The sequence below is a fragment of the Micromonospora sp. NPDC005254 genome (assembly GCF_042872525.1).
In the GTDB taxonomy this organism is placed as follows: domain Bacteria; phylum Actinomycetota; class Actinomycetes; order Mycobacteriales; family Micromonosporaceae; genus Micromonospora.
Map to the genome: position 1 here is coordinate 538,594 of NZ_JBIAKM010000001.1, position 55,779 is coordinate 594,372.

General features: G+C 70.3%; 60 protein-coding genes and 1 riboswitch (1 of these 61 only partly in view). Of the genes, 52 read left to right on the forward strand and 8 right to left on the reverse strand.

Annotation, left to right across the window (positions count from 1 at the left end):
• Positions 1-145 precede the first annotated feature (145 nt).
• The 40 genes from ACFYPR_RS02605 to truA all read left to right on the forward strand — a co-directional run bounded on the left by ACFYPR_RS02605 (position 146) and on the right by truA (position 29,590).
• Positions 146-4,033, forward strand: coding sequence for a DNA-directed RNA polymerase subunit beta' (locus tag ACFYPR_RS02605; protein ID WP_354858669.1), 3,888 nt, complete (start codon positions 146-148; stop codon positions 4,031-4,033).
• Positions 4,034-4,125: 92 nt separating this feature from the next.
• Positions 4,126-4,494: a hypothetical protein gene (locus tag ACFYPR_RS02610; protein WP_387258407.1), complete on the forward strand. Its 369-nt coding sequence runs from the start codon at positions 4,126-4,128 to the stop codon at positions 4,492-4,494.
• 744 nt (positions 4,495-5,238) lie between these two features.
• Positions 5,239-5,619, forward strand: coding sequence for a hypothetical protein (locus ACFYPR_RS02615; protein ID WP_355139186.1), 381 nt, complete (start codon positions 5,239-5,241; stop codon positions 5,617-5,619).
• A gap of 479 nt (positions 5,620-6,098) precedes the next feature.
• Positions 6,099-6,473 carry a 30S ribosomal protein S12 gene (gene rpsL, locus ACFYPR_RS02620; RefSeq protein WP_007465318.1) on the forward strand — a complete coding sequence of 125 codons (375 nt, stop codon included), beginning with the start codon at positions 6,099-6,101 and terminating at the stop codon, positions 6,471-6,473.
• A 1-nt stretch (position 6,474) separates the two neighbouring features.
• Complete coding sequence (gene rpsG / locus ACFYPR_RS02625) at positions 6,475-6,945, forward strand: 30S ribosomal protein S7 (RefSeq protein WP_007465317.1); 471 nt, start codon at positions 6,475-6,477, stop codon at positions 6,943-6,945.
• A 74-nt stretch (positions 6,946-7,019) separates the two neighbouring features.
• Complete coding sequence (gene fusA / locus ACFYPR_RS02630; RefSeq protein WP_354858664.1) at positions 7,020-9,116, forward strand: elongation factor G; 2,097 nt, start codon at positions 7,020-7,022, stop codon at positions 9,114-9,116.
• 212 nt (positions 9,117-9,328) lie between these two features.
• Complete coding sequence (gene tuf / locus ACFYPR_RS02635) at positions 9,329-10,522, forward strand: elongation factor Tu (RefSeq protein ID WP_007465313.1); 1,194 nt, start codon at positions 9,329-9,331, stop codon at positions 10,520-10,522.
• 350 nt (positions 10,523-10,872) lie between these two features.
• Positions 10,873-11,181 (forward strand): 30S ribosomal protein S10, encoded by a 309-nt coding sequence (rpsJ, locus tag ACFYPR_RS02640; RefSeq protein ID WP_007073037.1) that lies wholly within the window; start codon positions 10,873-10,875, stop codon positions 11,179-11,181.
• Positions 11,182-11,192: 11 nt separating this feature from the next.
• Positions 11,193-11,858, forward strand: a complete 666-nt coding sequence (rplC, locus tag ACFYPR_RS02645; RefSeq protein WP_354823900.1) for a 50S ribosomal protein L3 — start codon at positions 11,193-11,195, stop codon at positions 11,856-11,858.
• Positions 11,855-12,505 (forward strand): 50S ribosomal protein L4, encoded by a 651-nt coding sequence (gene rplD / locus ACFYPR_RS02650; protein WP_354858661.1) that lies wholly within the window; start codon positions 11,855-11,857, stop codon positions 12,503-12,505. The genes rplC and rplD overlap by 4 nt, the downstream gene beginning before the upstream one ends.
• Complete coding sequence (rplW, locus tag ACFYPR_RS02655) at positions 12,502-12,804, forward strand: 50S ribosomal protein L23 (protein ID WP_088998352.1); 303 nt, start codon at positions 12,502-12,504, stop codon at positions 12,802-12,804. The genes rplD and rplW overlap by 4 nt, the downstream gene beginning before the upstream one ends.
• Positions 12,805-12,816: 12 nt before the next feature.
• Positions 12,817-13,656 (forward strand): 50S ribosomal protein L2, encoded by an 840-nt coding sequence (rplB, locus tag ACFYPR_RS02660; protein ID WP_007465301.1) that lies wholly within the window; start codon positions 12,817-12,819, stop codon positions 13,654-13,656.
• A gap of 12 nt (positions 13,657-13,668) precedes the next feature.
• A complete protein-coding gene (rpsS, locus tag ACFYPR_RS02665; protein ID WP_007465299.1) occupies positions 13,669-13,950 on the forward strand; it encodes a 30S ribosomal protein S19 in 282 nt (93 codons plus the stop codon).
• Positions 13,951-13,991: 41 nt separating this feature from the next.
• Entirely contained in the window at positions 13,992-14,450 is a 459-nt protein-coding gene (rplV, locus tag ACFYPR_RS02670) for a 50S ribosomal protein L22 (protein WP_007465297.1), read from the forward strand.
• The gene (gene rpsC, locus ACFYPR_RS02675; protein ID WP_007465294.1) at positions 14,450-15,319 is read left to right on the forward strand and encodes a 30S ribosomal protein S3; all 870 of its coding nucleotides are present in this window, start codon (positions 14,450-14,452) and stop codon (positions 15,317-15,319) included. Before rplV ends, rpsC begins: the two co-directional genes overlap by 1 nt.
• 3 nt (positions 15,320-15,322) lie before the next feature.
• A complete protein-coding gene (gene rplP, locus ACFYPR_RS02680; protein ID WP_007465292.1) occupies positions 15,323-15,748 on the forward strand; it encodes a 50S ribosomal protein L16 in 426 nt (141 codons plus the stop codon).
• Complete coding sequence (rpmC, locus tag ACFYPR_RS02685; protein ID WP_007465283.1) at positions 15,748-15,984, forward strand: 50S ribosomal protein L29; 237 nt, start codon at positions 15,748-15,750, stop codon at positions 15,982-15,984. The genes rplP and rpmC overlap by 1 nt, the downstream gene beginning before the upstream one ends.
• Positions 15,981-16,259 carry a 30S ribosomal protein S17 gene (rpsQ, locus tag ACFYPR_RS02690; RefSeq protein WP_354858656.1) on the forward strand — a complete coding sequence of 93 codons (279 nt, stop codon included), beginning with the start codon at positions 15,981-15,983 and terminating at the stop codon, positions 16,257-16,259. The genes rpmC and rpsQ overlap by 4 nt, the downstream gene beginning before the upstream one ends.
• 101 nt (positions 16,260-16,360) lie before the next feature.
• Positions 16,361-16,729 carry a 50S ribosomal protein L14 gene (rplN, locus tag ACFYPR_RS02695; RefSeq protein WP_007073026.1) on the forward strand — a complete coding sequence of 123 codons (369 nt, stop codon included), beginning with the start codon at positions 16,361-16,363 and terminating at the stop codon, positions 16,727-16,729.
• A complete protein-coding gene (gene rplX, locus ACFYPR_RS02700) occupies positions 16,726-17,046 on the forward strand; it encodes a 50S ribosomal protein L24 (RefSeq protein ID WP_007465276.1) in 321 nt (106 codons plus the stop codon). The genes rplN and rplX overlap by 4 nt, the downstream gene beginning before the upstream one ends.
• A complete protein-coding gene (rplE, locus tag ACFYPR_RS02705; protein WP_354858655.1) occupies positions 17,046-17,612 on the forward strand; it encodes a 50S ribosomal protein L5 in 567 nt (188 codons plus the stop codon). Before rplX ends, rplE begins: the two co-directional genes overlap by 1 nt.
• A gap of 1 nt (position 17,613) precedes the next feature.
• Positions 17,614-17,799 (forward strand): type Z 30S ribosomal protein S14, encoded by a 186-nt coding sequence (locus tag ACFYPR_RS02710; RefSeq protein WP_007465272.1) that lies wholly within the window; start codon positions 17,614-17,616, stop codon positions 17,797-17,799.
• 116 nt (positions 17,800-17,915) lie between these two features.
• Complete coding sequence (gene rpsH, locus ACFYPR_RS02715; protein ID WP_007465270.1) at positions 17,916-18,323, forward strand: 30S ribosomal protein S8; 408 nt, start codon at positions 17,916-17,918, stop codon at positions 18,321-18,323.
• Positions 18,324-18,339: 16 nt separating this feature from the next.
• Entirely contained in the window at positions 18,340-18,882 is a 543-nt protein-coding gene (rplF, locus tag ACFYPR_RS02720; protein WP_354858653.1) for a 50S ribosomal protein L6, read from the forward strand.
• A gap of 64 nt (positions 18,883-18,946) precedes the next feature.
• Entirely contained in the window at positions 18,947-19,324 is a 378-nt protein-coding gene (rplR, locus tag ACFYPR_RS02725; RefSeq protein WP_355068567.1) for a 50S ribosomal protein L18, read from the forward strand.
• Between the two features lie 33 nt (positions 19,325-19,357).
• A complete protein-coding gene (rpsE, locus tag ACFYPR_RS02730) occupies positions 19,358-19,972 on the forward strand; it encodes a 30S ribosomal protein S5 (protein ID WP_007465263.1) in 615 nt (204 codons plus the stop codon).
• Positions 19,972-20,154, forward strand: a complete 183-nt coding sequence (gene rpmD / locus ACFYPR_RS02735) for a 50S ribosomal protein L30 (protein ID WP_007465262.1) — start codon at positions 19,972-19,974, stop codon at positions 20,152-20,154. Before rpsE ends, rpmD begins: the two co-directional genes overlap by 1 nt.
• Positions 20,154-20,597, forward strand: coding sequence for a 50S ribosomal protein L15 (gene rplO, locus ACFYPR_RS02740; RefSeq protein ID WP_007465260.1), 444 nt, complete (start codon positions 20,154-20,156; stop codon positions 20,595-20,597). Before rpmD ends, rplO begins: the two co-directional genes overlap by 1 nt.
• Positions 20,598-20,828: 231 nt before the next feature.
• On the forward strand, positions 20,829-22,157 hold the full coding sequence (gene secY / locus ACFYPR_RS02745) for a preprotein translocase subunit SecY (RefSeq protein ID WP_354858647.1): 1,329 nt from the start codon (positions 20,829-20,831) through the stop codon (positions 22,155-22,157).
• Positions 22,158-22,811, forward strand: a complete 654-nt coding sequence (locus ACFYPR_RS02750; RefSeq protein WP_007465256.1) for an adenylate kinase — start codon at positions 22,158-22,160, stop codon at positions 22,809-22,811.
• Positions 22,812-22,899: 88 nt separating this feature from the next.
• Positions 22,900-23,751, forward strand: coding sequence for a type I methionyl aminopeptidase (gene map, locus ACFYPR_RS02755; protein ID WP_354858645.1), 852 nt, complete (start codon positions 22,900-22,902; stop codon positions 23,749-23,751).
• Between the two features lie 122 nt (positions 23,752-23,873).
• Entirely contained in the window at positions 23,874-24,431 is a 558-nt protein-coding gene (locus ACFYPR_RS02760) for a DUF1707 domain-containing protein (RefSeq protein WP_387258408.1), read from the forward strand.
• Between the two features lie 339 nt (positions 24,432-24,770).
• Positions 24,771-24,992 (forward strand): translation initiation factor IF-1, encoded by a 222-nt coding sequence (gene infA / locus ACFYPR_RS02765; RefSeq protein WP_007073013.1) that lies wholly within the window; start codon positions 24,771-24,773, stop codon positions 24,990-24,992.
• Positions 24,993-25,083: 91 nt separating this feature from the next.
• Positions 25,084-25,197 (forward strand): 50S ribosomal protein L36, encoded by a 114-nt coding sequence (gene rpmJ / locus ACFYPR_RS02770; protein ID WP_043965539.1) that lies wholly within the window; start codon positions 25,084-25,086, stop codon positions 25,195-25,197.
• A 265-nt stretch (positions 25,198-25,462) separates the two neighbouring features.
• Positions 25,463-25,843, forward strand: coding sequence for a 30S ribosomal protein S13 (gene rpsM / locus ACFYPR_RS02775; protein ID WP_007465236.1), 381 nt, complete (start codon positions 25,463-25,465; stop codon positions 25,841-25,843).
• 87 nt (positions 25,844-25,930) lie between these two features.
• Positions 25,931-26,338, forward strand: a complete 408-nt coding sequence (gene rpsK / locus ACFYPR_RS02780) for a 30S ribosomal protein S11 (protein WP_030329919.1) — start codon at positions 25,931-25,933, stop codon at positions 26,336-26,338.
• 13 nt (positions 26,339-26,351) lie between these two features.
• Complete coding sequence (gene rpsD / locus ACFYPR_RS02785; protein WP_354858640.1) at positions 26,352-26,978, forward strand: 30S ribosomal protein S4; 627 nt, start codon at positions 26,352-26,354, stop codon at positions 26,976-26,978.
• Between the two features lie 98 nt (positions 26,979-27,076).
• Positions 27,077-28,099 carry a DNA-directed RNA polymerase subunit alpha gene (locus ACFYPR_RS02790; RefSeq protein WP_007465227.1) on the forward strand — a complete coding sequence of 341 codons (1,023 nt, stop codon included), beginning with the start codon at positions 27,077-27,079 and terminating at the stop codon, positions 28,097-28,099.
• Positions 28,100-28,133: 34 nt separating this feature from the next.
• Positions 28,134-28,691, forward strand: a complete 558-nt coding sequence (gene rplQ, locus ACFYPR_RS02795; protein ID WP_354858638.1) for a 50S ribosomal protein L17 — start codon at positions 28,134-28,136, stop codon at positions 28,689-28,691.
• 68 nt (positions 28,692-28,759) lie between these two features.
• Positions 28,760-29,590 (forward strand): tRNA pseudouridine(38-40) synthase TruA, encoded by an 831-nt coding sequence (truA, locus tag ACFYPR_RS02800; protein ID WP_355068552.1) that lies wholly within the window; start codon positions 28,760-28,762, stop codon positions 29,588-29,590.
• A 110-nt stretch (positions 29,591-29,700) separates the two neighbouring features.
• Here truA and ACFYPR_RS02805 read toward each other — a convergent pair whose 3' ends face one another.
• Positions 29,701-30,759 (reverse strand): hypothetical protein, encoded by a 1,059-nt coding sequence (locus ACFYPR_RS02805; RefSeq protein WP_355068554.1) that lies wholly within the window; start codon positions 30,757-30,759, stop codon positions 29,701-29,703.
• Between the two features lie 102 nt (positions 30,760-30,861).
• Between ACFYPR_RS02805 and ACFYPR_RS02810 the strand changes: the two genes are divergently transcribed.
• From ACFYPR_RS02810 to ACFYPR_RS02820, 3 genes are read left to right on the forward strand one after another with little or no spacing between them, the layout of a single operon-like run.
• Positions 30,862-31,467, forward strand: coding sequence for a methyltransferase (locus ACFYPR_RS02810; protein ID WP_354858630.1), 606 nt, complete (start codon positions 30,862-30,864; stop codon positions 31,465-31,467).
• A gap of 41 nt (positions 31,468-31,508) precedes the next feature.
• Positions 31,509-33,188 carry an ATP-binding cassette domain-containing protein gene (locus tag ACFYPR_RS02815; protein WP_355068556.1) on the forward strand — a complete coding sequence of 560 codons (1,680 nt, stop codon included), beginning with the start codon at positions 31,509-31,511 and terminating at the stop codon, positions 33,186-33,188.
• Between the two features lie 37 nt (positions 33,189-33,225).
• The gene (locus ACFYPR_RS02820) at positions 33,226-34,188 is read left to right on the forward strand and encodes an aldo/keto reductase (RefSeq protein WP_355068558.1); all 963 of its coding nucleotides are present in this window, start codon (positions 33,226-33,228) and stop codon (positions 34,186-34,188) included.
• A 94-nt stretch (positions 34,189-34,282) separates the two neighbouring features.
• On the opposite strand, the gene ACFYPR_RS02825 is transcribed toward ACFYPR_RS02820, so the two are convergent.
• Together ACFYPR_RS02825 and ACFYPR_RS02830 are read right to left on the reverse strand one after the other, a co-directional pair.
• Positions 34,283-34,822 (reverse strand): hypothetical protein, encoded by a 540-nt coding sequence (locus ACFYPR_RS02825; RefSeq protein ID WP_355068560.1) that lies wholly within the window; start codon positions 34,820-34,822, stop codon positions 34,283-34,285.
• Positions 34,823-34,893: 71 nt separating this feature from the next.
• The gene (locus tag ACFYPR_RS02830) at positions 34,894-40,743 is read right to left on the reverse strand and encodes a ThuA domain-containing protein (RefSeq protein ID WP_387258411.1); all 5,850 of its coding nucleotides are present in this window, start codon (positions 40,741-40,743) and stop codon (positions 34,894-34,896) included.
• A 290-nt stretch (positions 40,744-41,033) separates the two neighbouring features.
• Positions 41,034-41,143: riboswitch (TPP riboswitch) on the forward strand.
• Between ACFYPR_RS02830 and thiE the strand changes: the two genes are divergently transcribed.
• The 7 genes from thiE to thiC all read left to right on the forward strand — a co-directional run bounded on the left by thiE (position 41,138) and on the right by thiC (position 47,085).
• Positions 41,138-41,761 (forward strand): thiamine phosphate synthase, encoded by a 624-nt coding sequence (gene thiE / locus ACFYPR_RS02835; RefSeq protein WP_354858619.1) that lies wholly within the window; start codon positions 41,138-41,140, stop codon positions 41,759-41,761. (Overlaps the previous riboswitch by 6 nt.)
• Positions 41,758-42,984: a glycine oxidase ThiO gene (gene thiO, locus ACFYPR_RS02840; RefSeq protein WP_387258412.1), complete on the forward strand. Its 1,227-nt coding sequence runs from the start codon at positions 41,758-41,760 to the stop codon at positions 42,982-42,984. The genes thiE and thiO overlap by 4 nt, the downstream gene beginning before the upstream one ends.
• Positions 42,975-43,175 (forward strand): sulfur carrier protein ThiS, encoded by a 201-nt coding sequence (gene thiS / locus ACFYPR_RS02845; RefSeq protein ID WP_234583421.1) that lies wholly within the window; start codon positions 42,975-42,977, stop codon positions 43,173-43,175. Before thiO ends, thiS begins: the two co-directional genes overlap by 10 nt.
• Complete coding sequence (locus tag ACFYPR_RS02850; protein WP_355139111.1) at positions 43,172-43,951, forward strand: thiazole synthase; 780 nt, start codon at positions 43,172-43,174, stop codon at positions 43,949-43,951. Before thiS ends, ACFYPR_RS02850 begins: the two co-directional genes overlap by 4 nt.
• Positions 43,948-44,634 carry a thiamine phosphate synthase gene (locus ACFYPR_RS02855; RefSeq protein WP_387258414.1) on the forward strand — a complete coding sequence of 229 codons (687 nt, stop codon included), beginning with the start codon at positions 43,948-43,950 and terminating at the stop codon, positions 44,632-44,634. The genes ACFYPR_RS02850 and ACFYPR_RS02855 overlap by 4 nt, the downstream gene beginning before the upstream one ends.
• A 55-nt stretch (positions 44,635-44,689) precedes the next feature.
• Complete coding sequence (thiD, locus tag ACFYPR_RS02860; RefSeq protein ID WP_355068214.1) at positions 44,690-45,475, forward strand: bifunctional hydroxymethylpyrimidine kinase/phosphomethylpyrimidine kinase; 786 nt, start codon at positions 44,690-44,692, stop codon at positions 45,473-45,475.
• Positions 45,476-45,492: 17 nt separating this feature from the next.
• The gene (thiC, locus tag ACFYPR_RS02865; RefSeq protein WP_354863263.1) at positions 45,493-47,085 is read left to right on the forward strand and encodes a phosphomethylpyrimidine synthase ThiC; all 1,593 of its coding nucleotides are present in this window, start codon (positions 45,493-45,495) and stop codon (positions 47,083-47,085) included.
• 123 nt (positions 47,086-47,208) lie between these two features.
• On the opposite strand, the gene ACFYPR_RS02870 is transcribed toward thiC, so the two are convergent.
• The 4 genes from ACFYPR_RS02870 to ACFYPR_RS02885 form a co-directional block, all read right to left on the reverse strand.
• Positions 47,209-50,286 (reverse strand): hypothetical protein, encoded by a 3,078-nt coding sequence (locus tag ACFYPR_RS02870; protein WP_387258417.1) that lies wholly within the window; start codon positions 50,284-50,286, stop codon positions 47,209-47,211.
• A 77-nt stretch (positions 50,287-50,363) separates the two neighbouring features.
• Positions 50,364-50,672: a cupin gene (locus tag ACFYPR_RS02875; RefSeq protein ID WP_266246239.1), complete on the reverse strand. Its 309-nt coding sequence runs from the start codon at positions 50,670-50,672 to the stop codon at positions 50,364-50,366.
• Positions 50,669-51,619, reverse strand: coding sequence for an LLM class F420-dependent oxidoreductase (locus ACFYPR_RS02880; RefSeq protein ID WP_363939472.1), 951 nt, complete (start codon positions 51,617-51,619; stop codon positions 50,669-50,671). The genes ACFYPR_RS02875 and ACFYPR_RS02880 overlap by 4 nt, the downstream gene beginning before the upstream one ends.
• A 2-nt stretch (positions 51,620-51,621) precedes the next feature.
• Positions 51,622-52,407, reverse strand: coding sequence for an ABC transporter ATP-binding protein (locus tag ACFYPR_RS02885; RefSeq protein WP_354863214.1), 786 nt, complete (start codon positions 52,405-52,407; stop codon positions 51,622-51,624).
• Between the two features lie 269 nt (positions 52,408-52,676).
• Between ACFYPR_RS02885 and ACFYPR_RS02890 the strand changes: the two genes are divergently transcribed.
• Positions 52,677-53,708, forward strand: a complete 1,032-nt coding sequence (locus ACFYPR_RS02890; RefSeq protein ID WP_354863213.1) for an ABC transporter substrate-binding protein — start codon at positions 52,677-52,679, stop codon at positions 53,706-53,708.
• A gap of 100 nt (positions 53,709-53,808) precedes the next feature.
• On the forward strand, positions 53,809-54,669 hold the full coding sequence (locus tag ACFYPR_RS02895) for an ABC transporter permease (RefSeq protein ID WP_354863212.1): 861 nt from the start codon (positions 53,809-53,811) through the stop codon (positions 54,667-54,669).
• Positions 54,670-54,858: 189 nt separating this feature from the next.
• Here ACFYPR_RS02895 and ACFYPR_RS02900 read toward each other — a convergent pair whose 3' ends face one another.
• Positions 54,859-55,779 carry the 3' portion of an ABC transporter substrate-binding protein gene (locus tag ACFYPR_RS02900; protein ID WP_354862017.1) on the reverse strand. It continues 261 nt past the right edge of the window, so only the last 921 of its 1,182 coding nucleotides appear in the window; its start codon lies beyond the right edge, outside the window; it ends in the stop codon at positions 54,859-54,861.

The following is a 55,779-nucleotide window of genomic DNA, read 5'->3' on the forward strand; positions in this document are numbered from 1 at the left end:
GGGCGGGGGGGGCGGGGGCCTGCCCCGGGGCCGGGCGCGGCGCGGGGGGGGGGGGGGGGGTGTGGGGGGGGGGGGGGGGGGCGGGCCCCCCCCCCCCCGACCCCACCCGAGAATTAGCAGTACAGACGACGACATAGGGGACAGAGTGCTCGACGTCAACTTCTTCGACGAGCTGCGCATTGGTCTCGCCACCGCCGACGACATCCGTCAGTGGTCGCACGGCGAGGTCAAGAAGCCTGAGACGATCAACTACCGCACCCTGAAGCCGGAGAAGGACGGACTCTTCTGCGAGAAGATCTTCGGTCCGCAGCGGGACTGGGAGTGCTACTGCGGTAAGTACAAGCGCGTCCGGTTCAAGGGCATCATCTGTGAGCGCTGCGGCGTCGAGGTGACTCGCTCCAAGGTCCGTCGTGAGCGGATGGGGCACATCGAGCTCGCCGCTCCGGTGACCCACATCTGGTACTTCAAGGGCGTTCCGAGTCGGCTGGGCTACCTGCTGGACCTCGCCCCCAAGGACCTCGAGAAGATCATCTACTTCGCCTCGTACGTCGTGACGAGCGTGGACGCCGAGTCGCGTCACCGTGACCTCTCGACGATCGAGAACGAGATCCTGGCCGAGAAGCGGCAGTCCGAGAACAGCCGCGACTCGGAGATCGAGAAGCGGGCCGCCAAGCTCGAGGCCGACCTGGCCGAGCTGGAGGCCGAGGGTGCCAAGGCGGACGTCCGGCGCAAGGTCAAGGAGGGCGGAGAGCGCGAGATGCGCCAGATCCGCGACCGGGCCCAGCGCGAGATCGACCGCCTGGACGAGGTGCTGGACACCTTCCGCAAGCTGGAGCCGAAGCAGCTGGTCACCGACGAGCTGCTCTACCGCGAGCTGCGCGACCGGTTCGGTGAGTACTTCACCGGTTCGATGGGCGCGGAGGCGATCAAGGCGCTGGTCCAGAACATGGACCTCGACGCCGAGGCCGAGAGCCTGCGGGAGACCATCCGGTCCGGCAAGGGGCAGCGGAAGATCCGGGCGCTCAAGCGGCTCAAGGTCGTGGCGGCGTTCCTGAACACCCGTAACTCGCCGCTCGGCATGGTGCTGGACTGCGTCCCGGTCATCCCGCCGGACCTGCGCCCGATGGTGCAGCTCGACGGTGGCCGCTTCGCGACCTCGGACCTCAACGACCTGTACCGGCGTGTGATCAACCGGAACAACCGCCTCAAGCGGCTGATCGACCTCGGCGCACCCGAGATCATCGTCAACAACGAGAAGCGGATGCTCCAGGAGGCCGTCGACGCGCTGTTCGACAACGGCCGTCGCGGCCGGCCGGTCACCGGCCCGGGCAACCGCCCGCTCAAGTCGCTGTCCGACATGCTCAAGGGCAAGCAGGGCCGGTTCCGCCAGAACCTGCTGGGCAAGCGCGTCGACTACTCGGGCCGTTCGGTCATCGTGGTCGGCCCGAAGCTCAAGCTGCACCAGTGTGGTCTGCCCAAGCAGATGGCGTTGGAGCTGTTCAAGCCGTTCGTGATGAAGCGGCTGGTGGACCTCAACCACGCGCAGAACATCAAGTCCGCCAAGCGGATGGTCGAGCGTCAGCGCCCGGTCGTGTGGGACGTGCTGGAAGAGGTCATCGGCGAGCACCCGGTGCTGCTCAACCGGGCGCCGACCCTCCACCGTCTGGGCATCCAGGCCTTCGAGCCGCAGCTGGTCGAGGGCAAGGCGATCCAGATCCACCCGCTGGTCTGCACCGCGTTCAACGCCGACTTCGACGGTGACCAGATGGCGGTGCACGTGCCGCTGTCCGCCGAGGCCCAGGCCGAGGCGCGGATCCTGATGCTGTCGTCGAACAACATCCTCAAGCCGGCCGACGGCAAGCCGGTCACCATGCCCACGCAGGACATGGTCATCGGTCTGTACTACCTCACCCACCTCACCCCCGGTGAGAAGGGCGAGGGCCGGGTGTTCAGCTCGGACGCCGAGGCGCAGATGGCCTTCGACAACGGTGAGCTGGGCCTGCAGGCGCCGGTGAAGATCCGCCTGCGTGGCGTGGTCGGCGTCGACAACGGCACCGGCGCCGAGGCGTGGACCGCCCCGGAGGGCTGGGTCGAGGGTGACCCGCTGACCGTGGAGACCACCCTGGGCCGGGTGCTGTTCAACGAGACGCTGCCGCAGGGCTACCGCTTCGTGAACTACGAGATCCGCAAGGGTCAGCTCTCCGCGATCGTCAACGACCTCGCCGAGCGCTTCCCCAAGGTGGCGCTGGCCGCCACCCTGGACGGGCTCAAGGAGGCCGGTTTCCACTGGGCCACCTGGTCCGGCGTGACGATCGGCATGGAGGACGTCATCGCTCCGCCGCGCAAGGCGGAGATCCTGGCGAAGTACGAGAAGGAAGCCGACCGGATCGACAAGCAGTACCAGCGTGGTCTGATGACCGCCGAGGAGCGTCGCGGCGAGCTCATCGAGATCTGGACCAAGGCGACCAACGAGGTCGCCAAGGAGATGGACACCGCGCTGCCGCAGGAGAACCCCCTGTGGGTGATGATCAACTCGGGTGCCCGCGGTAACCTGCTCCAGCTCCGGCAGATCGCGGCGATCCGTGGTCTGGTGGCCAACCCGAAGGGCGAGATCATCCCGCGGCCGATCAAGGCCAGCTACCGGGAGGGTCTGTCCGTGCTGGAGTACTTCATCTCCACGCACGGTGCCCGTAAGGGTCTCGCCGACACCGCGCTGCGGACCGCCGACTCGGGTTACCTGACCCGTCGTCTGGTGGACGTCTCCCAGGACGTGATCATCCGCGAGGAGGACTGCGGCACCGACCGGGCGATCCCGATGCAGATCGGCGAGAAGCTGGACGGCAAGCTCGTCATTCACACCCACGCCGAGACCAGCGTGCACGCCCGGACCCTGGCCGACGACATCAAGGGGCCGGACGGCACCGTGGTGGCCGAGCGCGGTCAGGACATCAACTCCATCGGGGTCGACAAGATCGTCGCCGCTGGCGTGGAGACGGTCCGGGTGCGCAGCGTGCTCACCTGCGAGTCGAAGCTGGGCGTCTGCGCGGCCTGCTACGGCCGTTCGCTGCCGACCGGCAAGTCGGTCGACATCGGTGAGGCTGTCGGCATCATCGCCGCCCAGTCCATCGGCGAGCCGGGTACGCAGCTGACGATGCGTACCTTCCACACCGGTGGTGTCGCGGGTGAGGACATCACCCAGGGTCTGCCGCGTGTTCAGGAAATCTTCGAGGCTCGGGTCCCGAAGGGTAAGGCGCCCATCGCCGACACCCCCGGCCGGATCCGGATCGAGGACGGCGAGCGCTCGCGCAAGATCATCGTGGTGCCGGACGACGGCAGCGAAGAGATCGTCTACGACAAGATCTCGAAGCGCGTCAAGCTCCGGACCCACGACGGCGGTCACGTCGCGGTCGGCGAGAAGCTGACCGAGGGCACCATCGACCCGCACGAGCTTCTGCGGATCATGGGTCCGCGGGCGGTCCAGGTCCACCTGACCAGTGAGGTCCAGGAGGTCTACCGCTCGCAGGGTGTGCTCATCCACGACAAGCACATCGAGATCATCATCCGCCAGATGCTCAAGCGGGTGACGGTCATCGACTCCGGCTCGACCGAGTTCCTGCCGGGTGTGCTGGTCGACCGGGCGCTGTTCGAGTCGGAGAACCGCCGGCTCGTGTCGGAGGGTGGCGAGCCCGCCGCCGGCCGTCCGGTGCTGATGGGTATCACCAAGGCCTCGCTGGCCACCGACTCCTGGCTCTCCGCGGCCTCCTTCCAGGAGACCACCCGGGTGCTGACCGACGCTGCGATCAACTCGCGCAGCGACTCGCTGGTCGGCCTCAAGGAGAACGTGATCATCGGTAAGCTCATCCCGGCCGGTACGGGCATCAGCAAGTACCGCAACGTCCGGGTCGAGCCGACCGAGGAGGCCAAGGCCAAGGTCTACTCGATGACCGGCTACCCGGAGACCGACTACGGGTTCGGGCCGGCCAGCGGGCAGGCTGTGCCGCTGGACGACTTCGACTTCGGGTCGTACCGCTAAGCACCGACACCGACGAGGCCCCCGGCACCTGCCGGGGGCCTCGTCGTGTCCGGACCGACCCGGCCGTCGACCGGGTTGGGCATGATGGAGGCATGACGACCGCACCCGGACAGGTGTCCGTCGCGTCCCAGGGCCTGCGCCACCCGCTGGATCCGGACCCGGCCCGTGCCACGAAGGCGCGGGTGGTCTTCGCGCTGGGGCTGCTCGGCATGTTGACCGGGCTCTTCATCGGCGGGGTGGTGCCGGCCACGGTGGCGCTGCAGCTGGCCCGGCAGGCCCGCCGGGAGGCGTACGCCTCGGGGGGTTTCCTGACCGGCGGCGTCTGGCTGCGGCGGGGGGAGCGGTTGGCCTGGACCGGCCTGGCGCTGGTCGCGGTCACCGTGGTCGTCGCCGTGGTGATCGGGGTGGTCCGGCTGGCTGACACGCCGTTCGGCCACGACTACCCGGCGAACATGGACTGACCGTTTCACCGGCCACGCCCAGCGCGGACGGCGCAGCTTCCGGCGGTAGCCTGGCCGGTGTCCGCCGCGCGGCGACGGCGGCCCTGTCGACAGGAGGACCTCGTGACGGAACCGGCGCGGCCCCCGGCGGACGAGCCGGCGGGGCATCCTGACGCGCCGGCCGCGAGCCCGGCCCCCTCCGGACCGGACGACCGGGCCCAACCCGATCCGGACGGGCAGCCCGCCCCACCCGCCGACGTCCCCGATCCGGGTACGCCGCCGTCGGGTTGGGGCGCGCCGCCCCCGCCCGGATGGGGTCCGCCCACGGCCGAGTGGGGCGGGGTCTATCCGCCCGGACACGGCCAGCCCCATCCCGCTTCCGGGGCGCCGCTGCCGCACGCCTGGGGTCAGCCGCCGTCGGGCCCGGGTGCGCCGTCGGGCTGGGGTCAGCCGTCGGGGCCTGCCGCGCCGTCGGGTTGGGGTCAGCCGTCGGGGCCCGCCGCGCCGTCGGGCTGGGGTCAGCCGTCGGGGCCTGCCGCGCCGTCGGGCTGGGGTCAGCCGTCGTCCGGGCCTGGTGCGCCCGGGGGTTGGGGGCACCCGCCGGCGGGGGTTGGTGTGCCGCCCGGCTGGGGTCAGCCGCCATCGGGGCCCGGTGCGCCAGCGGGTTGGGGCCACCCGGCGCAGGGCCAGCCGCCCGGGTGGGGCGTGGCTCCCGCCCGACCGGTGCCGCCGCCCACCGACGACCAGCGGCGGCCGCCGAAGCGGGTGGAGGCGGTGCCCGGCACGCCGTTCGGCGTGGTGTACCTGGACGTGCCGCCGGTCACCTCCGGACTGGCGACCGGGGCGCTGGTGGCGGGCATCGCGTCGATCCTGGTCTCGCTCCTGGTGATCTGCTTCGGGGTGGCCTTCGCAGACGACGGCGGCGTCTGGGCCTCCGGCGCCTTCACCGTTCTGGGGGTGCTGGCGGGGGTGGCGGCGATCGTCACCGGTCTGCTCGGCCGGCGGCAGATCGCCCGGCCGGCCGCGCCGTCGGCGGTACGGTTCACCGGGCGAGGGCTGGCGGTGGCGGGCATCAGCTGCGGCGCGGCGGGTGCGGTGCTCAGCCTGCTGGGTCTGGGTCTGGCGTTGCTGATCACCCTGACGTGAGGCCGTGCGCCGGGTCTGCGGTGCCTGCCCGGGGGCGACGGGTGGTCCGGCGGGGAAGCCGGTACACTTGTGTCCGTAGGTGCCCATCGCGGGCGACGAGGCGGGACGAGATCCGGCCGGCGAGTGTGAGACGGTCGCCGACCCATTCCGTTTTGACCTGGGCGGCTGTGGTAGGTACTCTTTCCCCTTGTGCCCGGGCGTGCCCGGGCAACTCGTGCGTGCGCTGGATCCGGAGTCCGGACGGCGGCACGACAAGCCAGAGATCCGGGGCGGGGCGATCCGCGTGCCGGTGACAGAAAACCCGGTACGCCTGCGAAAGCGTCCGCACCGGGACCGTGAGCCGGGCGACACGCCCGACCGCGGGTGCCGGGGCCTCCGCAAGGTGGCCCTGGTCGGAATGTAGGAGAGCCGGTCATCAGGCCGGCTAACGAGCAGACGGCGCGGCCGCGTACAGCGGCCGAAGGGAGCGGAGAAACCCGGTGCCCACCATCCAGCAGCTGGTCCGAAAGGGCCGTCAGGCCAAGACGACCAAGACCAAGACCCCGGCGCTCAAGGGGTCCCCCCAGCGGCGCGGCGTGTGCACCCGCGTGTACACCACCACCCCGAAGAAGCCGAACTCGGCGCTGCGCAAGGTCGCTCGTGTGAAGCTCAGCAGCCAGATCGAGGTGACCGCCTACATCCCGGGCGTCGGTCACAACCTGCAGGAGCACTCGATCGTGCTCGTTCGCGGCGGCCGGGTGAAGGACCTCCCCGGCGTGCGTTACAAGATTGTCCGCGGCTCGCTGGACACCCAGGGTGTCCGCAACCGCAAGCAGGCGCGCAGCCGTTACGGCGCGAAGAAGGAGAAGAGCTGACATGCCGCGTAAGGGACCCGCTCCGCGGCGGCCACTGGTCGCTGACCCGGTGTACAACTCGCCGCTGGTCACCCAGCTGGTGAACAAGATCCTGCTCCGCGGCAAGCGTCAGCTCGCCGAGTCGATCGTGTACGCGGCCCTCGAGGGCTGCCGCGAGAAGTCCGGCACCGACCCGGTCGTCACCCTCAAGCGGGCGATGGACAACGTCAAGCCGACCCTCGAGGTGCGCAGCCGTCGTGTCGGTGGCGCCACCTACCAGGTTCCGGTCGAGGTCCGCCCCACCCGGGCGACCACCCTGGGCCTGCGCTGGCTGGTCACCTACTCCCGCGCCCGGCGCGAGAAGACCATGGTCGAGCGGCTGATGAACGAGCTGCTGGACGCGAGCAACGGCCTCGGTGCCGCCGTCAAGCGGCGCGAGGACACGCACAAGATGGCCGAGTCGAACAAGGCCTTCGCGCACTACCGCTGGTAACACCCTGGTTCCGGCGCCTCCGGGCGCCGGAACCGCCACCAGTTGAGTCGAGACGACGATAAGTAGGGATTGAAGTGGCCGCCGCAGACGCGCTCGCCAAGGTACGCAACATCGGCATCATGGCGCACATCGATGCCGGTAAGACCACGACCACCGAGCGAATCCTGTTCTACACCGGCATCACGTACAAGATCGGTGAGGTCCACGAGGGCGCTGCCGTCATGGACTGGATGGAGCAGGAGCAGGAGCGTGGTATCACCATCACCTCCGCTGCTACCAAGTGTGAGTGGAAGGGCCACACGATCCAGATCATCGACACGCCTGGTCACGTCGACTTCACGGTCGAGGTCGAGCGGTCGCTGCGTGTCCTGGATGGTGCGGTCGCGGTTTACGACGGTGTCGCCGGCGTGGAGCCGCAGACGGAGAACGTCTGGCGGCAGGCCGACAAGTACAACGTCCCGCGCATGTGCTTCGTCAACAAGCTCGACCGGACCGGCGCCGACTTCTTCCGCTGCGTGCAGATGATGATCGACCGGCTGAACGCCACCCCGCTGGTGCTCCAGATCCCGATCGGGCTCGAGGGCGACCACATCGGTGTCGTCGACCTGATCGGCATGCGCGCCCTCACCTGGCGTGGGGAGACCCAGAAGGGTGAGGACTACGCGGTTGAGGAGATCCCGGCCGACCTGGCCGACTCCGCTGCCGAGTGGCGCGAGAAGCTGATGGAGACCCTCGCCGACGTCGACGACTCGGTGATGGAGAAGTACCTGGAGGGCGAAGAGGTCTCCGTCGAGGAGATCAAGGCCGCCATCCGGCGTGCCACCATCGCCGGCAAGGCCAACCCGGTGCTCTGCGGCTCGGCGTTCAAGAACAAGGGCGTCCAGCCCATGCTCGACGCCGTGGTCGACTTCCTGCCGTCGCCGCTGGACGTTCCGGCGATCGAGGGTACGGCCACCGACGGCGAGACCCCGCTGCTGCGTAAGCCGTCCAACTCGGAGCCCTTCTCCGGCCTGGCCTTCAAGATCCAGACGGACAAGCACCTGGGCAAGCTCACCTACGTCCGGGTCTACTCCGGCACGCTCGATTCCGGTTCCCAGGTGGTCAACTCCACCAAGGACCGCAAGGAGCGCATCGGCAAGATCTACCAGATGCACGCCAACAAGCGGGAAGAGCGTCCGTCGGCGCAGGCCGGCGACATCATCGCCGTGCAGGGTCTCAAGCAGACCACCACCGGCGACACGCTCTCCGACCCGGCGAACCCGGTCATCCTGGAGTCGATGACCTTCCCGGAGCCGGTCATCTCGGTGGCGATCGAGCCGAAGACCAAGTCCGACCAGGAGAAGCTGGGCACCGCCATCCAGCGCCTGGCCGAGGAGGACCCGACCTTCCGCGTCCAGCTGGACGAGGAGACCGGTCAGACGGTCATCTCCGGCATGGGTGAGCTGCACCTGGACATCCTGGTCGACCGGATGCGCCGCGAGTTCAACGTCGAGGCCAACGTCGGCAAGCCGCAGGTGGCGTACCGCGAGACCATCCGCCGCAAGGTGGACAAGGTCGAGTACACCCACAAGAAGCAGACCGGTGGTTCCGGCCAGTACGCCCGCGTCATCGTGAGCGTCGAGCCGCTTCCGCTGGACAACGACTCGCCGACCTACGAGTTCGCCAACGCCGTCAGCGGCGGCCGCATCCCCCGGGAGTTCATCCCCTCGGTGGACGCCGGTGCGCAGGACGCGCTGCAGTACGGCATCCTGGCGGGCTTCCCGCTGGTCGGCGTGAAGCTGACCCTGCTGGACGGCCAGTACCACGAGGTCGACTCGTCGGAAATGGCATTCAAGATCGCCGGCTCGATGGTGATGAAGGACGCGGCCCGCAAGGCCGACCCCGCACTGCTCGAGCCGATGATGGCCGTTGAAGTCACCACTCCTGAGGAGAACATGGGTGACGTCATCGGTGACCTCAACTCCCGCCGCGGCATCATCCAGGCGATGGAGGAGCGCAGCGGCGCCCGCATCGTCCGGGCTCTGGTGCCGTTGTCGGAGATGTTCGGCTACGTCGGCGACCTGCGGTCGAAGACCCAGGGCCGGGCTAGCTACAGCATGCAGTTCGACTCCTACGCCGAGGTTCCGCAGAGCGTCGCGAAGGAGATCATCGCCAAGGCAACGGGCGAGTAACGCCCTGAGCAGGTGATTCGTGGTCGGTCGCGGGTGGTTTCACCCGCCTGCGGCCACCACGATCGGATTGCGTGAGACCGGGCCTGTAGGCTTCATCGCCGCAGAACCCACAAAGGCTCTCCGGCCGTTCGGCCGGAAAGGCTGTCGACAGAGTCCTAAGCGCCGACCGGCGCGCCGGGCGTACGAACCAAGAAGTCCACAGGAGGACACCAGTGGCGAAGGCTAAGTTCGAGCGGACTAAGCCGCACGTCAACATCGGCACCATTGGTCACATCGACCACGGTAAGACGACGCTGACGGCGGCCATCACCAAGGTCCTGCACGACCAGTTCCCGGACCTGAACCCGTACACGCCGTTCGACGAGATCGACAAGGCGCCGGAGGAGAAGGCCCGCGGCATCACGATCTCGATCGCGCACGTCGAGTACCAGACCGAGGCGCGGCACTACGCGCACGTCGACTGCCCCGGCCACGCGGACTACATCAAGAACATGATCACCGGTGCCGCGCAGATGGACGGCGCGATCCTGGTGGTCGCGGCGACCGACGGCCCGATGCCGCAGACCCGTGAGCACGTGCTGCTCGCGCGTCAGGTTGGCGTGCCGTACATCGTCGTGGCGCTCAACAAGAGCGACATGGTCGACGACGAGGAGCTCCTGGAGCTCGTCGAGCTCGAGGTCCGTGAGCTGCTCTCCTCGCAGGAGTACCCGGGTGACGACCTGCCGGTCGTCCGGGTTTCGGCGCTGAAGGCCCTCGAGGGTGACCCCGAGTGGACCGGCAAGCTCCTGGACCTGATGACCGCGGTCGACACCGCGATCCCGCAGCCGGAGCGTGAGACCGAGCGGCCGTTCCTCATGCCGATCGAGGACGTCTTCACGATCACCGGTCGTGGCACCGTCGTCACGGGTCGCGCCGAGCGCGGCATCCTCAAGCCGAACGAGGAGGTGGAGATCGTCGGTATCCGCGAGAAGTCGCAGAAGACGGTCTGCACCGGCATCGAGATGTTCCGCAAGCTGCTCGACGAGGCCCGCGCGGGCGAGAACGTCGGTCTGCTGCTGCGTGGCATCAAGCGCGAGGACGTCGAGCGCGGCATGGTGGTCGTCAAGCCGGGCACCACGACCCCGCACACGGAGTTCGAGGCGACGGTCTACATCCTCTCCAAGGAGGAGGGCGGCCGGCACACCCCGTTCTTCCAGAACTACCGTCCGCAGTTCTACTTCCGGACCACGGACGTCACCGGTGTCGTCACCCTCCCCGAGGGCACCGAGATGGTCATGCCGGGCGACAACACCACCATGTCGGTGAAGCTGATCCAGCCCATCGCCATGGAGGAGAACCTCAAGTTCGCGATCCGCGAGGGTGGCCGCACCGTCGGCGCCGGGTTCGTCACCAAGATCATCAAGTGAGCTAGGTAACCCCGATTAGACCCGCCGCCGGTCGTGCGGCATACTAGTCAGGTTGCGTAACGACAGTTCGTCGCCTGTGTTCGGCTTTCGCTGAACCTCCGGGTGGCGAGACAGTCGAGCGTGGGGTGGTTGGCGGCCCAGTCGCCAACCACCCTCGCACGGCGTTCAGGTCGCGGTAATGCGATCGGCGCCTTGACCCACCGCGCGGTCAGCACCACTCCGGAACCACGGGGCGGAGCCCGGCCCGAGGGCGCGACACGCCCGACCGCGGGGGTCGGCGAAGTGGGCCTGTGCCAGCCGGTACAGGCGCCCGCAACACAGCGGCATCGAGAGAAGGAACAGAAGCCACCATGGCGGGACAGAAGATCCGCATCCGGCTCAAGGCCTATGACCACGAGGTCGTCGACTCCTCGGCTCGGAAGATCGTCGAGACGGTGACGCGCACCGGGGCGCAGGTCGCGGGCCCGGTGCCGCTGCCCACGGAGATCAACCGTTTCTGCGTTATCCGCTCGCCGCACAAGTACAAGGACTCGCGCGAGCACTTCGAGATGCGCACGCACAAGCGGCTGATCGACATCATCGACCCGACCCCGAAGACGGTCGACTCGCTCATGCGCCTCGACCTGCCGGCTGGCGTCGACATCGAGATCAAGCTGTAGGGACCGGACAAATGGACAGGCAAGTCAAGGGGATCCTGGGCGCCAAGCTCGGCATGACCCAGGTCTGGGACAACAACAAGGTTGTTCCCGTGACCGTGGTCGAGGCCGGCCCGTGCGTCATCAGCCAGGTTCGTAGCGCCGAGAAGGACGGTTACTCCGCGGTCCAGCTGGCGTACGGCACGATCGACCCGCGCAAGGTCAAGAAGCCGATCAGCGGGCACTACGCGAAGGCGGACGTGGCGCCGCGCCGGCACATCGTCGAGCTGCGCACCACGGACGCCGGGGAATACTCGCTGGGCCAGGAGGTCACGGTCGAGGAGTTCCCGGCAGGCGTCACGATCGACGTCACCGGCAAGACCAAGGGCAAGGGCTACGCCGGCCCGATGAAGCGGCACGGCTTCCACGGCCTGGGTGCCGGTCACGGCGTCGAGCGCAAGCACCGCTCGCCGGGCTCCATCGGCGCCTGCGCCACTCCGGGTCGTGTCTTCAAGGGCACCCGGATGGCCGGCCGCATGGGTGGCGTGCGCTACACCGTGCAGAACCTCACCGTCCAGGCGGTCGACACCGAGAACAACCTGCTGCTCGTCCGGGGTGCCATTCCTGGTCCCAAGGGCGCGCTGGTTCTGGTCCGTACCGCGGCCAAGAGCAAGGTGAAGAAGGGCGGTGCGGCCAAGTGACCACCGTTGACGTGCGCACCGTCGAAGGCAGCACCAGCGGCTCCGTCGAGCTGCCGGCTGACATCTTCGACGTGCAGGCCAACGTCGCGCTGATGCACCAGGTCGTGGTGGCCCAGCTCGCGGCGGCCCGACAGGGCACGCACAAGACCAAGACCCGCGGCGAGGTCGCCGGTGGCGGCAAGAAGCCGTACAAGCAGAAGGGCACCGGTCGCGCCCGGCAGGGCTCGATCCGCGCGCCGCAGTTCGCCGGCGGTGGCGTGGTGCACGGTCCCGTGCCGCGCGACTACAGCCAGCGGACCCCGAAGAAGATGAAGGCCGCCGCACTCCGCGGTGCCCTCTCGGACCGGGCCCGCGCCGGGCAGGTGCACGTCGTCGAGGCGTTCGTCTCGGGCGAGAAGCCGTCGACCAAGGCCGCACTGGCCACGTTGACCACGCTCACCGAGGCCCGTCGGGTTCTCGTCGTGCTGAGCAGCACCGACGAGCTGAACTGGGTGTCGCTGCGCAACGAGCCGCGGGTGCACCTGATCGAGTCCGGCCAGCTGAACACGTACGACGTGCTGGTGGCCGACGACGTGGTCTTCACCAAGGACGCCCTGGACGAGTTCCTGGGCGTGCCCGCCGAGACCACCGAGGAGGGTGGCAAGTGAGCACGATCGCCGACCCGCGCGACATCATTGTGGCGCCGGTCGTCTCGGAGAAGAGCTACAGCGAGCTGAACCGGAACTGGTACACCTTCCTGGTGCACCCGGACGCGAACAAGACCGAGATCAAGATCGCTATCCAGCAGATCTTCGACGTCCGCGTCCTGACGGTCAACACGCTCAACCGCCAGGGCAAGCGCAAGCGCACCAAGACCGGCTTCGGTCAGCGCAAGGCGACCAAGCGGGCGATCGTGAAGCTGGCTGACGGTGACCGTATCGAGGCCTTCGGCGGCCCGGTCAGCTGAGGGGTGTAGACAATGGCTATCCGTAAGTACAAGCCGACGACGCCGGGCCGACGTGGCTCCAGCGTCGCCGACTTCGCCGAGATCACCCGGTCCACGCCGGAGAAGTCGCTGCTGGCTCCGCTGCCGAAGAAGGGCGGGCGTAACGCCCACGGCCGGATCACCACGCGGCACCACGGTGGCGGTCACAAGCGCCAGTACCGTCTGATCGACTTCAAGCGGGTCGACAAGGACGGCGTGCCGGCGAAGGTCGCTCACATCGAGTACGACCCGAACCGCACGGCGCGCATCGCGCTGCTGCACTATGCCGACGGCGAGAAGCGGTACATCATCGCGCCGAAGGACATGAAGCAGGGCGACCGCGTCGAGTCCGGTCCGGGCGCCGACATCAAGCCGGGTAACAACCTGCCGCTGCGCAACATCCCGGTCGGTACCACGATCCACAACGTGGAGCTGCGTCCGGGCGGCGGGGCCAAGCTGGCCCGTTCCGCCGGCGTCGGCATCCAGCTGCTCGGCCGTGAGGGCGCGTACGCGACCCTGCGTATGCCGTCCGGCGAGATCCGGCGGGTGGACGTGCGCTGCCGCGCGAGCGTCGGCGAGATCGGCAACGCCGACCAGTCGAACATCAACTGGGGTAAGGCCGGCCGTATGCGGTGGAAGGGCAAGCGCCCGACCGTCCGTGGTGTCGCCATGAACCCGGTCGACCACCCGCACGGTGGTGGTGAGGGTAAGACCTCCGGTGGTCGCCACCCGGTCAACCCGCAGGGTAAGCCCGAGGGCCGCACCCGCCGTAAGGGCCAGCCGAGCGACAAGCTGATCGTCCGCCGCCGCTACGCCACGCGTAAGCGCGGCTGAGGGAGATAAGACATGCCTCGCAGCCTCAAGAAGGGCCCGTTCGTAGACGACCACCTGCTCAAGAAGGTGGAAGTGCAGAACGACAAGGGCTCGAAGAACGTGATCAAGACCTGGTCGCGGCGCTCGACGATCATCCCGGAGATGCTCGGGCACACGATCGCGGTGCACGACGGACGCAAGCACGTCCCGGTGTTCGTGACCGAGGCGATGGTCGGGCACAAGCTCGGCGAGTTCGCGCTGACCCGCACGTTCAAGGGTCACGAGAAGGACGACCGGAAGAGCCGTCGGCGCTGACGCCGCGGGCATACGGATAGAGGGAACAAGGGGTTACAGCGATGCCAGGAAAGGGCGACGCTCCGGTGCTTCCGGGCGCGCGGGCGGTTGCGCGGCACGTGCGCATCTCGCCGATGAAGGCGCGCCGGGTGGTCAACCTCGTCCGCGGCCTGCCCGCGAAGGAGGCGCTCACGGTGCTGCAGTTCGCGCCGCAGGCTGCGAGCGAGCAGGTGTACAAGGTGCTCGCTAGCGCGATCGCCAACGCGGAGAACAACGAGCGGCTGGACCCCGACGCGCTGCTCGTCAGCGAGGCGTTCGTGGACGAGGGCCCGACGATGAAGCGGTTCCAGCCGCGGGCACAGGGTCGGGCGTACCGGATCCGCAAGCGCACCTGCCACATCACCGTGGCGGTCGAGGCGGTCGCGCCGGCAGCGCCGAGGAAGGCCGCGGCGAAGAAGGCCGCCCCGGCCACGGAGGCCGCACCGGCCGAAGCGCAGAGCAAGACGGAGGACGCCGAGTAATGGGTCAGAAGGTTCACCCCACTGGGTTCCGGCTCGGCATCTCGACCGACTGGAAGTCCCGCTGGTTCGCGGACAAGCTCTACAAGGACTACATCGGCGAGGATGTCAAGATCCGCCGCATGATGTCCAAGGGCCTCGAGCGTGCCGGGATCTCCAAGGTCGACATCGAGCGCACCCGCGACCGCGTCCGCGTCGACATCCACACCGCCCGGCCGGGCATCGTCATCGGCCGTAAGGGTGCGGAGGCCGACCGGATCCGCGGCGAGCTCGAGAAGCTCACCGGCAAGCAGGTCCAGCTGAACATCATCGAGGTGAAGAACCCCGAGTCGGACGCTCAGCTCGTCGCGCAGGGCGTGGCCGAGCAGCTGTCCAGCCGGGTCAGCTTCCGTCGGGCGATGCGCAAGGCCATGCAGTCGGCCATGAAGAACCCGGTCTGCAAGGGCATCCGGGTTCAGGTCTCGGGTCGCCTCGGCGGCGCCGAGATGAGCCGGACCGAGTTCTACCGCGAGGGCCGGGTTCCGCTGCACACGCTGCGGGCCAACATCGAGTACGGCTTCTTCGAGGCCCGTACCACCTTCGGCCGGATCGGCGTGAAGGTCTGGATCTACAAGGGCGACGCGGTTCCGGGCCGGGAGGCTCCGGCCGAGGCCGGTCCGTCGCGCCCGCGTCGTGGTGAGCGCGGCGACCGTCCCGAGCGTCCGCGCCGTGGCCGGTCCGGTTCGTCCGGCACGACCGCTGGTGGCACCGAGGCCGGCCGGGCTGCTGCGACCACCATCGCGCAGCAGGCCGAGACGCCGAGTGGCGAGCCGGTCGACAGCGCTGCTGTCGCCGCGGCGGCTGCTCCGGCAGAAACGCAGCAGGAGGGCTGACAGATGCTGATGCCGCGCAAGCCCCCGAAGGGCTTCCGCAAGCCGCACCACCCGGACCGCAGTGGCGCGTCCAAGGGTGGTAACCGGGTGGTGTTCGGCGAGTTCGGGATCCAGGCTCTCGAGCCGGCGTACGTGACCAACCGCCAGATCGAGTCGGCGCGTATCGCGATGACCCGTCACATCAAGCGTGGCGGCAAGGTCTGGATCACGATCTTCCCGGACCAGGCCCTCACCAAGAAGCCTGCCGAGACCCGGATGGGTTCCGGTAAGGGTTCGCCCGAGTGGTGGGTCGCCAACGTCAAGCCGGGGCGGGTTCTCTTCGAGATGTCCTTCCCCAACGAGCAGATCGCGCGAGAGGCCATGCGTCGCGCGATCCACAAGCTCCCGATGAAGTGCCGCATTGTTACGCGCGAAGTGGGTGAATCCTGATGGCAGCGGGCGTTAAGGCGACCGAGCTGCGTGAGCTCTCCGAGGAGGAGCTGGTCACGAAGCTGCGGGAGGCCAAGGCGGAGCTGTTCAACCTCCGCGTGCAGGCCGCAACCGGGCAGCTGGACAACAACCGGCGGCTGCAGGTCATCCGTCGGGAGATCGCCCGGATCTACACGATCATGCGTGAGCGTGAGCTGGGGCTCTCGGCCGCGCCGACTGAGGTGACTGCATCATGACCGAGAACACCACCACTGACGCCACCCGCGCGCGCCGCAAGGTCCGCGAGGGCCTGGTGGTCAGCGACAAGATGGACAAGACCGTCGTGGTCGAGGTCGAGGACCGGGTTCGGCACGCGCTGTACGGCAAGATCATGCGCCGTACGCGCAAGCTGAAGGTGCACGACGAGCAGAACGCCGCCGGCATCGGCGACCGGGTCCTGATCATGGAGACCCGGCCGCTGAGCGCCACCAAGCGTTGGCGGATCGTGGAGATCCAGGAAAAGGCCAAGTAGCGAAGGCTCGATCTCGCCCGGCGTTGCGTCGGGCGTAGGTTCCGCCAGGCTCCGGCCGGCCGCTACGGCGGCCGGAGAACCGGCAGACATAGGAGATAGACGTGATTCAGCAGGAGTCGCGACTGCGCGTCGCCGACAACACGGGTGCTCGGGAGATCCTGTGCATCCGGGTTCTCGGTGGCTCCGGTCGGCGCTACGCGAGCATCGGCGACGTCATCGTGGCCACGGTCAAGGACGCGATCCCGGGTGCCGGTGTGAAGAAGGGCGACGTCGTCAAGGCGGTCGTCGTTCGCACGGCCAAGGAGAAGCGGCGGCCGGACGGCTCGTACATCCGCTTCGACGAGAACGCCGCCGTCATCATCAAGGACGGTGGGGACCCGCGCGGTACCCGCATCTTCGGCCCGGTGGGCCGGGAGCTGCGGGACAAGCGGTTCATGAAGATTATTTCCCTCGCGCCGGAGGTGTTGTGACCGTGAAGGTCAAGAAGGGCGACACGGTCGTCGTCATCGCCGGCAAGGACAAGGGTGCCAAGGGCAAGGTCATCGCGGCCTACCCGCGGCAGGACAAGGTCCTGGTCGAGGGCGTGAACCGGGTCAAGAAGCACACCCGCATCAGCACCACCCAGCGTGGCGCCAAGACCGGCGGCATCGTCACCCAGGAGGCCCCGATCCACGTCTCGAACGTGCAGGTCCTGGACTCCGACGGCAAGCCGACCCGCGTCGGTTACCGGATCGACGACAACGGCCAGAAGGTCCGCATCGCGCGTAGCACCGGTAAGGACCTGTGATGACCACGGCTACCGAAAAGACCATGCCGCGCCTCAAGGAGCGGTACCGCAACGAGATCGTGGCCCAGCTGCGTGAGCAGAACAGCTACGGCAACCCCATGCAGGTGCCGCGGCTGGTCAAGATCGTCGTCAACATGGGTGTCGGCGAGGCTGCTCGCGACGCCAAGCTGATCGACGGCGCGGTCCGCGACCTCGCCACGATCACCGGCCAGAAGCCGCAGGTGCGGCGGGCGACCAAGTCCATCGCGCAGTTCAAGCTCCGCGAGGGCATGCCGATCGGCGCGAAGGTGACCCTTCGTGGCGACCGGATGTGGGAGTTCCTGGACCGGCTGCTGTCCATTTCGCTGCCGCGTATCCGCGACTTCCGCGGTCTGGACGGGCGCAAGCTGGACGGGCACGGCAACTACACGTTCGGTCTGACCGAGCAGTCCGTGTTCCACGAGATCGACCAGGACCGGATCGATCGGCAGCGGGGTATGGACATCACGGTGGTCACGACCGCCACGACTGACGACGAGGGTCGGGCGCTGCTCAAGCTCCTGGGCTTCCCGTTCAAGGAGAACTGAGATGGCCAAGAAGGCGCTGATCATCAAGGCGGCCGCGAAGCCGAAGTTCTCGGTTCGCGCGTACACCCGCTGCCAGCGGTGCGGGCGTCCGAAGGCGGTCTACCGCAAGTTCGGGCTCTGCCGGGTCTGCATCCGGGAGATGGCCCACCGCGGTGAGCTGCCGGGTGTGTCCAAGGCTTCCTGGTAAGGGCGACCGCGTCCCGGCTGTCAGCCGGGAACTCCTGCACCGATTAGGTATTGCTCTTCGCCGTAGGCCCGGGGCTGATGCCCCGGGAACCCCGGCGAGAAAGGCTGACGAAATCCATGACGATGACCGACCCGATCGCAGACATGCTCACGCGTCTGCGTAACGCCAACCAGGCGTACCACGATCAGGTGAAGATGCCCTACTCCAAGATCAAGGCGAACATCGCCGAGGTCCTGAAGGCCGAGGGTTACATCGCCACCTGGTCGGTCGAGGAGCCCGAGGAGGGCGCCGTCGGCAAGCGACTGGTCGTCGAGCTGAAGTACGGCCAGAACCGGGAGCGGAGCCTGGCCGGCATCAAGCGCGTGTCCAAGCCCGGTCTCCGGGTGTACGCCAAGTCGGACGGGCTCCCGCGGGTGCTCGGTGGGCTGGGCGTGGCGATCATTTCGACGTCCCAGGGGCTGCTGACCGACCGGCAGGCCCGCAAGCGGAGTGTTGGCGGGGAAGTCCTCGCCTTCGTCTGGTAACGGGAGACTGGTAGAAATGTCGCGAATTGGACGTAAGTCGATCCCGGTACCAGCCGGCGTCGACATCACGATCGACGGGCAGACCGTCAAGGTCAAGGGCCCGAAGGGCGAGCTCCAGCACACGATCGCCGACCCGATCACGATCGAGCGTGCGGAGGACGGGCAGCTGAACGTCAACCGCCCGAACGACGAGCGCAAGGCCAAGGAGCTGCACGGCCTGAGCCGTACCCTGGTCGCCAACATGATCGTCGGCGTGACCGAGGGCTACCGCAAGAGCCTGGAGATCGCCGGCACCGGTTACCGGGTCACCGCCAAGGGTTCGGACCTCGAGTTCGCGCTCGGGTTCTCGCACCCGGTGGTCGTTCCCGCGCCGGCGGGCATCACCTTCACGGTGGAGCGGCCGACCCTGTTCCACGTGGCCGGCATCGACAAGCAGCAGGTCGGTGAGGTCGCCGCCAACATCCGGAAGATCCGTCCGCCGGAGCCCTACAAGGGCAAGGGCGTGAAGTACCAGGGCGAGGTCATCCGCCGCAAGGCCGGCAAGGCAGGTAAGAAGTAATGGGCGAGGTCATCCGCCCCAGCAACGCGAAGGCTGGAAAGGCAGGTAAGAAGTGAGCGCCACGCTGCTCAAGCGCCGCCGCGGCGTCGCCGCCAAGCGCGCCGTTGGGCGTGCGCGTCGGCACTTCCGCGTCCGCAAGAACGTCAGCGGTACGGCCGAGCGTCCGCGCCTGGTCGTCACCCGTTCGCTGCGGCACATGGTTGCCCAGATCGTCGACGACACCAAGGGCCACACCCTGGCGTCGGCGTCGACCCTGGACTCCTCGCTGCGCGGTGCGGAGGGCGACAAGAGCGCCCTCGCCGGCAAGGTGGGCGCCCTGCTCGCCGAGCGGGCCAAGGCCGCCGGCGTCTCCAAGGTCGTCTTCGACCGCGGTGGCAACCGGTACGCGGGGCGAGTCGCCGCGCTTGCCGACGCCGCCCGCGAAGCCGGGCTCGAGTTCTAACAACCCCGTCACGAGAGATAAGGAAGGCTGCTGATGCCAGGTCAACAGCGCCGTGGCGGCGGGTCCGGTGGCAACGAGGGTGGTCGCCGCGACAACCGCCGTGAGGGCGGCCGCGGAAACGCGCCCGTCGAGAAGACCCCGCACCTTGAGCGGGTCGTCGCGATCAACCGCGTCGCCAAGGTCGTGAAGGGTGGTCGTCGCTTCAGCTTCACCGCCCTGGTGATCGTGGGCGACGGCGACGGCACGGTCGGCGTGGGCTACGGAAAGGCCAAGGAGGTGCCCGCGGCGATCGCCAAGGGTGTCGAGGAGGCCAAGAAGCACTTCTTCAAGGTTCCGCGGATCGGTCAGTCGATCCCGCACCCGGTGACGGGTGAGGACGCCGCTGGCGTCGTGCTGCTCAAGCCGGCCTCGGCCGGTACGGGTGTCATCGCCGGTGGTCCGGTGCGTGCCGTGCTGGAGTGCGCCGGGATCCACGACGTGCTCTCCAAGAGCCTCGGCTCGTCGAACCCGATCAACATCGTGCACGCCACCGTGGCGGCCCTGAAGGGGCTTGAGTCCCCCGAGCAGGTCGCGGCGCGTCGTGGTCTGCCGGTGGAGGACGTCGCGCCGGCCGCCATGCTGGCGTCGCGTGCGGGGGTGGCGCGCTGATGGCACGCCTGAAGGTCACCCAGCTCCGGTCCGGTATCGGGACCAAGCACAACCAGCGTGAGTCGCTGCGTTCGCTCGGTCTCAAGCGGATCAACGACGTGGTGGTCAAGGAGGACCGGCCCGAGATCCGCGGCATGATCTTCACTGTGAGCCACCTCGTGAAGGTCGAGGAGGTCGAGTAATGACGATCAAGGTGCACCACCTGCGCCCGGCGCCCGGTTCGAAGACCGCGAAGACCCGTGTGGGTCGTGGTGAGGGTTCCAAGGGCAAGACCGCTGGTCGCGGTACGAAGGGCTCCAAGGCCCGCAAGAACATCTCGGCGGCGTTCGAGGGTGGGCAGATGCCCATCCACATGCGCCTGCCGAAGATGAAGGGCTTCAAGAACAAGTTCAAGGTGGTCTTCCAGGTGGTCAACCTGGACCGGCTCGCCGAGCTGTTCCCGAACGGCGGCCAGGTTGGCCCGCTCGAGCTGGTCGAGGCCGGCGCGGTCCGCAAGGGCCAGCCGGTCAAGGTCCTCGGCACCGGGGACCTTGGCGGGGTGGCGCTCCAGGTGTCGGCGCACGCGTTCAGCGCGTCGGCCAAGGAGAAGATCGCCGCCGCCGGTGGCTCCGCCACCGAGCTGTAAGGCGTACGACCTCGGCGCCCGTCAGTTGTGAGTAACTGGCGGGCGCCTAGGTCTGCCTGGGGCGTGTGCGCCCGGTAACATCGGATTCGGTTTATGTAGCCGGGCACACCTGCCCGGAGCGGGACAGGGCTGTTAGAGTCCCATCCCAGCCATGGATTGCGGGCACTCGCCCGTGATCCACCCCCACCCGCCAGGGATCACCGGCGGCCCGCCTCGCGCAGGAGGAAGAAGTTGCTGTCCGCCTTTCTCAGTGCGTTCCGTACGCCTGACCTGCGCAAGAAGCTGCTGTTCACAGTAGGCATCATCGCGGTCTACCGGCTGGGTGCCACGCTCCCCAGCCCGGGCGTCTCGTACGGCAACGTGCAGAAGTGCCTCGACTCCATCTCCGGGCAGACGACGGGCCCGCTGAATCTGCTCAACCTCTTCTCCGGCGGGGCGCTGCTCCAGCTCTCGGTCTTCGCGTTGGGCATCATGCCCTACATCACCGCGTCGATCATCCTGCAGCTGCTGACCGTCGTGATTCCGCGCCTGGAACAGCTCCGCAAGGAGGGCCAGGCCGGCCAGGCGAAGATCACGCAGTACACCCGCTACCTGACCCTCGGTCTCGGCGTGCTGCAGGCCTCGGCGTTCGTGGCGCTGGCCCGCTCGGGGCAGCTGTTCCAGAACCGCTGCGACCAGTTCCCGATCATCCCCGAGGGCACCGGCATCCCGGACTGGCTGACCCTGTCCATCCTGGTGATCACCATGACCGCCGGCACCGGCATGGTCATGTGGCTCGGTGAGCTGATCACCGACCGGGGCGTCGGCAACGGCATGTCCGTTCTGATCTTCACCTCGATCGCGGCCCGGCTGCCCGGCGAGGGCTGGCAGATCAAGACCAGCCAGGGCTGGGGCAAGTTCGCCCTGGTCATCGCGCTGGTTCTGGTGGTCATCACCGCGGTCACCTTCATCGAGCAGGCGCAGCGCCGGATCCCGGTGCAGTACGCCAAGCGGATGATCGGCCGGCGGATGTACGGCGGCACCTCGACCTACATCCCGCTGAAGGTCAACCAGGCGGGTGTCATCCCGGTCATCTTCGGTTCGTCGCTGCTGTATCTCCCGCAGCTGGCGCTCCAGTTCTTCGACCAGAACGACCCGGGCAAGGTCCAGGCGTGGATCCAGAACAACCTGGTCGCTCCGAACAGCCCGATCTACATCTCGGTCTACTTTCTGCTGATCATCTTCTTCACGTACTTCTACGTCTCGATCACGTTCAACCCGACCGAGGTCGCGGACAACATGAAGAAGTACGGCGGGTTCGTGCCGGGTATCCGGCCGGGCAAGCCGACGGCCGACTACCTGGACTTCATCCTCAGCCGGATCACCCTGCCGGGCGCGCTCTACCTCGGCATCATCTCCATCCTGCCGAACTTCTTCTTCATCTGGCTGGACAGCCAGCAGTACCAGAACTTCCCGTTCGGTGGCACCGCTGTGCTCATCATGGTCGGCGTCGGTCTGGAGACCGTGAAGCAGATCGAGAGCCAACTCATGCAGCGGAACTACGAAGGGTTCCTGCGGTAGATGAGACTCGTTCTGGTTGGCCCGCCGGGTGCGGGTAAGGGCACGCAGGCAGAGTTCGTCGCCGCGCACCTGTCGGTACCCAAGATCTCGACCGGAGACATCTTCCGCTCGAACGTCACCCAGGGCACGCCGCTCGGCGTCGAGGCGAAGCGTTACATGGACGCAGGCGAGCTGGTTCCGGACGAGGTCACCATCAACATGGTCCGGGACCGGCTGGCCGAGCCGGACGCCAGCGAGGGCTTTCTGCTCGACGGCTTCCCGCGGACGACTCCGCAGGCCGCCGCTCTGGACAAGCTCCTCGCCGATCTGGGCACCGCCCTGGATCTGGTCCTGGAGCTGGTGGTCGACGACGACGAGGTGATCCGGCGGCTCTCCGGCCGGCGCACCTGCCGGGGTTGCGGCAAGATCTGGCACGTCGAGTTCGACGCCACCACCCGGCCGGGCATTTGTGACCGGTGCGGCGCCGAGCTGTTCCAGCGCGACGACGACAAGCCGGAGACCATCGCCACCCGCCTGCGGGAGTACAGCGAGAAGACCGCGCCCCTGGTCGACTACTACGGCGCCCAGGGCAAGCTGGTCGGGATCGACGCCACCGGCCCGGTGGAGGACGTCACCACCCGGGCCATCGACGCCCTGCGGTCGTACGGCGGCTGAGGTTCTCCCCGCGCCGCGGCGGATAGAGTGCGAACAGCGGGGTACGCCAGACGTGCCCCGCTGAATGGCCACGAAAGGTAACCGCTCCATGCGTCGTCCCCAGCTGGACATCCAGCTGAAGACCCCTGACCAGATCGAGAAGATGCGCGCCGCCGGGCTCGTGGTCGCCGAGGCCCTGCGCCGGATGCGCGAGGCGGTGGCCCCCGGCGTGAGCACGGCGGACCTGGACGCCATCGCCGAGTCGACGATCCGCGAGGCGGGCGCCGTCCCGTCCTTCAAGGGCTACCACGGCTTCCCGGCGTCGATCTGCTCGTCGGTCAACGAGCAGATTGTGCACGCCATCCCCTCGCCGGAGCAGGTGCTCGCCGACGGCGACCTCATCTCGATCGACTGCGGCGCGGTGCTCAACGGGTGGCACGGGGACTCCGCTATCACCGTCGGGGTGGGCGACGTCGACCCGGCGCTGCTCAAGATGGCCGAGGTCGCCGAGGACGCGATGTGGGCGGGCATCGCCGCCGCAGCGCGCGGAGCGGCCAGCGGCAAGGGGCGGCTCACCGACATCTCGTACGCCGTGGAGACGGCGGTCCGCAAGGGCGGCCGGTACGGCATCGTCGACGGCTACGGTGGCCACGGCATCGGCACCGAGATGCATCAGGACCCGCACGTGCTCAACCACGGCCGGCCGGGCAAGGGGCCGCGTCTGGTCCCCGGCATGGCGCTGGCGATCGAGCCCATGATCACCATGGCGTCCCCGCGTACGGTCGAACTGGCCGACGGTTGGACGGTCGTCACCCGGGACGGTTCGGTCGCGGCGCACGTCGAGCACTCGATGGCGCTGTTGCCCGACGGCGTGTGGGTGCTCACGGCCTTCGACGGGGGCCGCGCCCGCCTGGGCGACCTGGTCACCGCCCGCCAACCCGCAGAAACCACAACCCCCTGACCCACCTCGCCGGTTGATCATGAAGTTATTGCCCTGACACGCCGGTGCGGCTGGCAATAACTTCATGATCAACCGATGTTCGAGGTCGGGCTGACTGGCGTGGCGGTGGCATGCTTGCCGGCATGGACGGGCGCGACGGGATGCGAGCCGCGGACGCGGACCGCGAGGTGGTTGCCGACCGGCTACGGGCCGCCCTCGGCGAGGGGCGGTTGGACCTGCACGAGTACGACGAGCGGGTGCAGCGGGCCTACGCGGCGCGCACGTACGCCGAGCTGGACGCCCTGCTCACCGATCTACCCCCGGTCACGCCCCCGGAGCATTCGGCCCTGCGGCCGGCCAGCGCGCCGGCTGAGCCGCCCGTCGGCCCGCTCGCGCACGGCCACGTCAATCGTTGGCTGGCCGAGGTCTGGCTGCCGTACGTGAGGGTGATCGCCATCGTGGTGACCATCTGGGGCGTGACCTCGCTGCTGAGCCAGGAACTGCTCTACTTCTGGCCGGCGTGGGTGGCCGGGCCCTGGGGCGTGGTGCTGGTGCTCCGGACGGTCGGCGGGCTGGCCGGGGGAGAGCCGCGCCGGCAGGCGATCGAGCGGGAGCGCCGGCGTGAGCGCAAGCGAGCCAAGCGTGAGCGCCGCCGGGAGCTGCGCACCGACGGGCCGGAAGACCCCGGGCCTGAAACCTGACCCACCCCGATGATCATGGACTTGGTGTCGTCGATCGCGGTGTTTCGCCTCGACAACCTCATGATCGATATTCGGTGGGGCGCGGCTCCGCGAAGATCATCCGAGGGCCGGGTGGGGGAGCGGGGGCCGACGCGAGGCTGCGGTGGGTGGCCGGTTTGGCGACGGCGCGCAGGCCGGCGTACACTTTCTGTTCGGCGCACAGCGTCCACTCCGGCATGCCCACCCTGCGCTTCGGTGGGACCTGGAGCCGCGGCTGGCGCGGGCTTCTGATCTTGGTCAGTTTCCCGTGTAAGACGTTGTGGGCCGCCCGGAGCAATCGACGTCAGGACAGCGGAGGACATGCCGAAAAAAGACGGAGCCATTGAGATCGAGGGTCGGGTCATCGAGCCCCTGCCGAACGCCATGTTCCGGGTGGAGCTCGCGAACGGCCACAAGGTGTTGGCTCACATCAGCGGCAAGATGCGGCAGCACTACATCCGCATCCTGCCGGAGGACCGGGTCGTCGTCGAACTCTCGCCGTACGACCTGACCCGCGGGCGCATCGTCTACCGCTACAAGTAGTCCTGACGTCGGCCGGGAAGTCCCGTGTCCGTCTTCGACGTCCGGTCTCGCGCATCGCGCGTCCCCGGGCCAGATGGGAAGTAAGGCAACCGTGAAGGTCAAGCCGAGCGTCAAGAGGATCTGCAACAAGTGCCGGGTTATCCGCCGGCACGGCCGGGTCATGGTCATCTGCAGCGACCCGCGCCACAAGCAGCGCCAGGGCTGACTCAGCCCGTCCGGTCGGAACACGGCCGGGTGGCGTTGGTCCGGGCAGTTCCTCAACGACACACACATCACACATGCTCGTCCCAGCCGCGAGCGGTACGCGAGACGTACTTCTTCGTGGCTGACCCCCGGTCGGAGGCCGGGGCCCGCTCGGGCAGCGACCGATCCCGGTCGCCGGCGCTACAGCGTCGGAAAGACGGGACGGCCGGTAGCGGGGTGGGACGGGTCCACACCTCCGCCACACATCACGAGGAGTACGCCCGCACATGGCACGTCTAGTCGGCGTGGATCTCCCCCGCGAGAAGCGGATGGAGATCGCGCTCACCTACATCTTCGGGGTCGGTCGCACCCGCGCCCTGGAGACACTCGCCGCCACCGGCATCTCGCCGGACAAGCGCGCTCGGGACCTCACGGACGAGGAGCTCGTGCAGCTCCGCGACCACATCGAGGGCAACTACAAGGTTGAAGGCGACCTGCGCCGCGAGGTCGCCGCTGACATCCGCCGCAAGGTCGAGATCGGCTGCTACGCCGGCATCCGGCACCGCCGGGGCCTGCCCGTGCGTGGCCAGCGGACCAAGACCAATGCACGGACCCGCAAGGGCCCGAAGCGGACCGTCGCCGGCAAGAAGAAGCCCGGCAAGAAGTAGTTCTTAACCGGATGACGGGGTCGGCCGCCGCCGAGGTAGGGCGGGCCGCAACCCAATCCGGAAAGTCAACTAGGAGCGCACAGACTTATGCCACCGAAGGCTCGTGCCGGAGCCGCTGTCAAGAAGGTCCGGCGCAAGGAACGCAAGAACGTCGCCCACGGGCAGGCGCACATCAAGAGCACCTTCAACAACACCATCGTGTCCATCACGGACCCGACCGGTGCGGTCATCTCCTGGGCCTCCGCGGGCCAGGTGGGCTTCAAGGGCTCCCGCAAGTCGACTCCGTTCGCCGCGCAGCTGGCCGCCGAGGCCGCCGCGCGTCGGGCCATGGAGCACGGCATGCGCAAGGTCGACGTGTTCGTCAAGGGCCCCGGCTCCGGCCGGGAGACCGCGATCCGTTCGCTGCAGGCCGTCGGGCTGGAGGTCGGCCAGATCGCCGACGTCACCCCGCAGCCGCACAACGGATGCCGTCCGCCTAAGCGTCGTCGGGTCTGAGAGGTAGAGAGAGATGGCTCGTTACACCGGTGCTGACTGCCGCCGTTGCCGGCGGGAGAAGATGAAGCTGTTCCTCAAGGGCAGCAAGTGCGATGGCCCGAAGTGCCCGTTCGAGTCCCGGCCGTTCCCGCCCGGGCAGCACGGCCGCGGCCGCACCAAGGAGACGGAGTACCTGCTCCAGCTCCGCGAGAAGCAGAAGGCCCGCCGCGTCTACGGCGTGCTGGAGAAGCAGTTCCGTGGCTACTACGAGGAAGCCGTTGGCAAGCAGGCCAAGACCGGTGAGGTCCTTCTGCAGATCCTCGAGTCGCGGCTGGACAACGTCGTTTACCGGGCCGGCTACGCCCACTCGCGGGACATGGCCCGCCAGCTGGTCAAGCACGGTCACTTCATGGTGAACGGCAAGAAGGTCGACATCCCGTCGTACCGCGTCAAGGAGCACGACATCATCGAGGTCCGGGGCAAGAGCAAGGAGCTCACCCCGTTCGTGGTGGCGCAGGCTCAGGCCGGTTCGAAGACGGTGCCGGCCTGGCTGGAGGCAATCCCCAGCCAGATGAAGGTGCTCGTGCACTCCCTCCCGGCCCGGCAGGTCATCGACACGCAGGTCCAGGAGCAGTTGATCGTCGAGCTCTACTCCAAGTAGTCGGGCTCGTTGCGGTGGCCCGCCCTTCGGGGCGGGCCACCGGAACAGTTTGTGTCGTGGACGTCAAATAGCGGGCGTCCTGAAAGAGAAGAGACAACATGCTCATCAGCCAGCGACCCTCCCTCTCCGAGGAGTCGATCAACGAGACCCGGTCGCGGTTCGCCATCGAGCCGCTCGAACCGGGCTTCGGCTACACCCTGGGCAACTCGCTGCGGCGCACGCTGCTGTCGTCGATCCCGGGTGCGGCGGTCACCTCGATCAAGATCGACGGCGTGCTGCACGAGTTCACCACGATCCCCGGTGTCAAGGAGGACGTGGTCGAGCTCGTCATGAACATCAAGGAGCTGTGCGTCAGCTCCGAGCACGACGAGCCGGTCAGCATGTACCTGCGCAAGCAGGGCCCGGGCGACGTGACGGCGGGCGACATCCAGCCCCCGGCCGGCGTCTCGGTGCACAACCCGGACCTCAAGCTCGCGACCCTCAACGGCAAGGGCCGGCTCGACATGGAGCTGACCGTCGAGCGGGGCCGGGGCTACGTGACGGCTGCACAGAACAAGCAGTCCGGCGCCGAGATCGGCCGCATCCCGGTCGACTCGATCTACTCGCCGGTGCTGAAGGTGACCTACCGCGTCGAGGCGACCCGCGTCGAGCAGCGCACCGACTTCGACCGGCTCATCATCGACGTCGAGACCAAGCCGTCGATGGGCCCGCGTACCGCGCTGGCCTCCGCCGGTTCGACGCTTGTGGAGCTGTTCGGGCTGGCCCGGGAGCTGGACGAGACCGCCGAGGGCATCGACATCGGGCCGTCCCCGCAGGACGCCCAGCTGGCGGCGGACCTCGCTCTGCCGATCGAGGAGCTGGACCTCACCGTCCGCTCCTACAACTGCCTCAAGCGCGAGGGCATCAACTCCGTTGGTGAGCTCATCGGGCGTACCGAGGCCGACCTCCTCGACATCCGCAACTTCGGTCAGAAGTCGATCGACGAGGTCAAGATGAAGCTCGCCGGGATGGGTCTCGGGCTGAAGGACTCGGCTCCGAACTTCGACCCGGCGCACGTCGTGGACACCTTCGGCGAGGCCGACTACGACACCGACGACTACCGCGAGACCGAGCAGCTCTAGTCCGCGCTGCCGCCACAACTGAGGAGCACCAAAAATGCCCACGCCCACCAAGGGCCCCCGCCTCGGCGGCAGCCCCTCGCACGAGCGGCTGATGCTCGCCAACCTGGCGACCGCGCTGTTCCAGCACGGCAAGATCCAGACCACCGAGACGAAGGCCCGCCGGCTGCGTCCGCTGGCCGAGCAGCTCATCACCAAGGCCAAGCGCGGTGACCTCGCCTCGCGGCGGCGGGTGCTGGGTGTCGTCAAGGACAAGGACGTTGTCTACGCCCTGTTCGACCAGATCGCGCCCCGGTACTCCAACCGCCCCGGCGGTTACACCCGGATCGTGAAGACCGGTCCGCGCAAGGGTGACAACGCGCCGATGGCCATCATCGAGCTGGTGGAGGAGCTTCAGGTCGCCGAGCCGAAGGTGAACAAGAAGACCGCCGCCCGCAAGGCCGCGCAGCAGGACAAGGTCGAGGCGCTCGCCCCGGCCGAGGAGGCCCCGCAGTCGGCCCCGGCCGACCAGGACTCCGAGGCACCGGCGTCGGCGTCCGGTGACACCGACGCCGCCCGCGAGGACAGCGACGAGGCCACCGAGAACAAGGCCTGATCAAGGGCAACGTCGGGCCCGGCACCCCCATCGGGGTGCCGGGCCCGACCCGTAACAGGAGGTACGAGGTGGACGAGCGGATCCGGCTGCGGCTGGACGTCTCGTACGACGGCGTTGGTTTCTCCGGCTGGGCGCCCCAGCCGACCCGGCGGACCGTCGCCGGGGTGCTCGTCGAGACCCTGGACCTGGTCCTCGGCGCGGGCACGGCGACCGGTCTGACCGTCGCGGGTCGCACCGACGCGGGGGTGCACGCCACCGGGCAGGTCTGCCACCTGGACCTCCCCGCCGAGGTGTGGCGGCAGCACGACGGACGGCTGCTGCGCCGGCTCGCGCGGCTGCTCCCCACCGACGTGCGGGTACGGGCGATGTCGGAGGTGCCGGCCGATTTCGACGCCCGGTTCTCGGCCACCTTCCGGCGCTACGAGTACCGGGTGACCGACGCCCCGTACGGCGCCGAGCCGCTACGCCGGCACGAGGTGCTGGCCTGGCCGCGACCGCTGGACCTGGCCGCCCTGAACGCCGCCGCGGCCGGTCTGGTCGGTGAGCACGACTTCGCCGCGTACTGCCGGCGCAAGGAGAACGCGACGACGCTGCGCGAGGTGACCCGGCTGGACTGGCGGCGCGACCCGGACGGCATCCTGGTCGCCACCGTGCAGGCCGACGCGTTCTGCCAGGCGATGGTCCGCAGCCTCGTGGGGGCGATGCTCGCGGCCGGCGACGGCCGTCGGGCGGTCCAGTGGCCGGGCAGCCTGCTCGACCGGCAGGAGCGTTCCAGCGAGGTGACGGTGGCCCCGGCGCACGGGCTCACCCTGGTCGCGGTCGGCTACCCGGCCGACCCGGCCGACTACGCCCGCCGCGCCGACCTGACCCGCCGCCTGCGCGTGCCCGTCGAGGGCTGACAACGGCGGCCGCGACCTCGTCCGCCCGTCGAGAAGGCTGACGACGGCGGCAGCGGACGACGACGGGTGTGCCACCGGTCGGCGGCACACCGGTCGGGCGGAGGCGCGGATCAGTCTCCGGGCAGTTCGCCGCTGCCGCTGCCGCTGCCGCTCTGGGTTCCGCCGCTCTCGGTCGGCGCTGCCGTTGGTTGTCCGGCCGTGCGGCTGTCGGCCCGCCGTTGCAGGACGCCTCGGCTGAGGTGCGCCTCGATCATGTCGAACAGGATCTCCCGGATCTTGGTGTCGCCGGACTTGACCGCGGCTCCGTCCGCGCGGACCACCAGCGCGTACGCCAGGTAGTGGCCCCGGACCTGCCAGCCGACCCGTGCCGGGGCGGTGGCCAGGACATCCGCGTCGTCGCCGGCGGACAGCCCCCGGAACCGGCCCTGCCGGTCGTCGAGGAGTTGCCGGATCCGGTCCCGGGCCCGTTCGGCGCTGACCTTGTCGGTGAGGTTGAACAGGCCGGCGGTGACCAGGTGGTCGCCGCCGGGAGCCCGCAACGTCGCCCGGACGACCTGGTTGCAGCCGAGCCGGACCAGCAGGTCGGCCACCTCGTCGGTGGCGGCGACGGCGCAACTGCCGCTGGAGTGCGTCTTGAGGATCTCGTAGGCGGGCTGGCCGTCGGCGAGCTTCAACTCCTTGCCGGGAAAGAGTTCCTTCGCGGTGAGCGGCGCCTGGTCGGTGTCCCGCGAGTCGAGATCCTGCCGCTGCGCGGAAGCGGACGCGGCGACGTTCGGCTGGTACGTCGGGGTGGCCTGTGGCGCCGGCTTGTTGTCCACCAGCAGCGCGGCGGCGCCCAGACCGCAGAGCGCGAGCAGGACCAGGACGGCCGCACCGCCGACCAGCACCTGCCAGAGTCGCCCGCCGCCGCGCCGCGCGGGCGGCTCCACCGGCTGGGCCGAGGTGTAGACCTGGCTGCGGGGGGCCGCGACCGGGGTGCTGACGCGGGTGACCGGCGGCGGCTGGGTCGACGGCAGCATCAGCTGGTTGGGTCGGGGCAGCGACGGAGCGGGAAACCGGGACGGTGAGGGGCCGGCCGGCGGAGGCGGACCGGCGCCGAGCACGGCCAGGTCGGAGCCGGGCTCCGGGTCCTCGAATGCGTCCTCTTCGGACTCGTACCGATACACCATGTCGCCTAGAGTAGGAGCCATTGTCCCTTTAGGGGGTAATATTGGGAAATGCGGTTGTGGGCCGTGTCGTGGCCGACCCGGGCCGGTGCGAGAATTGCCGGCGTGACCGGCGACCATTACTTCACCGCGCAGCCCGCCAGCGACGCGCCGGCGCGCGAAGTCGAGTTCTCTGTCGCCGACCGCGACTACCAGCTCGTCTCGGCCGGCGGCGTCTTCTCCGCCAGCCGCCTCGACCCCGGCACCGCGGTGCTCCTGCGCAAGGCCGAGCTGCCCGCCGCCGACACCACCGGTGACCTGCTCGACCTCGGCTGCGGGTTCGGCCCGATCGCCTGCGTGCTGGCCGACGTGGCACCGGCGAGCACCGTCTGGGCGGTCGACGTCAACGCCCGCGCCCGCGAACTGACCGCCGTCAACGCGGCCCGGATCGGCGCCGCCGACCGGGTCCGGGTCAGCGCACCGGACGACGTGCCGGCGGACCTCCGGTTCGCGCAGCTGTGGTCCAACCCGCCCATCCGCATCGGCAAGGACGAGTTGCACGAGCTGTTGCTGCGTTGGCTGCCCCGACTCGCCCCGGACGGCGTCGGCTGGCTGGTCGTCGCCCGCCACCTCGGCGGCGACTCGCTGCACCGCTGGATCGTCGACCAGGGTTGGCAGGTCGAGCGGCACGCCAGCCAGAAGGGCTTCCGGGTGCTGCGGGTCACCCGGTAATTGGATGTCCCTCCCGGCCCTCGCTGGGGCAGGATCCCGGCGTGGGATACGTGGACGTGGCAGCGGTCGGGCACATCCTGCCCGACGGTCGGGAACTCTTCGCCGACGTGTCGTTCCGGGTCGGTGAGGGCGCCAAGGTCGCCCTGGTCGGGCCGAACGGCGCGGGAAAGACGACCCTGCTGCGGATGGTCGCCGGTGACCTGCCGGTGCGTACCGGCACCGTCGCGCGGGCCGGCGGGCTGGGCGTGATGCGCCAGTTCATCGGCATGATCGGCGACGAGACGACGCTGGCCGACCTGGCGCTGTCGCTCGCCCCGCCACCGCTGCGCGACGCCGGCCGCCGGCTCGCCGAGACCGAGACGGCCATGCGGGCGGCCGAGGTCCGCGGCAAGTTCAGCAGCGCCGCCGGAAAGGCCCAGCTGGCGTACGCCGACGCGCTCGGCGCCTGGGGCGAGGCCGGCGGGTACGACGCCGAGGTGCTCTTCGACACCGTCGCGACCATCGTGCTCAACCAGCCGTGGGACGCCGTACGGGACCGGCCGGTGCGTACCCTCTCCGGCGGCCAGCAGAAGCGCTTCGCCCTGGAGTTGCTGCTGCGCGGCCCGGACGAGGTGCTGCTGCTCGACGAACCGGACAACTTCCTCGACGTGCCCGGCAAGCGCTGGCTGGAGGCGCGGCTGCGCGAGTCCACCAAGTCGGTGCTCTACGTCTCGCACGACCGCGAGCTGCTGGCCCAGAGCGCCGACCGGGTGGTGGCCGTGGAGGGCGGCAGCGCCTGGGTGCATCCCGGTGGCTTCGCCAGTTGGTACGAGGCGCGGGTGGCCCGGCACGCCCGTCTCGACGAGCTGCGCCGGCGCTGGGACGAGGAGCACCAGAAGCTGCGCGAGCTGATGCTGATGTACAAGCAGAAGGCCGCGTACAACGACGGGTTGGCCTCGCGCTACCAGGCCGCGCAGACCCGGTTGCGCAAGTTCGAGGAGGCCGGACCGCCGCCCGTACCGCCGAAGGACCAGGACATCCGGATGCGGCTGACCGGCGGGCGGACCGGCAAGCGCGCGGTCGTCTGCGACCAGCTGGAGCTGGACGGCCTGACCTTCCCCTTCGACCTGGAGATCTGGTACGGCGACCGGGTGGCGGTGCTCGGCGCCAACGGGACCGGCAAGTCGCACTTCCTGCGGCTGCTGGCCCGGGGTGGCACCGATCCCGACCCGGCGAACGGGCCGGTCGACGGGGCGGGCGGGCTCGCCCCGGTGACGCACGACGGCACCGCCCGGCTCGGCGCCCGGGTCCGCCCCGGCCACTTCTCGCAGACCCACGACCGACCGGAGTTGATGGGCAAGACGCTCGTCGAGATCCTGTGGCGGGGTGACGAGCACCGCACCGGGATGGACCGGCACGCGGCGATGGGGGTGCTCAGCCGCTACGAGCTGGCCGGGCAGGGCGACCAGCGCTTCGGCACGCTCTCCGGCGGGCAGCAGGCCCGGTTCCTGGTGCTGCTGTTGGAGCTGTCCGGCGCGACCCTGCTGCTGCTCGACGAGCCCACCGACAACCTCGACCTGGCCAGCGCCGAGGCGCTGGAAGCGGGCCTGAACGCGTTCGAGGGGACGGTGGTGGCGGTCACCCACGACCGGTGGTTCACCCGCTCCTTCGACCGGTTCGTGCTGTTCCGGGGCGACAGCGAGGTGGTGGAGACCCCGGAGCCGGTCTGGGACGTGGGCTGAGCGGTCGCCGGGCGGCGGTGCGTCCGGCCGGCATAGGGTGGATCTCGTGACTGAGATGACCTATCGCCGGCTGGGCGACTCCGGGCTCGTGGTGTCCGTCGTCGGGATCGGCTGCAACAACTTCGGCCGCAAGCTCGACCTCGATGGCACCCGCGCGGTCGTGGACGCCGCCCTGGACGTCGGGATCAACCTCTTCGACACCGCCGACATCTACGGCGAGCCGCAGGGCGGCTCCGAGGAGCTGCTCGGGCAGGCGCTCAAGGGACGCCGGGACGACGTGGTGGTGGCCACCAAGTTCGGCATGGACATGAACGGCCTCAACGGTCCGGACTTCGGCGCCCGGGGTTCGCGGCGGTACATCGCCCGCGCGGTGGAGGCGTCGCTGCGCCGGCTCGGCACCGACCACATCGACCTGTACCAGATGCACGAGCCCGACCCGGGCACCCCGATCGACGAGACCCTCGCGGCCCTCGACGATCTGGTCCGCGACGGCAAGGTCCGCTACCTCGGCAACTCCAACTTCGCCGGCTGGCAGATCGCCGACGCCGACTGGGTCGCCTCGTCCAACGGCCGGGCCCGATTCATCAGCGCGCAGAACCACTACAGCCTGCTGGAGCGGTCCGCGGAGGCCGAGGTGATCCCGGCCTGCGAGCGGTTCGGCCTCGGCATGCTGCCGTTCTTCCCGCTCGCCAACGGCCTGCTCACCGGCAAGTACAAGCGGGGCGGGCAGCCGCCGGCCGGCAGCCGGCTCTCCGGCGGTGGCCGGTACGCCGACCGGCTCGCCGCGGCCGACTGGGACACCATCGAGGCGATCGAGGCGTACGCGGCCGAGCGGGGTCTGACCATGCTCCAGGTGGCGATCGGCGGGTTGGCCGCCCAGCCGGCGGTGACCTCGGTGATCGCCGGCGCCACCACGCCCGAGCAGGTGTACGCGAACGCCGCCGCCGGCACCTGGGAGCCCAGCGACGACGACCTGGCGGCGCTGCGCGCCATCCTCTGAGCGCGGCGGGCGCGTGGTCGCCTGAACGACACCGGGCCGGGCCGCTCGTCGCGGCCCGGCCCGGTCGTTTCAGTGGCGCCGGAGCGCCGGTCGGTCAGTCGTTCGGCGTGGAGGCGCGGCGGCGGCCGAACAGCATGGCCGCCCCCATCGCCGCGGCGACCAGCACGAGGCCGGCCGCCGCGAACGGCCACCAGCCGGCGCCCGCCCCGCGGTCGCCGGTCCCGTCCGCGGTCACCGCGACCGGTCTGGGGGCCGGAGGTGACTGCGCCGCCCGGGCCTGCACCGTGGCGGTGGCCTTGCCCTGCAGCGGAGCGGGGGAGTTCACCGTCACCTTCCACGTGCCGGTGGAGAGCACCGGGCCGCTGCTGTAGAACCCTTGCCCCTCGGGCTGTGGCTCCAGCTGCACCGGCCCGACCCGCTGCCCGTCCGGGCCGGTGGCGGTGAGCACCAACCGCACCAGCTGGTCCAGCCGACGGCCATCGGTGTAGGTGGCCTGGATGGTGACCCCCTCGGCGCCGTCGCCAGCCACCGTCAGCTTGAGTTTGTCGGCCTGGGCGGCCGCCGGGGCCGCGGCGAACAGGGTCAGGGCCAGTCCGGCGAACACGGCGGCGACCACCTTGCGGATACCCGTCACGGACATCTCCTCACTACGGATGAGGGAGGCCCCTCCCCGACACCGTGGCGTCGGGGAGGGGCCTCGTCGGATCAGAGCTGGCGGCCCGGAGCGAGCCGGGTGACGTCGCCACTCAGTCGCCCGGCACCCTTGACGGGTTTGCCGTCGTTCGCCTTGACCCCGGCGTTGCTGGCGGGCGTTCCGCCGAGCCGCACCGTCATGGCGTCGGCGTCGCGGATCAGCACGTCCCGGATCTCCGCCTCGGTCACCAGCTTGGTGTCCGCGGCGAGCTTCCGGAATGCGGTCAGTTCCTTGAGCGCCTTGTTGTCGTTGCCCGCCGCCTCGGCCTTACGGACGGCGTCGAGCTTGTTCGTCAGATCCTTGTGCGCCTTGGCCGAGAGCCGCCCCGTCGCCTTGAACCGGTCCAGCAGGTTCTGCATGTCCCGGAACGAGGTGGTGACGAAGAACCGGACCGCCGAGGTCGTCGTGTTGCCGGCCTTGTCGGTCGCGGTGACGGTCAGCTCGTGCAGGCCGAGCGGCAGCTCGTACATGGCCTGCAGGGTGCCGCTGGCGTACGCCTTGCCGTCCAGTTGGCCGACCACGGTCGCGATGCCCGAGGTCGGGTCGACGGCCTGCCAGGACACCCGAACGTCCTGGCTGTCCCCGTAGAGCTGGCCGTCGGCGATACCGGAGACCAGCAGCGTCGGCTTGGTGCCGTCGATCTTCAGGATCGCCGACTTGAGCGTCTCGGCGTTGCCCGCCTTGTCGGTGGAGCGGTACAGCAGCTCGTGCTGCCCGTCACCGGTCACCTCGACCGGCTTCGAGTACGGCGTCCACGCGCCGCCATCCAGCGACCACTCGACCGTCTTGACTCCGGAACCGGCGTCGGTCGAGGTCAGCACCACCGGGATCGTCCCGTTGTGCCAGCCGGCGTCGTTCGCCGGAGCGAACGTCGCCGTGGTGACCGGCGCGGTGGCGTCGATCTTGACCGAGACGGTCTTCGTCGACTCCACGTTGCCCGCCTGGTCCGTCGAGCGGAATCGCAGCTCGTGCGCCCCGTCGCCGCTGACCGTCACCGGAGCGGTGTAGTCGGTCCAGGTGGTGGCCCCGTCCAGCTGGTACGCCGTACCGGCCAGTCCGCTGCCGCCGGCCTCGTCGGCGGCGGTCAGGGTGACCGTCACCGGCCCGGTGTACCACCCGTCGGTGGGGGTGCCGGACACCGCCGCCGTCGTCACCGGAGCGGTCTCGTCGGTGACCACCTTGGTGCTCAGCCGGAAGTAGTCGAACGAGGCCGTCTTCGACGCCGTCTGGTTGGCGCCGAGGGTGAACAGACCGACCTTCGGGGTGGCCCCGACCGCGCTGTTGGTCAGCGCCTCCAGCGTGGTCCAGGTCGTCCCGTCGGCTGAGTACGACGCCGTGAAGGTGTTGCCGCTGCGGGCCAGCCGCAGGTGCCACACCGCCGAGGTGAGGCTTGTGGCCTCCGGCTGCGGGTTCTGGACGACGCCGCCGATCTCGCTGCGGAACTCGATCCGCCGCGTCACCGTCTGGCCGGCCTGGTTGTCCGCGATGAAGTCGAACTTCAGGTAGTTGTCGTCGTCCGCCTGCACGAGCAGACCGGCCTGCTGGTACTGCTCGTTCAGCAGGCTGCCGTCGACAGTCGTCTCCAGGGTCCAGTCGCCCGAGGGCGCGGTCTGGAGGATGAAGTTCTTCGGCCCGGTGTTGCTGGTGCCGTAGATGTCACCGTTCGGCACGTCGATCCGCAACGCGCCACCGGTGACCCGGTAACCGTTCGGGTCCTCCCGCAGGATCGCGTCCCACCGGCACTTGTCCAGCGTGTCGCCGGTGAACTCGTCCGACGGGTCGATCGGGCCGGCCGGGGCGTCCGGCGTGACCTGGAACGAGTCGAAGGCCGCGTCGACCACTGGCGCCTCGGTGCCGCCGTTGAGCGCGAAGACCCCGATCCGTGGGTTGGTGATGCCGGCGAGCGCGGCCGACCGGCCGGCCGGGGTGAAGGTCTGCCCGTCGCCCGAGAAGGCCGCGGTCAGGTTCGTCCCGTCGCTGGTGATCCGCAGGTACACGGTGTCACCCGCCGGTGCGGCGGCGTTGTCGGCAGCGTCGTTGCGCGGCGTTCCGGCCGTCTCCCGGATGAACTCCACCCGCCGGCTGCCGTTGTAGAGCAGGTCCAGCTTGGCGTAGTTGTCGTCGTCGCCGTAGACCAGCAGGCCAGCCTGCTGGTAGTTGGCCGTCACCGGCAGGGTGACCTTGGTGGTCATCTCCCAGGCGCCGCTCGGAGCCGCCTGGAGCACCAGGTTGGTGGCGTCGTTGCGCGCGCCGTAGAGGTCACCGACCCCGGTCGGCAGCCGCAGCGCGCCGCCACTGACCGAGTAGAGCTGGTTCTCCCGGACCACGCTGGTCCACCGGCCCTTGTCGAGGCTGGTGCCGTTGAAGTCGTCCGAACGCGCCCCGAAGCAGGACGTGTCCGGCGCGTTCACCCGCACCGGCACCGTGGCGTACGACTTGGCGCCCTTGCTGTCGGTCACCGTGAGGGTGGCCGTGAAGGCTCCCACGCTTGTGTACGTGTGGCTGGCGTCCAGGGTGGACGCCGTACCGCCGTCACCGAAGTCCCAGGCGTACGTCAGCGGGGTGTCGCCCTCGGCGTCGGTGGCCGTGCCGTCGAAGGAGACGGTGACCGGCACGGTGCCGGTGGCCGGGGTCGCGGTGGCGGTGACCACCGGCGGCCCGTTCTCGGTGACGCCGCGGCCGACGAAGTCCATCCAGTTGACGTTGAACAGGGAACCCGTTCCGCCGTTCGGATCGCGGGCCACGAAGTACAGCGAGCCGCTCGCGGCACCGGTGACCGGCGCGCTCACGTCCGTGTACGTCTGCCACGCGCCGGTCGCCGGAACGGTGGCCGTGGCCACGACCGGTCCGTCGACGGCGCCCGCGTGGACCTCGATCCGACCGCCGGCGGCGGCCGAGGCGGCCCGGAACCGGATCTCGGTGATGTTCGTCAGGTCCGCCGGGACGATCGACCACCAGTCGCCGTCCTCGATGAACCCGATGTTCTGGCCGCCACCGGCGGTGTCGGCCCCGGTCTCCCGCTGCACGCCGGCGTCTCCGCCGCCGGTGCCGCCCGGCACCCGTCCGGTGGCCGTGAAGTACTCGGCCTGCTTCTGCTTGGGCTGCAGGATCTCGATGTCCCGGCCGGTGAGCGCGCCGGACCCGCCGGCCCCGCCCTTGTCGGTGTAGGTGGCCTCGAAGACCGCGAACACGTTCGCCTCGGCGCCGTGCCCGGAGGCGAGCGACGTCTGGACGGTGCCGGTGCAGCCGGTGTGCTGCTCCAGCGGGTGGGCGTGCTCGTCGTGACCGAGCAGCACCTGCAGGTTCACCCGGGCGCAGTCGATCTGCCCGTCCTCGGGGTCGGTCACCTTGACCGTGTAGCGGACCTGGTCACCCCAGTTGAAGAAGCCACCGTCCGGCGGGAACTCGATGCTCACCGTCGGTGCGGTGTTGCCCACGGTGACCGGCACGTTGGCCACCGCGGTACGGCCCTTCGGGTTGGTCACGGTGAGCTGGGCGGTGTAGTTGCCCGCCGTGGCGTACGTGTGCGTCGGGTTGGCCTCGGTGGAGGTCTGCCCGTCGCCGAAGGTCCAGGCGTAGGTGAGCGCGCCGCCGTCCGGGTCCCGGGAGCCGGCGCTGGAGAAGGCGACCGTCAACGGCGCCGGCCCCGAGGTCGGGTTGGCGGACGCCGCGGCGATCGGTGCGCGGTCGCCGGCGGTGTAGTCGATCCGGTAGATGCCGGAGTCGTCGTTGTTGCCGCCGAAGCCCGTGCCCCACTCGATCAGGTAGAGCGCGCCGTCCGGGCCGAACTCGAAGTCCATCGGCCGGATCATGCGCATACCGGTGAGCAGCTGGTTGATGTCCACCAACGACTTGCCGTCGGCGGTCATCTGCATCGTGTACATCTTGTTCTGGTTCCACTCGCCGAGCAGCGCCTTGCCGTCGTAGTAGGCCGGCCACTTGCGGGTGGAGTTGAGGTTGGCGTCGTACCGGTAGGCCGGACCGCCCATCGGGGCGCCACCGCCACCGATCTCCGGGTACCGCGCGTCACCGGCGTAGCCGTAGTCGACGGTGGCCGGGACGACCGGCGGGAGGTTGGTCAGGCCGGTGTTGTTGGGCGAGTTGTTCACCGGCGCGGCGCAGTCGAACTTCGGACCGCTCGGGCCGGACGGGAACGTGTAGTCGTTGTACGCCTCGTTCGTCCCGGTGCAGTACGGCCAGCCGTAGTTGCCGGGGGTCACGACGTTCCACTCGACCAGACCGCGGGGGCCCCGGTTCGGGTTGTCCGCGTTGGCGTCCGGCCCGTAGTCCCCGACGTACAGCGTGTCGGTCTTCGGGTCGGTGCCGATCCGGAACGGGTTGCGGAAGCCCATCGCGTAGATCTCGGGACGGGTCTTCTCGGTGCCCGGCGCGAAGAGGTTGCCGGTCGGAACGGTGTACGTCCCGTCGTCCTCCGGGTGGATCCGGATCACCTTGCCGCGCAGGTCGTTCGTGTTGGCGGAGGTGCGCTGCGAGTCGTAGTCCTGACGGCCCGGCCGCTCGTCGAGCGGCGAGTACGCGTTCGACTCGAACGGGTTGGTGTTGTCACCGGTGGCCAGGTAGAGGTTGCCGGCGCTGTCGAAGGTCATGCTGCCGCCGGCGTGGCAGCAGGTGTTGCGCTGGGTGTCGACCCGCAGCACCTGCTTCTCGCTCGCCGGGTCGATGGTGTCGCCGGTCACCGTGAACCGGGACAGCAGGTTGCGGGTGACGCCGTCGTTCGGGGCGTAGTAGAGATACACCCACTTGTTGGTGGCGAAGTCCGGGTCGAGCCGGATGCCGATGAGGCCGTCCTCGTTGCCGGTGAAGACGTCCAGGTCGACGGCGGTGACGGTGCTGCCGGTGTCGGGCTTGATGATCTGCACCCGGCCGTCGCGCTCGATGTAGAAGACCCGCCCGTCGGGGGCGATGTCCAGCTCCATCGGGTTGCTTGTGTTGCTGTCCAGCGTGACCTTTTCGAAGCTGGACGTCTTCGAGGCGCCGCAGTCGGCGTCGACCACGCCGGCCGCCGTCTGGATGCCGCCGAGCAGGTGCTTGAGGAACTCGGGCTCGGCGTACGACTCCCGGGTGTGCCCGCCGCCGGTGTACCAGGAGCGGCCACCGTCGAAGTCCTGGCACCACGCGGTCGGGTGGTCGGCGCCCATCGCGCCGGCGCCCGGGGTGTAGCTCTTCTCGTCCAGGCTGGCCAGCACGTGCACGTCCGGCCGGGGGTTGGTCTGGAAGTTGTACCACTCGTCGAACCGGGACCAGCGGTCCGGCAGTTCGGCGGTGGACGGGTGGGCGTGGTCCTCCACCTTGACGGTGGCCTGCTGGTTCTGCGGGTGGTTGGCGAAGTACGCGCCGACCAGGTCGCCGTACCAGGCCCAGCTGTACTCGGTGTCCGAGGCGGCGTGGACGCCGGCGTAACCGCCGCCGGCCCGCACGTAGCGCTCGAAGGCCGCCTGCTGGTCGGCGTCGAGGACGTCACCGGTGGTGGAGAGCCAGATCACGGCCTTGTACTTGGCGAGGTTGGCGTCGTTGAACGAGGCGCCGTCCTCAGTGGTGTCCACTGTGAACCCGTTCGCCGCGCCGAGCTGCTGGATGGCGGCGATGCCGGTGGGGATGGAGTCGTGCCGAAAGCCGGCGGTCTTGGAGAAGATTAGGACGGAGTAGGGGTCGGCCGCTGCGGCCTTCGGTGCCTTCGGCACCACCTGGGTGACCGGAGCCGCGGCCTGCGCGTCTCGCGGGGGGACCTGCGCCGCGGCCGGAGCCGCCTGCGCCGGCGACCCGAGCAGGGTCGTCGAGGCGAGCGCTAGGGAGAGCAGGGTAGCGGTGAGTGGTAAACGGGTACGACGAGAACGGGACACGCCGCCTCCAATGTCGCGGTGGACAGGAATCGCGGGGGCCGGCTGCCGAAGACCGTCCCGGATGGAGCCGGCGGGGAGGCCGTGCCAGGGCGTCCCCACCGGCATTTTGTCGAATCGCTGAACAAATTAATTCTGGTGTATCCATGTCCGGCAAGATGCCGGCCGGTAACGGTTCTGCAACGGCGTGCGACATTCCGAACAGGACCGGAGAAAGTACCCCATCGATGGGACCCTGTCCGGCCGGCGGCCGCTCCCTTGGCAGACCGGCGGAACTGTCGTACGGTGACACGCAAGTAACCCACGGGAGCCCGGTGTACCGGGCTGAGAGGGGGGCTGACAGCCCCCGACCGTCGAACCTGATCCGGGTAATGCCGGCGCAGGGAGGAGTGTTGCCGTGCCGTCCCTTGGACGACTGCATCTGATCACCGACACCCGACCCGGGCGTGACCCACTCACCGTGGTCCGGGCCGCCCTCGCGGCGGCCCGCGCCGACCTCGTCGTGCAGGTCCGGGTGGAGGACTCCGCGACCGATCGCGAGGCGTACGACCTGGCCGGCCGGGTGCTGGCGCTCTGCGCGCCGTACGGAGCGACCTGCCTGGTCAACGACCGGCTGCACGTGGCGCTCGCGGTGGGCGCCGCCGGTGGGCACGTCGGGGCCGACGACCTGCCGGTCGCCGCCGCCCGGCACGTGCTCGGCCCGACCGGCGTGCTCGGCGCCACCGCACGCGCGCCGCAGACGGCGGTCGAGGCGGTCACCGCCGGGGCCAGCTACCTGGGTGTCGGCCCATGCCACGCCACCAGCACCAAGAACGGCCTGCCGGATCCCATCGGGCCCGCGGGCGTCCGCGCCGTCGCCGACGCCGTCGACGTGCCGGTCATCGCGATCGGCGGGGTGACCGCCGACCGGGTGCCGGCGCTGCGGGCCGCCGGGGCGTACGGGGTGGCGGTGGTCGGCGCGCTCTCCGACGCCGCCGACCCCGCGCGGGCGACCGCCGACCTGCTGCGGGCGCTGGCGTGACGCGCACCGATGTGGCGGTGGTCGGCGCGGGCCCGATCGGACTGGCCATCGCGTGGCGCTGTGCCATCCGCGGGTTGCGCGTCGAGGTGCACGACCCGGCTCCCGGGTCGGGGGCGTCGGCCGTCGCCGCCGGCATGCTCTCCCCGGTCGCCGAGGCGTACTTCGGTGAGCGGCGGCTGACCGAGTTGCTGGTGGCGTCCGCCGCCCGCTGGCCCGGGTTCGCCGCCGAACTGACCGAGGCGAGCGGCACCGAGATCGGCTACCGGACCGAGGGCACCCTGATGGTCGGGCTGACCGGCGACGACCTCGCCGAGGCACGCCGGCTCTGGGCGTACCAACAGGGGTTGGGTCTGCCGGTGACGCCGCTGCGCCCCAGCGAGCTGCGCGACCGCGAACCGGCGCTCGCCCCTCGGGTGCGCGGCGGCGCGCTCGCGCCCACCGACCACCAGGTCGATCCCCGGCTGCTGGTGCCGGCGCTGCGCACGGCCGCGCAGCGGGCCGGCGCGGTGCTCGTGCCGCAGCCGGTCCGGCGGCTGTCCGACGTGGACGCGGGGGTCACCGTGGTCGCCGCCGGCTGCGGGGCCGGCGCGCTCACCGGCATGCCCGTGCGGCCGGTGAAGGGCCAGATCCTCCGGCTGCGCGCGCCCGGCGGCGTCGCGCCGGGCTTCCGGCACGTGATCCGGGGGTACGCCGACGGCGAGCACGTCTACCTGGTGCCCCGCGCCGACGGCGAGGTGGTCCTCGGCGCGACGGTCGAGGAGCGGGCGGACACCAGCGTCACCGCCGGCGCGGTGCTGCGGCTGCTGCGCGCCGGTGTCGACCTGCTGCCCGAGCTGACCGAGTACGACCTGGTCGAGGCGGTCGCCGGTCTGCGGCCCGCAACGCCGGACAACGCGCCGATCCTCGGGCCGCTGCCCGGCCGGCCGGACGTCCTGGCCGCCACCGGGCACCACCGGCACGGCATCGTGCTCACCCCGATCACCGCCGAGAAGATCGCCGACCTGGTGACCACCGGCGTGCCCGACCCGCTGCTCGCGCCCTTCGGCGCGGATCGGTTCGCCGTCGCGTCGTCGACCGGGACCGGCGACGCGGCACGGCTCGGCGCGGGCGACGTGAGCGGACGCCGGTTCGCCGTCGCCTCTCCGGCCGGCGACGCGGCACGGCCCGACGCGGGCGACGTGAGCGGACCTGGACGGACGACCGAGGAGGACCTGTGGAGTTGACGGTGAACGGGGCCGGGCGCAGCGTCCCCGGCGGCGCGTCGGTGGCCGACCTGGTCCGCGACGTCGCCCCGCACCAGCGTGGCGTCGCGGTCGCGGTCAACGGCGAGGTGGTGCCCCGGGCCGGCTGGCCGGGCACGGTGCTGCGCGACGGTGACCGCGTCGAGGTGCTGACCGCCGCGCAGGGCGGGTGAGCGGCGTGTCCTTCGAACTGGGTGGGGTCACGTTCTGCTCGCGGTTGATCCTCGGCACCGGCGGCGCCGCGAACCTGCACGTGCTGGAACAGGCGATCCGGGCGTCCGGTACGGAGCTGGTCACGCTGGCGCTGCGCCGGGTGGGCACCGCCCCGGGCACCGCCGGAGGGCTGCTGGACCTGCTGGACCGGTGCGGCGTACGGCTGCTGCCGAACACCGCCGGCTGCCACACCGCGACCGAGGCGGTGAAGGTGGCCCGGCTGGCGCGCGACGCGTTCGACACCGACTGGGTCAAGTTGGAGGTGATCGGCGACGAGCGGACGCTGCTGCCCGACGGCGTGGAACTGCTCCGCGCCGCCGAGGAGCTGGTCGCCGACGGCTTCACGGTGCTGCCGTACACGAGTGACGACCCGGTGCTGGCCCGCCGCCTCGCCGACGTGGGCTGTGCCGCGGTGATGCCCGCCGGGGCGCCGATCGGCTCCGGGCTCGGCATCGGCAACCCGCACCACATCCGGCTGATCCGGCAGAGCGTGGACGTGCCCGTGATCCTGGACGCCGGCATCGGCACGGCGTCCGACGCGGCCCTGGCCATGGAGCTGGGCTGCGACGCGGTTTTGCTGGCCAGCGCGGTGACCCGGGCCGCCGATCCGGTGGCGATGGCCACGGCGATGCGGTACGCCGTCGAGGCGGGCCGACTGGCCGCCGGTGCGGGACGGATCGCCCGCCGCTTCCACGCCCTGCCGTCCACTCCCGACGAGGGAAGACCAGACCTGTGACGGGGTTGGTGCCGTCGGGGGTGGTCCTGTTGACCGATCGGCTGGTCGCCACGGGCGGGCTTGAACGGGTCGTCGCGGGAGCGGTCGCCGGGGGAGTGCGATGGGTCGTGCTGCGGGAGAAGGACCTGCCCCGCGCCGAGCGCGCCGCCCTCGCGGTCGACCTGCGCGCGATCCTCGCCGACGTCGACGGGACCCTCATCGTGGCCGGCCCCGACCCGCTCGGCGGCGACGCCGTCCACCTGCCCGCCACCGGCCCGTACCCGCCGCCGCCCCACCAACTGGTCGGCCGCTCCTGCCACAGCGTGGCCGAGCTGAACCGCCTCACCACCGAGCACTACGCCACGGTCTCCCCAGTCTGGCCAACAAAATCCAAGCCCGGCTACGGCCCACCCCTGAACGTCGCGGGACTGGGCAACCTGGTGCGCGCCAGCCCGGCGCCTCTGCTGGCTCTGGGCGGGGTTGAAACCCCGGAACAGGTAACCGCGTGCGTCGACGCCGGAGCCGCCGGAGTGGCCGTGCTGGGCGCACTCATGCGAGCCAAAGACCCAGAAGAAACAGCCGCCACCCTGAGCAGCGCTTGTGTCGAGGCGGTCACCCCTGAGCTCTTCCCAAGCCGGCACGGCGCACGGAGGTCTCCCGGTCAGGGCTGCGGCCGACCGTGCCCACGCAGGGATCAAGCCTGACCGCCCGGAGTGGGCACGGTCGGCCGCAGCCCCATACCGCAACCAAAGAGGCAACATGACCCCGAGCACAGTGCTAACCATCGCCGGCTCCGACTCCGGCGGCGGCGCCGGCATCCAGGCCGACCTCAAGGTCTTCGCGGCGCTCGGGGCGTACGGCACCAGCGTCCTCACGGCGGTCACCGCGCAGAACACCCGCGGTGTCGACGCCGTCCTGCCGCTGCCGCCGCGCACGGTCACCGAGCAGCTGGACAGCGTCCTCGCCGACTTCACCGTCGGCGCGGTCAAGACGGGAATGCTCGGCACACCCGCCGTCGCCGACGCGGTGGCCCAGGCTGCCCAGGACGGCCGGCTGCCCCAACTCGTCGTCGATCCGGTGCTGGTCGCCACGAGCGGCCACCGGCTCGGCGTGGTGGGTGCGGTGGAGCGGCTGCTTCCGTACGCCCGGGTGGCGACGCCGAACTGCGCGGAGGCCGCGGCCATCACCGGACGCGCGGTGGACGACCTGGCCGGGATGGTCGTCGCCGCGGAGGCCCTCGCCGCCGGCGGCCCGGAGCACGTGGTGGTCACCGGCGGTGACCTGGGTGGAGACGAAGCGGTCGACGTGCTGCACGGGGGCGGCGTCACGACCCTGCTGCGCGGGCCACGGGTGGACACCCGGCACACCCACGGCACCGGGTGCTCGTTCTCGGCGGCGATCGCCGTGCGGCTCGCGCTGGGCGATCCGGTGCCGGCGGCGGTGGGGGCCGCCAAGGAGTACGTGCTCCGCGCGCTGACCGGCGCGCGGGGCTGGGAGCTGGGCGCGGGGCGCGGGCCGCTGGATCACTTCGGCTGGTCCGCCTGATCACCAGGGAGGTTGTCATGCAGGCACGAGGCAAGGTGTACGTCGAGGGGTCACGGCCGGATGTGCGGGTGCCGTTCGCCGAGGTGGCGCTGACCGGCGACCATCCGCCGGTGCGGCTCTACGACACGTCCGGCCCGGGATCGGACCCGTCGGTGGGGTTGCCCGCGTTGCGGGGCCCGTGGATCGCCGAGCGGGGTGACGTGGCGCCGGTACGAGGCGCCGGTACGCCGCTCGCCGGTGTGGACGGACGACGTCCGACGCAGCTCGCGTACGCGCGGGCCGGCGTGGTGACGCCGGAGATGGAGTTCGTGGCGATCCGGGAGAACGTCGACCCGGAACTCGTGCGGGCCGAGATCGCCGCCGGCCGGGCGGTGCTGCCGCTCAACGTCAACCACCCGGAGTGCGAGCCGGCGATCATCGGCAAGGCGTTCCTGGTCAAGGTGAACGCCAACATCGGCACGTCGGCGGTCAGCTCGTCGGTCGCCGAGGAGGTGGAGAAGCTGACCTGGGCCACCCGGTGGGGTGCCGACACCGTGATGGACCTGTCCACCGGCAAGCGGATCCACGAGACCCGTGAGGCGATCGTGCGGAACTCGCCGGTGCCGATCGGCACGGTGCCGATCTACCAGGCCCTGGAGAAGGTCGGCGGCGACCCGGTCAAGCTGAGCTGGGAGGTCTTCCGGGAAACCGTGATCGAGCAGGCCGAGCAGGGCGTCGACTACATGACTGTGCACGCCGGGGTGCTGCTGCCGTACGTGCCGCTGGCCGTGGACCGGGTCACCGGCATCGTCTCCCGGGGCGGCTCGATCATGGCGGCGTGGTGCCTGGCCCACCACGAGGAGAACTTCCTCTACACCAACTTCGCCGAGCTGTGCGCGATCCTCGCGCGCTACGACGTGACGTTCTCCCTCGGCGACGGGCTGCGGCCCGGCTCGATCGCCGACGCCAACGACGAGGCGCAGTTCGCCGAGCTGCGCACCCTCGGCGAGTTGACGACGGTCGCCTGGGAGCACGACGTGCAGGTGATGATCGAGGGCCCCGGCCACGTGCCCATGCACAAGATCAAGGAGAACGTGGATCTCCAGCAGGAGTGGTGCCACGAGGCGCCCTTCTACACGCTCGGCCCGCTGACCACCGACATCGCGCCCGCGTACGACCACATCACCTCGGCCATCGGCGCCGCGATGATCGGCATGTTCGGCACCGCCATGCTCTGCTACGTGACCCCGAAGGAGCACCTCGGCCTGCCGGACCGCGACGACGTCAAGGCGGGCGTGATCGCGTACAAGATCGCGGCCCACGCGGCGGACCTGGCCAAGGGGCACCCGGGCGCGCAGGCGTGGGACGACGCGCTGTCCAAGGCGCGGTTCGAGTTCCGCTGGGAGGACCAGTTCAACCTCTCGCTGGACCCGGAGACGGCGCGGTCGTACCACGACGCGACACTGCCTGCCGAGCCGGCGAAGACGGCGCACTTCTGCTCGATGTGCGGCCCGAAGTTCTGCTCGATGAAGATCACGCAAGAGCTCAAGGAGTACGCGGCCCGCGGCATGAAGGACAAGTCGGCGGAGTTCGTCTCCGGCGGCGGGAAGGTCTATCTGCCGCTCGCCTGACCGGTCCGGCATGGTCGACTCGGGTTCACTGAAGTCGGGGTGTCCCGGCGCGGTGGACAGCCCGGATTCAGGGAACCCGAGTCGATCAGACGGGGTCGGCGTCCCGAACGGACGTCAGGCGGGTCAGTCGCGGTGGTGACGGCCGGTGGAGCGCAGCGAGCGACGACCGTTCTCCTGCTCCGGCTCGTTGTCCGCGACCGGCTTGCCGAGCCCGGCGACCCAGTCGACGAACTCCTCGTCCTGCGTGGCCAGCGGCTCCGCCGCATCCGCCGCGGGCCGCTTCTCCTCGTCGGCCCGGGCCCGGTTGCGTCGGAACAGGCCACCGAGCCGTCCCCGCCGGGAGGGCTGCTCCGCGTCGTCCGTGGACGCCGGTGCGGCCCGCCGAGCATCGCTGTCCGGCCCGCCACTGTCGGCGGTGCCGGACGCGCGGCCCTGCTCGGGTATGCCCGGACCGGCCGACGGCGGCACGACCGGTCCCGCCGAGGCGGGCGCACCGGTAGCCTCGCCGACCCGGCCGCGCCTGCCGATGGCCCGGTCCGTCGCGCTGCTGGCCCGGTCGGTCATGCTGCTGGCCGGGTCGGTCGTGCTGTTGGCCTGGCCCGTCGTGCTGGCGGCGCGGCCTCTCGGCCGGCCCCCGTCGAGCGTGGCGGCGGTCGGGCTGTCCTGGTTCGGCGTGCTGGCGGTCGGATCTGTCGGGCTGCCCTGGTCTGGTGTGCTGGCGGTCCGATCCGACGCGGCGGCGCGTCGAGTGGTGTTGAAGGCGTCCCAGGTGCTGGCGCGGCTCAGGTCCGGCAGCGGCGCCCGGTGCCGGAAGCGGGGCGTCCAGTCGGTCGACTCCTCCGCCGGGACGGGAGCATCCGAACCGGACGGTTCGGGGTCGGCCGCCCCCGTCGCCGATCCGGTGGTCCACGCCGAGGTGACCGGCCAGGCCGGTGCCGTCGGGGCCCACAGGGCGGTCCCCGGGCCGTCGGCGGTCGCCTCACCGAACAACGAAGCGCCGCCGTCGCTCTCGGCCGCGGATCGTTCGGCGCGGCCCGTCCCGGACCCCTCGACGGGTGCGGGATCCCCAACCGGGGTGGTGGTGACCGCCGGCTCGGTGCTGGCGGCCCCGTCGCGGCGGCTCTCTCCACCGGTCCCGACGGTCTGCTCCTGCGGATCCTTTCCGCCGGTCTGATTCGCCTGGCCGGGCTCGGTGTCCTGGCCGGGCTCGGTGTGCCGGTCGGGCAGGGGAGCGTCCTGGCCGGGCAGGGGAGCGTCCTGGTCGACGGGTCCGGCGGAGTCGGTGCCGGTCAGGTCGGTGGCCTTGCCGGACCGGGCCGGCCGCCTGGTGCGCCCAGCGGTCGATCCGGCGGCTGCCGCCGTGTGCTCGGCGGTCGTGCCCGGAGTGACGTCGGCGGGGGTGGACTTCGGCTTGCGCGTACGGCGCGGCTTGGGTGCGGGCGCGTCGGCCGCGCCCTCGCCCTCGCTGCTCGCGCTCGGCGTGGCCGCGTCGCCCGCGCTCGGCGTGCCCGGGGCCGTCGTGCCCGTGGCCGGCGTGCCTGGGGCCGTCGTGCCTGGGGCCGTCGTGACCGGGGTCGTCGGGTCGCTGGTCGTCGTGCGGTCGCTGTCCCGCTTGTCCCCGCCGGCCGTGGTCGTCGTCGTGCTGCCGGTCAGGTCGTCGGCGCCCGCGTCGGGCGTCGGACCGACGGACGCTGTACCGACGGCCCCTGTTCCGACGGCCCCTGTTCCGACGGCCCCTGTTCCGACGGCCCCTGGACCGACGGCCCCTGTGTCGCCGGCCGCAGCGGTGGACGTCGCCGCGGTGAACGCCGGGACGGTAGGGGTCGGGTCGGCGGGGCCGATGGGGTCCGCGTCCCGGTTCGACGGGGCCGACTGTCGCCCGGCGGTGAACTCGCCGGTCGGGTCGGTCAGCCAGGAGGCGGGGGCCGGCGGGTTGGTCGCGCGGTCGTGCTGCCCGCCCGTGCGGAGCGCGTCCCGGGTCGGGGTGCCCGCCGTCGGCGCGTCCGGGGTGGTGTCGGCGTGCTGGCGGCGGCCGACCGGCCGGGACGCCTGCCCGGGGGGCGTCGCGTCGGTGGGGACGGCGCCGTGCTGGCCGCTCGCCGTGGTCGCCGGCCAGTCCCAGTGGGCGGGGACGGTGCGTACGGTGGCGGTGTCGTCGGCGGCGCGCGGACCCGGACCGGTCTTGGTCAGGTGCCCACCGGTGGGGGCCGCGTCGGCGGTGGGCTCGGTGTCACGGTGGTCGCCGACCGGACCCGTCGACCTCGCCGCTTCGGCGCCCGGCAGGGGCGGGCCGGCGGGCAGCGGGCGCAGGATGTCGGTCGGCTGGATCGCCTGGGGATCGGCGGTGCGGGCGCCGACGGGCCAGCGCAGCAGGGCGGCGGCCGCGGCGCCGAGGGCGCCGGCGAGGATCGCGATCAGCGCGCCGTAGTAGGGGGTGGTCTGGTAGCGGTCCACCGCGTCGCCGGGGCCAGCGGTCAGGTACGCGAATGCCACCAGCACCGGACCGGCCACCCCGGTCACCCCGCTGATCAGCGGAACCTGGCCGCGCCAGCGGGCCAACCCGGCGGTCGCGGCGCCCGCGAGCAGCGCCACCACGGGCAGCAGGAGCAGCGCCAGACGCTGCGCGGCGGCGTCGTCCAGCCAGTTCGGTTCGAGTACGCCGAGTCGGACCGTGGGCAGCGGGCCGGCCGTGCCGAGCGACGGCAGGACGGAAATGAACGCCAGCAGCCAGACCGCCCCGGCCACGGCCGCCATGTTCCAGCCCAGTTCCGGTCGGAACAGTACGGCGACGGCCGCGCCCGCTCCGATGACCGCCCCGAGAATGGCGCAGATGCCGACCGCCCAGACCGGGTCCACCGAGATCAACTCGGCGGCTCGGGCGGGCTGCATGCAGAGCGGGGCCACGGCGGTGGCGCCGAGTGCGGCCGCGCCGCCGATGGCCAGTTGCCGGCCGATGCTGGCCGGCGGGGTGTCCCGGCGGGCCAGACGCCCGGTCAGGACGGCACCGGCGACGGCGGCGTTCGCGGCGAACCAGCCCACCCAGACGAGCTGGGCCGGCCACTGGTTGACGGTCGTGCCGGTGAAGGCGCCGGTGAGTCGGACGATGCCGAAGCCGTACGCGACGCCGAGCTGGCCGGCTCCGGCCAGCACGCTCACCCCGAGCGCCGTGAGCAGTAATCTGCCCCAGGTCCGAAAGGCCATGTCCGGCACGTTACGCACCTGGTACACCCGATCGCCACCGGCACGCCGCGCGGCGGGGCGAGGCGCGCCCGGCGGGTCTACTTGAGTTCGACCAGTCGGGCCAGGTATGTCGTGTCCCCGACATTGGTGAGCATGTGTACGGCACCGGGGTCCCGGTAGACGACTCCGCCGGTGGGCTCGTCGGCGTCGATCCGGGTGCCGTCGATGGTCTGTACGACGTTCTTCGCGCCCTGGATCGCCACCACCAGGTAGGGGTGGTCGTGCCGGTGCAGCGGCTGCCGCTCGCCCGGTTCGAGCCGGATGTGCCAGACCCGGACCCGGTCGTTCTCGTACACGATCTCCTGGCCCACCGGCCCGAGTTCGGTGCCGTCGATCACATCCGTCATCGTCCACCGTCCAGTTGGGGAAGCACCTCGGCGGCGATCAGCTCGAGGTGGTCGAGGTCGTCGAGGTCGGTCATGCGCAGGTGCACCCGGGTGCCGCCGATCTCGGCGAACTCGCCGATTCGCTGCACGAGCTGCGCGGGCGAGCCGACCACCGGGTCCTCCGGTGGCAGCGCGCTCTTCTCGTGCAGTGGCGCGGCCCGCAGCTGCGCCTCGGCGTCGGTGCGGCCGATGGCCACCACGATCCCGGCGGAGAGCACCAGCGGGGCGCGGCCGGCCTCCGTGCGACCCACGCGGTCGCACGCCTCCCGCACCCGGTCGTACGCCCCGGCGGTCTCGGCCACGGACTTGAACGGCATGTTGAACTCGTCGGCGTAGCGGGCGGCCAGTTCGGGGGTCCGCTTGGGACCGCGCCCGCCCACGATGATCGGCGGTCCGGGCACCTGCGCCGGTTTGGGCAGCGCGGGCGCGTCCACCAGCCGGTAGTGGTCACCGGTGAAGCTGTACGTCTCGCCCATCGGGGTGGCCCACAGCCCGGTGATCACCTCAAGCTGCTCGGCCAGTCGATCGAAGCGCTCGCCGACGGGCGGGAACGGGATGCCGTACGAGGTGTGCTCGCGCTCGTACCAGCCGGCGCCGATGCCGAGGTCGACCCGGCCGCCACTCATCTGGTCGACCTGTGCGACCAGCACCGCGAGAGGGCCGGGCAGGCGGAAGGTCGCCGACGTGACCAGGGTGCCGAGCCGGATCCGTTGGGTCTCGCGGGCCAGCGCGGCGAGGGTCAGCCAGGCGTCCGTCGGGCCGGGCAGGCCCGGGTCGGCGCCCATCGACTGGTAGTGGTCGGCGCGGAGGAAGCCCTCGTAGCCGCCGGCCTCGACCAGTCGGGCGAACCGGAGCTGGGTGTCGTAGTCGGCACCCCGGTGGGGCTCGGTGAAGACCGACACCCGCATGTTCATCGTCCCTCCGCGCCGGCCGCGGCCGGCTGGTCGCGTTCCATCAACAGCTCGTGCAGGTCGGCGCTGACCCGGGCGACGTCGGCGAGGTGGGCGTTGCGACCCAGGGTGCGGGGTCGGGGGATGGCCACCTCGACCACCTTGCGGATCCGGCCGGGGCGAGGACTCAGCACGACCACCCGGTCGGCGAGCAGCACCGCCTCGTCGATCGAGTGGGTGACGAAGACGATGGTGGGCTTGTTCTCCATGTGCACGCGCTGGAGTTCGCCGGACAGTTCCTCGCGGGTGAGCGCGTCGAGCGCGGAGAACGGCTCGTCCATCAGCATCACCCGCGGCTCGCCGATCAGCGACCGGCACAGCGACACCCGCTGCTGCATGCCACCGGAGAGTTCGTGCGGCAGCCGCTTCTCGAACCCGGAGAGCCCGGCCACGTCGAGCAGTTGCCGGGCTCGCTCGCGGTGCTTGGCGCGGCTCCAGCCGAAGATCTCCACCGGCAGCAGGACGTTGTCCAGCACACTGCGCCACGGCAGCAGCGCCGGCTTCTGGAAGAGCATGGCGATGTCGCGGCGGGGTCGGGTGATCGGCGTACCGGCCACGGTGATCTCGCCGGAGGTCAGCGGGAGCAGCCCGGCGATCAACCGCAGCAGGGTGGACTTCCCGCAGCCGGAGCGCCCGAGCACGGCCACGAACTCGCCCTCGGCGACGTCGAGGTCGATGCCGCGAAGGGCTTCGACCCGGCCGGACCGGCCCTCGAAGGTACGCGACACCCCGGACAGTCGGATCATCTGCGGCGTACCTCCGCTGAGTGGACGGTCAGGAATCCGACAAAGGCTAGCTGCCCCGTTGACATTCCGCACCGTCCGGGGTGGTCGTCATGTTGTATCCGTTCCGCAACCCAATACGCCTGGCGTCGCAACTGTGGGTTTCTCGTACGCTGTGCCCGCGAAGAGTCCCCTCACGATGGCGGTGCCCGGCTTGCCCCTCCTGCCGGCACCGTCGCGACAACCCCCGCCGGTGGCCTGCGGTCCCGGTCGGAAAGGACATGGTGCTACTGATGAGAAGGCTGACCCGTACGGTCGCTACGGCCGCGCTGGCCACCGCCCTCGCCCTCGTCTCCGCCTGCAGCAGCGGGTCGGACTCGTCCGACGACGCCAAGGGCGGCAAAGACGGAGCACTGGAGAAGGTGACCTACCTCACCTCCTTCGGCAACTTCGGCCGTGACTCCTACGCCTGGGTGGCGAAGGAGAAGGGCTTCTTCAAGGAGGCCGGCTTCGACGTCGAGATCAAGGCCGGCCAGGGCACCGGCGGCGTGATCCAGACGGTCGTCGGCGGCCAGGCGGACTTCGGGCCGATCGACCTCACCGGTGGTCTGCTCCAGCTCGGTAACGGCCAGGCGAAGGACTTCACCGCCGTGGCCGCGATCCAGCAGCGCACGATGGCGGGCATCGCCACCGTCGAGGGCAAGAACATCAACTCGCCCAAGGACCTGGAGGGCAAGAAGCTCGCCGACACCCCCGGCTCCGTGGTGCGCAACCTGTTCCCGACGTACGCCCGGCTCGCCGGTGTGGACGCCAGCAAGGTGACCTGGGTCAACGGTGAGGCGCAGGCGCTGATCGGCACCCTGGCCAGCGGCTCGGTGGACGGCATCGGCCAGTTCGTCGTCGGCCAGCCGACGATCGAGGCGGTGGCCAAGAAGAAGGCCGTCATGCTGCCGTACAGCAACGTGATGCAGGACCTCTACGGCAACGTGCTGATCACCTCCTCGAAGATCGCCAAGGAGAAGCCCGAGATGGTGAAGCGGTTCACCGCGGCGCTGCTCAAGGGCCTCGAGTACAGCCTGGCGAACTCCAAGGAGGCCGGCGAGATCCTGAAGAAGAACGTCGACGCCGCCAACCCGGTGGCCGCCGCCGCCGAGCTGGACCTGATGGCCGCGTATGTGCGTTCCGGCAACTCCGGCACCGCGATCGGCACGCTGGACAGCGGCCGGGTCGCGAAGAGCATCGCGATCCTGCAGGGCGCGGGCGCGCTCAAGCAGAACATCACCCCCGAGCAGATCATCGACTTCAGCCTCGCGCCGAAGGCCTGATCGTCCGGTCGCCACCAGGGGGTACGTCCCGCCGGATCCGGTGGGACGTACCCCCGTCGCTCGTCGGCCCCCAGGGCCGTCGGATTTCGAGGAGGACAAGATGACCGACGTGCGGTCAGTCGAGCCGGCGGTGACGGTGCCCCCATCCCCGGGTGCCGGCCCGGAGGCGGGACGGGCGGGTCGGGGCGCCGGCCTGCGCGCCGGGGTCGGGGCGGCGCTGCTGCCCGCGGCCGGTCTGCTGGTCGCCCTGGCGGCGTGGTGGCTGATCGCCCGGCTGGAGCTGATCCCGCCGGCCGCCCTGCCGCCGCCGGGGGGTGTGTTCAGCGCGTTCGTCGACAAGCCCGCCCAGATGCTGGAGCACACCGGGACCACCCTGCTGGAGATCCTGGTCGGCTTCGCCCTGTCGGCGGCCGCCGGCGTCCTGATCGGACTGTCCCTGGCCAGTTCCCGCGCCGTGGAGCGGATGTTCACGCCGCTGCTGGTCGCGGTGAACGCGGTGCCGAAGATCACGTTGGGCCCGCTGCTGGTGGTGGCGCTGGGCTGGGGTCAGAAGCCGATCCTGACCATGGTGTTCCTGCTCTGCTTCTTTCCGATCGTGCTGTCCACCGCGACCGGGCTGACCACCACGCCGGCCGACCTGGCCGAGCTGGTCCGGTCGTGGAACGCCTCCCGCTGGCAGGCGTTCCGCAAGGTGCGGTTCCCGGCGGCGCTGCCGCAGATCTTCGTCGGGCTCAAGGTGGCCATGCCGCTGGCGGCCATCGGCGCGGTGATCGGTGAGTTCCAGGCCGGAGAGAGCGGCCTGGGCTACGTCATCCTCCAATACGCGGGCGTCGGCGACTACGCCACCGCCTGGGCGGCCATCCTGCTGGTGGCGCTGGTGAGCATCCTGCTCTACTCCGCGCTCGTGCTCATCGAGCGGATCGCCCTGCCCTGGGTAAGAGAAACCACCAGCAGCCGCTGACCCCGATCGGCAGAGCTGAACAACAAAGGCAACGCGAAGGGCCGGCCCCCACGAAGGAGGCCGGCCCGTTCCGATAACGGTGACGCGGGAGGGCTGTGGCCTACCGTGCCCGGCGGAGGGATCAAGCCTGACCGCCCGGAGCCGGGCACGGTAGGCCACAGCCCTCAACCTGGAACACGACGAGCCGAGCTACCCCGCCAACCGCCAGCGCCCGTTTCGCGCGACCAGCGTGGTGAGCGCCTGCGGCATGAGGCCGGAGTGGTTGTCGGGCGTCATGCGGATCGGGCCGGAGAGGCCGTCGATCTGGGACGTCTCCAGCACGTCGCGGATGCCGTTCCGGTCGACCTTCCCGGCCGGGCCGCCGGCCCGCAGTTCGGCGTCGGCGATCAGCTGGATCGCGTCGGCGGCGAAGGACGAGGCTCCGTTGTAGCCGCCGAAGCGGGCCGTGTAGTCCTGGAACCACTGCCGCCGGGCCGCCTTCGCCGGGGTGGTGGCGATCACGTCGTCGATCACCATGGTCTGGGTGAAGATCAGCGTGGCCCGCTCGGTGGCTCGGGCCGCGGCGCCGAGGAAGAGATCGCCGGCCGCTCCCGCGTCGAAGAACAGCGCCCCCCGGAACGAGGCCTGTTGGGCGCTGGTCGCGGCCAGCGCGGCCTGCTCCGGCGGTGTCCAGACGACCAGCGCGTCGGGCTTGAGCTTGGTGAGTTTGTCGACCTGCTGGCCGACCTCGGTGTCGGTGGTCTTCACCGACTCCTCACCGGCCACCTTGATGCTGGCCTTGGTCAGTTCGCGGCGCAGTGCGAGCATGCCTTCCCGGCCGTAGTCGTCGTTGCTGGCGAGCAGGCCCACCTTGCGGACGTTCTTGCGACGCAGTTCGGTGGTGAGCGCCGCGGCGCTGTCCGCCGCGTTCGGGCCGAGTTTGAACACGTAGCGCCGCTCGGCGACCGGGCTGGCGATCGCACCGGAAGCGGCGAGCGCAATGGTGGGAATCCGCTTGTCGTTGATGATCCCGACCGCGCCGACCGCGCATTCGTTACAGCCGCCCATGACGATGGCGCTGACTTGGGAATCGCTGCTGAACTCGGCGATGTTGCGCAGTGACTCGGCGGC

What these genes read in the sequence shown, in the direction of transcription:
- rpsQ (WP_354858656.1), top strand. Translation starts at nt 15,981, where the DNA reads ATGACCGAGAACACCACCACTGACGCCACCCGCGCGCGCCGCAAGGTC.
- rpsE (WP_007465263.1), top strand. Translation starts at nt 19,358, where the DNA reads ATGCCAGGTCAACAGCGCCGTGGCGGCGGGTCCGGTGGCAACGAGGGT.
- rplC (WP_354823900.1), top strand. Translation starts at nt 11,193, where the DNA reads ATGGACAGGCAAGTCAAGGGGATCCTGGGCGCCAAGCTCGGCATGACC.
- rpsG (WP_007465317.1), top strand. Translation starts at nt 6,475, where the DNA reads ATGCCGCGTAAGGGACCCGCTCCGCGGCGGCCACTGGTCGCTGACCCG.
- ACFYPR_RS02790 (WP_007465227.1), top strand. Translation starts at nt 27,077, where the DNA reads ATGCTCATCAGCCAGCGACCCTCCCTCTCCGAGGAGTCGATCAACGAG.
- rplO (WP_007465260.1), top strand. Translation starts at nt 20,154, where the DNA reads ATGACGATCAAGGTGCACCACCTGCGCCCGGCGCCCGGTTCGAAGACC.
- rpsC (WP_007465294.1), top strand. Translation starts at nt 14,450, where the DNA reads ATGGGTCAGAAGGTTCACCCCACTGGGTTCCGGCTCGGCATCTCGACC.
- infA (WP_007073013.1), top strand. Translation starts at nt 24,771, where the DNA reads ATGCCGAAAAAAGACGGAGCCATTGAGATCGAGGGTCGGGTCATCGAG.
- rplP (WP_007465292.1), top strand. Translation starts at nt 15,323, where the DNA reads ATGCTGATGCCGCGCAAGCCCCCGAAGGGCTTCCGCAAGCCGCACCAC.
- rpmC (WP_007465283.1), top strand. Translation starts at nt 15,748, where the DNA reads ATGGCAGCGGGCGTTAAGGCGACCGAGCTGCGTGAGCTCTCCGAGGAG.
- ACFYPR_RS02805 (WP_355068554.1), bottom strand. Translation starts at nt 30,759, where the DNA reads ATGGTGTATCGGTACGAGTCCGAAGAGGACGCATTCGAGGACCCGGAG.
- ACFYPR_RS02610 (WP_387258407.1), top strand. Translation starts at nt 4,126, where the DNA reads ATGACGACCGCACCCGGACAGGTGTCCGTCGCGTCCCAGGGCCTGCGC.
- ACFYPR_RS02760 (WP_387258408.1), top strand. Translation starts at nt 23,874, where the DNA reads ATGGACGGGCGCGACGGGATGCGAGCCGCGGACGCGGACCGCGAGGTG.
- rpmD (WP_007465262.1), top strand. Translation starts at nt 19,972, where the DNA reads ATGGCACGCCTGAAGGTCACCCAGCTCCGGTCCGGTATCGGGACCAAG.
- rpsD (WP_354858640.1), top strand. Translation starts at nt 26,352, where the DNA reads ATGGCTCGTTACACCGGTGCTGACTGCCGCCGTTGCCGGCGGGAGAAG.
- ACFYPR_RS02890 (WP_354863213.1), top strand. Translation starts at nt 52,677, where the DNA reads ATGAGAAGGCTGACCCGTACGGTCGCTACGGCCGCGCTGGCCACCGCC.
- rpsS (WP_007465299.1), top strand. Translation starts at nt 13,669, where the DNA reads ATGCCTCGCAGCCTCAAGAAGGGCCCGTTCGTAGACGACCACCTGCTC.
- rplB (WP_007465301.1), top strand. Translation starts at nt 12,817, where the DNA reads ATGGCTATCCGTAAGTACAAGCCGACGACGCCGGGCCGACGTGGCTCC.
- rplF (WP_354858653.1), top strand. Translation starts at nt 18,340, where the DNA reads ATGTCGCGAATTGGACGTAAGTCGATCCCGGTACCAGCCGGCGTCGAC.
- ACFYPR_RS02885 (WP_354863214.1), bottom strand. Translation starts at nt 52,407, where the DNA reads ATGATCCGACTGTCCGGGGTGTCGCGTACCTTCGAGGGCCGGTCCGGC.
- ACFYPR_RS02875 (WP_266246239.1), bottom strand. Translation starts at nt 50,672, where the DNA reads ATGACGGATGTGATCGACGGCACCGAACTCGGGCCGGTGGGCCAGGAG.
- ACFYPR_RS02895 (WP_354863212.1), top strand. Translation starts at nt 53,809, where the DNA reads ATGACCGACGTGCGGTCAGTCGAGCCGGCGGTGACGGTGCCCCCATCC.
- rpsM (WP_007465236.1), top strand. Translation starts at nt 25,463, where the DNA reads ATGGCACGTCTAGTCGGCGTGGATCTCCCCCGCGAGAAGCGGATGGAG.
- ACFYPR_RS02880 (WP_363939472.1), bottom strand. Translation starts at nt 51,619, where the DNA reads ATGCGGGTGTCGGTCTTCACCGAGCCCCACCGGGGTGCCGACTACGAC.
- rpsH (WP_007465270.1), top strand. Translation starts at nt 17,916, where the DNA reads ATGACGATGACCGACCCGATCGCAGACATGCTCACGCGTCTGCGTAAC.
- rplQ (WP_354858638.1), top strand. Translation starts at nt 28,134, where the DNA reads ATGCCCACGCCCACCAAGGGCCCCCGCCTCGGCGGCAGCCCCTCGCAC.
- thiC (WP_354863263.1), top strand. Translation starts at nt 45,493, where the DNA reads ATGCAGGCACGAGGCAAGGTGTACGTCGAGGGGTCACGGCCGGATGTG.
- rplV (WP_007465297.1), top strand. Translation starts at nt 13,992, where the DNA reads ATGCCAGGAAAGGGCGACGCTCCGGTGCTTCCGGGCGCGCGGGCGGTT.
- ACFYPR_RS02750 (WP_007465256.1), top strand. Translation starts at nt 22,158, where the DNA reads ATGAGACTCGTTCTGGTTGGCCCGCCGGGTGCGGGTAAGGGCACGCAG.
- rpsK (WP_030329919.1), top strand. Translation starts at nt 25,931, where the DNA reads ATGCCACCGAAGGCTCGTGCCGGAGCCGCTGTCAAGAAGGTCCGGCGC.
- ACFYPR_RS02870 (WP_387258417.1), bottom strand. Translation starts at nt 50,286, where the DNA reads ATGGCCTTTCGGACCTGGGGCAGATTACTGCTCACGGCGCTCGGGGTG.
- rpsJ (WP_007073037.1), top strand. Translation starts at nt 10,873, where the DNA reads ATGGCGGGACAGAAGATCCGCATCCGGCTCAAGGCCTATGACCACGAG.
- thiD (WP_355068214.1), top strand. Translation starts at nt 44,690, where the DNA reads ATGACCCCGAGCACAGTGCTAACCATCGCCGGCTCCGACTCCGGCGGC.
- rplE (WP_354858655.1), top strand. Translation starts at nt 17,046, where the DNA reads ATGACCACGGCTACCGAAAAGACCATGCCGCGCCTCAAGGAGCGGTAC.
- map (WP_354858645.1), top strand. Translation starts at nt 22,900, where the DNA reads ATGCGTCGTCCCCAGCTGGACATCCAGCTGAAGACCCCTGACCAGATC.
- ACFYPR_RS02710 (WP_007465272.1), top strand. Translation starts at nt 17,614, where the DNA reads ATGGCCAAGAAGGCGCTGATCATCAAGGCGGCCGCGAAGCCGAAGTTC.